Source organism: Undibacterium sp. FW305-107 (assembly GCF_058788535.1).
The window spans coordinates 172,511-230,181 of the sequence record NZ_JBYTAV010000003.1 but is presented as its reverse complement, the minus strand read 5'-3'; the positions used below and the strand labels follow the sequence as shown (position 1 = coordinate 230,181).

Annotated in this window: 52 protein-coding genes (2 of these 52 running past the window's edge); 22 read left to right on the top strand and 30 right to left on the bottom strand. The window is 50.8% G+C overall.

The features are described from left to right. Window positions 1–1,969 carry the end of a glycoside hydrolase family 94 protein gene (locus AC3WQT_RS08110; protein WP_492703379.1) on the top strand. The gene continues 6,803 nt to the left of window position 1, outside the view, so the window shows 1,969 of its 8,772 coding nt (coding positions 6,804–8,772); its start codon lies beyond the left edge, outside the window; its stop codon occupies window positions 1,967–1,969. A 196-nt stretch (window positions 1,970–2,165) separates the two neighbouring features. Here the strand turns inward: AC3WQT_RS08110 and AC3WQT_RS08105 are convergent, their stop codons facing one another. After that, on the bottom strand, window positions 2,166–2,969 hold the full coding sequence (locus AC3WQT_RS08105; protein WP_492703378.1) for a beta/gamma crystallin-related protein: 804 nt from the start codon (window positions 2,967–2,969) through the stop codon (window positions 2,166–2,168). Window positions 2,970–3,380: 411 nt separating this feature from the next. Between AC3WQT_RS08105 and AC3WQT_RS08100 the strand changes: the two genes are divergently transcribed. Continuing rightward, a complete protein-coding gene (locus tag AC3WQT_RS08100) occupies window positions 3,381–3,722 on the top strand; it encodes a four-helix bundle copper-binding protein (RefSeq protein ID WP_492703377.1) in 342 nt (113 codons plus the stop codon). A 150-nt stretch (window positions 3,723–3,872) separates the two neighbouring features. Then, window positions 3,873–5,444 (top strand): oleate hydratase, encoded by a 1,572-nt coding sequence (locus AC3WQT_RS08095; RefSeq protein WP_492703376.1) that lies wholly within the window; start codon window positions 3,873–3,875, stop codon window positions 5,442–5,444. 84 nt (window positions 5,445–5,528) lie between these two features. On the opposite strand, the gene AC3WQT_RS08090 is transcribed toward AC3WQT_RS08095, so the two are convergent. Next, window positions 5,529–5,897 carry a hypothetical protein gene (locus AC3WQT_RS08090; protein WP_492703375.1) on the bottom strand — a complete coding sequence of 123 codons (369 nt, stop codon included), beginning with the start codon at window positions 5,895–5,897 and terminating at the stop codon, window positions 5,529–5,531. Window positions 5,898–6,064: 167 nt separating this feature from the next. Continuing rightward, window positions 6,065–6,193 carry a hypothetical protein gene (locus tag AC3WQT_RS08085; RefSeq protein WP_492703374.1) on the bottom strand — a complete coding sequence of 43 codons (129 nt, stop codon included), beginning with the start codon at window positions 6,191–6,193 and terminating at the stop codon, window positions 6,065–6,067. 182 nt (window positions 6,194–6,375) lie between these two features. Here AC3WQT_RS08085 and AC3WQT_RS08080 point away from each other — a divergent pair, with 182 nt between their 5' ends. Genes AC3WQT_RS08080 through AC3WQT_RS08065 form a run of 4 tightly spaced genes read left to right on the top strand, consistent with a single transcriptional unit; the run spans window position 6,376 to window position 15,411 of the window. Then, window positions 6,376–7,701 carry an MdtA/MuxA family multidrug efflux RND transporter periplasmic adaptor subunit gene (locus AC3WQT_RS08080; protein WP_492703373.1) on the top strand — a complete coding sequence of 442 codons (1,326 nt, stop codon included), beginning with the start codon at window positions 6,376–6,378 and terminating at the stop codon, window positions 7,699–7,701. Between the two features lie 30 nt (window positions 7,702–7,731). After that, window positions 7,732–10,836 carry an MdtB/MuxB family multidrug efflux RND transporter permease subunit gene (locus AC3WQT_RS08075; protein ID WP_492703643.1) on the top strand — a complete coding sequence of 1,035 codons (3,105 nt, stop codon included), beginning with the start codon at window positions 7,732–7,734 and terminating at the stop codon, window positions 10,834–10,836. A 4-nt stretch (window positions 10,837–10,840) separates the two neighbouring features. Further along, complete coding sequence (locus AC3WQT_RS08070; RefSeq protein WP_492703372.1) at window positions 10,841–13,954, top strand: multidrug efflux RND transporter permease subunit; 3,114 nt, start codon at window positions 10,841–10,843, stop codon at window positions 13,952–13,954. Between the two features lie 8 nt (window positions 13,955–13,962). Continuing rightward, on the top strand, window positions 13,963–15,411 hold the full coding sequence (locus AC3WQT_RS08065; protein ID WP_492703371.1) for an efflux transporter outer membrane subunit: 1,449 nt from the start codon (window positions 13,963–13,965) through the stop codon (window positions 15,409–15,411). Window positions 15,412–15,483: 72 nt separating this feature from the next. Here AC3WQT_RS08065 and AC3WQT_RS08060 read toward each other — a convergent pair whose 3' ends face one another. The 9 genes from AC3WQT_RS08060 to AC3WQT_RS08020 all read right to left on the bottom strand — a co-directional run bounded on the left by AC3WQT_RS08060 (window position 15,484) and on the right by AC3WQT_RS08020 (window position 27,095). After that, complete coding sequence (locus tag AC3WQT_RS08060) at window positions 15,484–16,668, bottom strand: sigma-54 interaction domain-containing protein (RefSeq protein WP_492703370.1); 1,185 nt, start codon at window positions 16,666–16,668, stop codon at window positions 15,484–15,486. Window positions 16,669–17,015: 347 nt separating this feature from the next. Next, the gene (locus AC3WQT_RS08055; RefSeq protein WP_492703369.1) at window positions 17,016–17,495 is read right to left on the bottom strand and encodes a c-type cytochrome; all 480 of its coding nucleotides are present in this window, start codon (window positions 17,493–17,495) and stop codon (window positions 17,016–17,018) included. 47 nt (window positions 17,496–17,542) lie between these two features. After that, on the bottom strand, window positions 17,543–18,433 hold the full coding sequence (locus tag AC3WQT_RS08050) for a dienelactone hydrolase family protein (RefSeq protein ID WP_492703368.1): 891 nt from the start codon (window positions 18,431–18,433) through the stop codon (window positions 17,543–17,545). 22 nt (window positions 18,434–18,455) lie between these two features. Then, window positions 18,456–18,857, bottom strand: a complete 402-nt coding sequence (locus tag AC3WQT_RS08045; RefSeq protein WP_492703367.1) for a hypothetical protein — start codon at window positions 18,855–18,857, stop codon at window positions 18,456–18,458. Beyond that, the gene (locus tag AC3WQT_RS08040) at window positions 18,854–19,453 is read right to left on the bottom strand and encodes a peroxiredoxin (RefSeq protein WP_492703366.1); all 600 of its coding nucleotides are present in this window, start codon (window positions 19,451–19,453) and stop codon (window positions 18,854–18,856) included. Before AC3WQT_RS08040 ends, AC3WQT_RS08045 begins: the two co-directional genes overlap by 4 nt. A 28-nt stretch (window positions 19,454–19,481) precedes the next feature. Beyond that, on the bottom strand, window positions 19,482–19,865 hold the full coding sequence (locus AC3WQT_RS08035; protein ID WP_492703365.1) for a hypothetical protein: 384 nt from the start codon (window positions 19,863–19,865) through the stop codon (window positions 19,482–19,484). 76 nt (window positions 19,866–19,941) lie between these two features. Beyond that, on the bottom strand, window positions 19,942–21,378 hold the full coding sequence (locus AC3WQT_RS08030) for a DUF1501 domain-containing protein (RefSeq protein WP_492703364.1): 1,437 nt from the start codon (window positions 21,376–21,378) through the stop codon (window positions 19,942–19,944). Between the two features lie 71 nt (window positions 21,379–21,449). Then, a complete protein-coding gene (locus AC3WQT_RS08025) occupies window positions 21,450–23,906 on the bottom strand; it encodes a DUF1549 and DUF1553 domain-containing protein (RefSeq protein WP_492703362.1) in 2,457 nt (818 codons plus the stop codon). Between the two features lie 351 nt (window positions 23,907–24,257). Further along, window positions 24,258–27,095, bottom strand: a complete 2,838-nt coding sequence (locus AC3WQT_RS08020; protein ID WP_492703361.1) for a TonB-dependent receptor domain-containing protein — start codon at window positions 27,093–27,095, stop codon at window positions 24,258–24,260. A 430-nt stretch (window positions 27,096–27,525) separates the two neighbouring features. On the opposite strand from AC3WQT_RS08020, the gene AC3WQT_RS08015 reads away from it, so the two are divergent. The 8 genes from AC3WQT_RS08015 (at window position 27,526) to AC3WQT_RS07980 (ending at window position 35,322) form a co-directional block, all read left to right on the top strand. Next, window positions 27,526–28,050: a rhodanese-like domain-containing protein gene (locus tag AC3WQT_RS08015; RefSeq protein ID WP_492703359.1), complete on the top strand. Its 525-nt coding sequence runs from the start codon at window positions 27,526–27,528 to the stop codon at window positions 28,048–28,050. Between the two features lie 31 nt (window positions 28,051–28,081). Further along, a complete protein-coding gene (locus AC3WQT_RS08010) occupies window positions 28,082–28,855 on the top strand; it encodes a cytochrome b/b6 domain-containing protein (RefSeq protein ID WP_492703358.1) in 774 nt (257 codons plus the stop codon). Window positions 28,856–29,171: 316 nt separating this feature from the next. Next, entirely contained in the window at window positions 29,172–29,972 is an 801-nt protein-coding gene (locus AC3WQT_RS08005; RefSeq protein WP_492703356.1) for an energy transducer TonB, read from the top strand. A gap of 12 nt (window positions 29,973–29,984) precedes the next feature. Next, window positions 29,985–30,716 (top strand): MotA/TolQ/ExbB proton channel family protein, encoded by a 732-nt coding sequence (locus AC3WQT_RS08000; RefSeq protein ID WP_492703355.1) that lies wholly within the window; start codon window positions 29,985–29,987, stop codon window positions 30,714–30,716. Next, complete coding sequence (locus AC3WQT_RS07995) at window positions 30,716–31,129, top strand: ExbD/TolR family protein (RefSeq protein WP_492703353.1); 414 nt, start codon at window positions 30,716–30,718, stop codon at window positions 31,127–31,129. The genes AC3WQT_RS08000 and AC3WQT_RS07995 overlap by 1 nt, the downstream gene beginning before the upstream one ends. 70 nt (window positions 31,130–31,199) lie before the next feature. Beyond that, window positions 31,200–32,216, top strand: coding sequence for a sulfate ABC transporter substrate-binding protein (locus AC3WQT_RS07990; protein WP_492703352.1), 1,017 nt, complete (start codon window positions 31,200–31,202; stop codon window positions 32,214–32,216). A gap of 30 nt (window positions 32,217–32,246) precedes the next feature. Beyond that, window positions 32,247–33,698, top strand: coding sequence for an MBL fold metallo-hydrolase (locus tag AC3WQT_RS07985; protein WP_492703350.1), 1,452 nt, complete (start codon window positions 32,247–32,249; stop codon window positions 33,696–33,698). Window positions 33,699–33,897: 199 nt separating this feature from the next. Beyond that, window positions 33,898–35,322 (top strand): sulfatase family protein, encoded by a 1,425-nt coding sequence (locus AC3WQT_RS07980; protein WP_492703349.1) that lies wholly within the window; start codon window positions 33,898–33,900, stop codon window positions 35,320–35,322. 39 nt (window positions 35,323–35,361) lie between these two features. Here the strand turns inward: AC3WQT_RS07980 and AC3WQT_RS07975 are convergent, their stop codons facing one another. The 9 genes from AC3WQT_RS07975 to ccmA all read right to left on the bottom strand — a co-directional run bounded on the left by AC3WQT_RS07975 (window position 35,362) and on the right by ccmA (window position 42,045). Continuing rightward, entirely contained in the window at window positions 35,362–36,075 is a 714-nt protein-coding gene (locus AC3WQT_RS07975; RefSeq protein ID WP_492703347.1) for a tetratricopeptide repeat protein, read from the bottom strand. A 21-nt stretch (window positions 36,076–36,096) separates the two neighbouring features. Then, window positions 36,097–36,561, bottom strand: a complete 465-nt coding sequence (locus tag AC3WQT_RS07970; protein WP_492703346.1) for a cytochrome c-type biogenesis protein — start codon at window positions 36,559–36,561, stop codon at window positions 36,097–36,099. Between the two features lies 1 nt (window position 36,562). Further along, on the bottom strand, window positions 36,563–37,090 hold the full coding sequence (locus AC3WQT_RS07965) for a DsbE family thiol:disulfide interchange protein (RefSeq protein WP_492703345.1): 528 nt from the start codon (window positions 37,088–37,090) through the stop codon (window positions 36,563–36,565). Further along, a complete protein-coding gene (locus AC3WQT_RS07960) occupies window positions 37,087–39,078 on the bottom strand; it encodes a heme lyase CcmF/NrfE family subunit (protein WP_492703343.1) in 1,992 nt (663 codons plus the stop codon). The genes AC3WQT_RS07965 and AC3WQT_RS07960 overlap by 4 nt, the downstream gene beginning before the upstream one ends. Further along, entirely contained in the window at window positions 39,075–39,521 is a 447-nt protein-coding gene (gene ccmE / locus AC3WQT_RS07955; RefSeq protein ID WP_492703342.1) for a cytochrome c maturation protein CcmE, read from the bottom strand. Before ccmE ends, AC3WQT_RS07960 begins: the two co-directional genes overlap by 4 nt. Continuing rightward, entirely contained in the window at window positions 39,518–39,709 is a 192-nt protein-coding gene (ccmD, locus tag AC3WQT_RS07950) for a heme exporter protein CcmD (RefSeq protein ID WP_492703341.1), read from the bottom strand. Before ccmD ends, ccmE begins: the two co-directional genes overlap by 4 nt. Next, window positions 39,706–40,485, bottom strand: a complete 780-nt coding sequence (ccmC, locus tag AC3WQT_RS07945) for a heme ABC transporter permease CcmC (RefSeq protein WP_492703340.1) — start codon at window positions 40,483–40,485, stop codon at window positions 39,706–39,708. Before ccmC ends, ccmD begins: the two co-directional genes overlap by 4 nt. Window positions 40,486–40,738: 253 nt before the next feature. Further along, a complete protein-coding gene (gene ccmB / locus AC3WQT_RS07940; RefSeq protein WP_492703339.1) occupies window positions 40,739–41,413 on the bottom strand; it encodes a heme exporter protein CcmB in 675 nt (224 codons plus the stop codon). Continuing rightward, the gene (gene ccmA, locus AC3WQT_RS07935) at window positions 41,407–42,045 is read right to left on the bottom strand and encodes a cytochrome c biogenesis heme-transporting ATPase CcmA (RefSeq protein ID WP_492703338.1); all 639 of its coding nucleotides are present in this window, start codon (window positions 42,043–42,045) and stop codon (window positions 41,407–41,409) included. The genes ccmB and ccmA overlap by 7 nt, the downstream gene beginning before the upstream one ends. A 472-nt stretch (window positions 42,046–42,517) precedes the next feature. Here ccmA and AC3WQT_RS07930 point away from each other — a divergent pair, with 472 nt between their 5' ends. Beyond that, on the top strand, window positions 42,518–43,330 hold the full coding sequence (locus AC3WQT_RS07930; protein WP_492703336.1) for a phosphate/phosphite/phosphonate ABC transporter substrate-binding protein: 813 nt from the start codon (window positions 42,518–42,520) through the stop codon (window positions 43,328–43,330). Between the two features lie 81 nt (window positions 43,331–43,411). Here AC3WQT_RS07930 and AC3WQT_RS07925 read toward each other — a convergent pair whose 3' ends face one another. The 3 genes from AC3WQT_RS07925 to AC3WQT_RS07915 form a co-directional block, all read right to left on the bottom strand. Beyond that, window positions 43,412–44,935 carry an acyl--CoA ligase gene (locus AC3WQT_RS07925; RefSeq protein WP_492703335.1) on the bottom strand — a complete coding sequence of 508 codons (1,524 nt, stop codon included), beginning with the start codon at window positions 44,933–44,935 and terminating at the stop codon, window positions 43,412–43,414. A 73-nt stretch (window positions 44,936–45,008) separates the two neighbouring features. Further along, window positions 45,009–46,007 carry a 2-dehydropantoate 2-reductase gene (locus AC3WQT_RS07920; protein ID WP_492703333.1) on the bottom strand — a complete coding sequence of 333 codons (999 nt, stop codon included), beginning with the start codon at window positions 46,005–46,007 and terminating at the stop codon, window positions 45,009–45,011. After that, complete coding sequence (locus AC3WQT_RS07915) at window positions 46,004–46,792, bottom strand: fumarylacetoacetate hydrolase family protein (protein WP_492703332.1); 789 nt, start codon at window positions 46,790–46,792, stop codon at window positions 46,004–46,006. Before AC3WQT_RS07915 ends, AC3WQT_RS07920 begins: the two co-directional genes overlap by 4 nt. A gap of 216 nt (window positions 46,793–47,008) precedes the next feature. Between AC3WQT_RS07915 and oxlT the strand changes: the two genes are divergently transcribed. Further along, window positions 47,009–48,289: an oxalate/formate MFS antiporter gene (gene oxlT, locus AC3WQT_RS07910; protein ID WP_492703331.1), complete on the top strand. Its 1,281-nt coding sequence runs from the start codon at window positions 47,009–47,011 to the stop codon at window positions 48,287–48,289. Between the two features lie 96 nt (window positions 48,290–48,385). Here oxlT and AC3WQT_RS07905 read toward each other — a convergent pair whose 3' ends face one another. After that, window positions 48,386–49,111 (bottom strand): substrate-binding periplasmic protein, encoded by a 726-nt coding sequence (locus tag AC3WQT_RS07905; RefSeq protein ID WP_492703330.1) that lies wholly within the window; start codon window positions 49,109–49,111, stop codon window positions 48,386–48,388. A gap of 478 nt (window positions 49,112–49,589) precedes the next feature. Here AC3WQT_RS07905 and AC3WQT_RS07900 point away from each other — a divergent pair, with 478 nt between their 5' ends. Beyond that, window positions 49,590–50,081, top strand: a complete 492-nt coding sequence (locus AC3WQT_RS07900) for a hypothetical protein (protein ID WP_492703329.1) — start codon at window positions 49,590–49,592, stop codon at window positions 50,079–50,081. Between the two features lie 347 nt (window positions 50,082–50,428). Here AC3WQT_RS07900 and AC3WQT_RS07895 read toward each other — a convergent pair whose 3' ends face one another. Further along, window positions 50,429–50,905: a MarR family winged helix-turn-helix transcriptional regulator gene (locus AC3WQT_RS07895; protein WP_492703327.1), complete on the bottom strand. Its 477-nt coding sequence runs from the start codon at window positions 50,903–50,905 to the stop codon at window positions 50,429–50,431. Window positions 50,906–50,937: 32 nt separating this feature from the next. Then, complete coding sequence (locus AC3WQT_RS07890; protein WP_492703326.1) at window positions 50,938–51,369, bottom strand: PaaI family thioesterase; 432 nt, start codon at window positions 51,367–51,369, stop codon at window positions 50,938–50,940. Window positions 51,370–51,547: 178 nt separating this feature from the next. Here AC3WQT_RS07890 and AC3WQT_RS07885 point away from each other — a divergent pair, with 178 nt between their 5' ends. From AC3WQT_RS07885 to AC3WQT_RS07870, 4 genes are all read left to right on the top strand, one after another. Continuing rightward, entirely contained in the window at window positions 51,548–52,573 is a 1,026-nt protein-coding gene (locus tag AC3WQT_RS07885) for a zinc-dependent alcohol dehydrogenase (protein WP_492703325.1), read from the top strand. A 4-nt stretch (window positions 52,574–52,577) separates the two neighbouring features. Next, a complete protein-coding gene (locus AC3WQT_RS07880) occupies window positions 52,578–53,018 on the top strand; it encodes a hypothetical protein (RefSeq protein WP_492703324.1) in 441 nt (146 codons plus the stop codon). A gap of 31 nt (window positions 53,019–53,049) precedes the next feature. Continuing rightward, window positions 53,050–53,349 carry a DUF1330 domain-containing protein gene (locus AC3WQT_RS07875; protein WP_492703323.1) on the top strand — a complete coding sequence of 100 codons (300 nt, stop codon included), beginning with the start codon at window positions 53,050–53,052 and terminating at the stop codon, window positions 53,347–53,349. 951 nt (window positions 53,350–54,300) lie between these two features. Next, window positions 54,301–54,696, top strand: a complete 396-nt coding sequence (locus tag AC3WQT_RS07870) for a hypothetical protein (protein WP_492703322.1) — start codon at window positions 54,301–54,303, stop codon at window positions 54,694–54,696. 103 nt (window positions 54,697–54,799) lie between these two features. Here AC3WQT_RS07870 and AC3WQT_RS07865 read toward each other — a convergent pair whose 3' ends face one another. The 3 genes from AC3WQT_RS07865 to fliP form a co-directional block, all read right to left on the bottom strand. Beyond that, window positions 54,800–55,978, bottom strand: coding sequence for a tetratricopeptide repeat protein (locus tag AC3WQT_RS07865; RefSeq protein ID WP_492703320.1), 1,179 nt, complete (start codon window positions 55,976–55,978; stop codon window positions 54,800–54,802). A gap of 74 nt (window positions 55,979–56,052) precedes the next feature. After that, on the bottom strand, window positions 56,053–56,838 hold the full coding sequence (locus AC3WQT_RS07860; RefSeq protein ID WP_492703319.1) for a sigma-70 family RNA polymerase sigma factor: 786 nt from the start codon (window positions 56,836–56,838) through the stop codon (window positions 56,053–56,055). Between the two features lie 22 nt (window positions 56,839–56,860). Next, window positions 56,861–57,671 carry the 3' portion of a flagellar type III secretion system pore protein FliP gene (gene fliP, locus AC3WQT_RS07855; protein ID WP_492703317.1) on the bottom strand. The gene runs 5 nt beyond the window's last position, so the window shows 811 of its 816 coding nt (coding positions 6–816); its start codon lies beyond the right edge, outside the window; its stop codon occupies window positions 56,861–56,863.

Here is a 57,671-nt window from a genome sequence, read left to right as displayed (position 1 = left end):
AAAATTGTCGGCTACCGGTTATGTGGAATGGGTGCTCGGTGATCTCAGACCGAAATCCCTGATGCATATCGCCACGGAAATTGATCCTGTCAGTGGCTGTCTGCTGGCACGCAACCCATACAATACCGAATTCCCCGGACGCAGGGCTTTCTTTGACCTGGATGGTAGTAACCGCAGTGTCAGTGGTGACCGCAATGAATTCATAGGCCGCAACGGCAGCCTGCGCAGCCCGGCTGCCATGGAAAGACAGCGCCTGTCAGGAAAAACCGGAGCAGGCTTGGATCCCTGTGCAGCTTTACAGCAAGAATTTGAACTTAGCCCGGGGCAAGAAAAACACCTGGTATTTGTATTGGGCATGGCAATGGCAGAGCACGGTAATGTCACGCAATTCATACAACAGCACAGGGGCATTGCTGCAGCTGAGCAGGCATTGAACAAAGTCCATGAGTACTGGCACAACACTTTGGGTACGGTACAGGTCACTACCCCCGATCAGGATTTGAACCTGCTGGCCAATGGCTGGCTGCTGTATCAAACCATCGCCTGTCGCCTGTGGGCACGTAGCGGTTATTACCAGTCTGGTGGTGCATTTGGTTTCCGTGACCAGTTACAGGACAGCATGGCCCTGGTGCATACAGGGCAAACCCTGGCGCGCGAACAAATACTTTTATCTGCTGCGCATCAATTTCTGGAAGGCGACGTACAGCACTGGTGGCATCCGCCGGTTGGCCGTGGTGTACGCACGCATTGCTCAGACGATTATTTATGGCTGCCTTTGGCCGTGGCGCGCTATGTGAACAGCAGTGGTGACCTTGGTATACTCGATGAAGAGCTGCCTTATCTGGAAGGACGTGCAGTCAATCAGGAAGAAGATTCATATTACGACTTGCCTGCCAGATCAGCACAGACGGGTAGTTTGTATCAGCATTGTGTCAAAGCTATAGAGCACGGCTTGAGGTTTGGCAGCCACGGCTTACCCTTGATCGGTTCCTGCGACTGGAACGACGGCATGGACAAGGTTGGTCATCTGGGCAGAGGCGAAAGCGTCTGGCTGGCTTTCTTCCTGCATCAGGTTTTGACAAGATTTTCGGTAATTGCGCTTAACCGTAATGACAAGGAGTTTTCAGCTCATTGTCTGAACCAGGCAAGTCAGTTATCGAAAAATATTGACGCCAACGCCTGGGATGGTGCCTGGTACAGAAGGGCTTACTTTGATGATGGTGGCGCACTGGGCTCGGCACAAAATGCTGAATGCCAGATAGATTCGATCTCACAAAGCTGGGCCATACTGTCTGCGGCAGCCAGCCCGCAAAGGGCTGCACAGGCCATGCAATCTTTGGACAAACGCCTGATGCGGCGTGACAAGCAGATCATACAATTACTCGATCCCGCTTTTGATTGCTCGGGACAAAATCCCGGCTACATCCGTGGTTATGTGCCCGGAGTACGCGAGAATGGCGGGCAATACACCCATGCTGCCATCTGGACTGGCATGGCATTTGCAAAAATGGGAGATGCCGCCCGTGCCTGGGAGGCATTTGACATGATCAATCCCATACATCATGGTAATTCTCCAGATACCATAGCCCGCTACAAGGTCGAGCCCTATGTCATCTGCGCTGACGTATATGCAGTCGAACCACATACTGGACGCGGTGGCTGGAGCTGGTACACAGGTTCGGCAGGCTGGATGTATACCTTCATGATGGAGTCATTACTGGGATTGAAGCGCGAAGGCAGGCATCTGAGCCTGACACCATGTGTACCAGCAGGATGGACCAGTTTCAGCCTGCGCTACCAACATCTGAGCAGCACTTACCAGATCACCGTCAAACTCAGGGATGTGGCTTATGGACAGAGCCTGCTGTTTATTGATGACATTGCCATGGGTAGTTTATTGATCCCTCTGATGGATGATCAGCGTGAGCACGTAGTGGAGCTCAACTATGTGCAGCCGGTTCAGAAGTAACCAGGACAGGTTTTGAGAATATTTTCCTGTCGTCCTGTAATTCACCTTAAGAACCCGACGATAAATCCATCTGGCATGAATGGGTTTATCGTCTGATACATGCTGGCAATAGCAATTAACGCGAATCCTGAAATGAAAAAAGCCAGATGCAATTCGCATCTGGCCTTTCTCATTTGAAGCTACTTATTTCAATCACTTACTGCCTGGGTTCGCCATTCCGGTTCACTGCTATGGTGGATCCTGGAGGAGAACTCATCTGCACGTGATGTTCAACACCACGGTAGTTATAAGTCACATCCCAGTATTCAGGCTTGGTGCTGGCCACGGTCTGGCAACGGCGTACATCCCGCTCATAAGTACCACCATTACTGCGTCCTGCATTTGCGCCCAATGCACCGCCAGCGACAGCGCCACCGGCCGTTGCCAGGTCACGCCCGGTACCGCCGCCAACCTGATGACCAAGTATGCCACCTATCAGGGCACCAGCAATGGCACCACCAACATTTGGTTCGCTACGTTCTGTCTGCACTTGCTGGCGTTCTACCCAGCAGCGCTCATTAGGTGGGCCGACCACTGCACGCACTGAAGTCACAGGTGCATCATACACACCTTCATTTGGACGACGGCGGTAATCATAATTTGGCGAACTCAAAGGCGCTTCAATTTCATTATCGTAACGACGCCTGTTACTGATAGGGCGGACTGAAGAAATGCGGTTGTTCATGCCCATACCTGAAAGTGTATCGTAACTGCCCCTGCTCAAAATCATGCAACGGCCACCGAAATTGGCATCATCACAGACTTCCCAGCGTCCGCCAGAAACAACGACTGACGAAGCCAGGTCATTGAAACCGCTATTACGAAAATTGTTTTGTTGCACGTTGGTACTAAAAGCACGTCCGCGAAAGCCTTCGCCTTCATAGAACACAATTTGCGCGCTCGCATGAGCAACCAGTAACAGGCTGGACACACCAAAGATGAATTTTAATTGTTGTTTCATTTGTTTCTCCAAGGTTGAAATCTGAACAAGGGATGACGGATGCTCCTGTCCCGCCATTCAGACTTAGCAAGAGAGCCAGTATGGGCGATACGTCCATACCGGGGCACCATGAATCACAGCATCCCATTTTTTTTAAATCCCTTCTGTACGCTGCCACACATAAATTTATAGCACTTGTTGGACCAGATTCAAACAGATACAGATAGATTTATTAAAGGTGTTTTTTATGTGCAGTCGACAGACAGGGTTTGATAGCAGGGTTTCTTAGCGGAATCAATTTTAATGAAAACAATTACAGGCCGCCGTGTACGACAGCGCACATTCATTTTCGTCAATACGGCGTATAAATTCTCATGTCTTGGCTTTTTAGCTTTTTAACTTGGCCTCACTCAGTCATTCAGGAGAATTAAAATGAAACTCACGCCCCTTAATGAAAAAATGGAACAATGTCTGGCCAACTGCCTTGCATGTCACCGCGTTTGCACTGAAACCGCTGCCCATGTCATGCATGGCGACAGTCATCACAGTGAGGTCTTGCATCTTGTCAGCCTGCTGGACTGTGCGCAGATTTGCCTGGTGCATGCAGATTTCATGGCGCGCCGTTCGCCGCATCATATGCACCTGGCCAGGGAATGTGCAGAGATTTGTCTTTCTTGCGCGACCTTTTGCGAAGCCCATGCAGATGCTGACGGTATGATGAGTGAGTGCGCAAAAGCGTGCCGGACCTGCGCAGATAGTTGCACTGATATGTGAGATCTTGCTTTGCGAGAAGCCTGGTTCATTCTATCTGCCAGGCAGCAAAAATTCATTTGTTTGTCATAGCGCAAAACATGCAAGGGCACGCATGCGAGGATGTCATATATCAAACATTCGACGCAAATCCAATAAATAAAAAAGGAAATCATGACCAGCAATACAAAGGCTTATTTGATCGGTGGCGGCATAGGCTCATTGGCAGCTGCCGCGTTTATGATACGCGACGGAAAAATCAAGGGCGACAATATTTCCATCTTCGAGGCAAGCTCACTGATAGGTGGCAGTCTGGATGGCGCAGGCAATCCAGACCAGGGATATTCATTGCGCGGTGGCCGCATGTTGACGACCGACAATTATGAATGCACCTGGGATTTGTTCAAATCCATCCCTTCACTGCATAATCCGGGAAGATCGGTATTTGAAGAAACGCTAGAGTTCAATGAACACTACAAGTCCAACTCAAAAGCCAGGCTGGTAGACAAGCGCCGCGCCAAGGTGCCGGTATCGTCGATGGGTTTCTCCATGCAAGACCGCATGGAATTGCTGAAACTCAGTCAGGCAGATGAGGCAGACATGGGCAACAGCACCATTACTGACTGGCTATCACCCTCTTTCTTTGAGACTGAATTCTGGTTCATGTGGGCAACCACGTTTGCCTTTCAACCATGGCACAGCGCTGTTGAGTTCAAACGCTATCTGCACAGATTCATGATGGAATTTTCGCGCATAGAGACACTGGCGGGTGTCAAGCGCACCATCTATAACCAATATGATTCGCTGGTACTGCCACTGCAAACCTGGCTGAAACAAAATGGCGTGCAATTCATCACGAATTGCCAGGTGCAAAAACTGACGCACAGTGTGATCAATGAACAATTTCAGGTCACTGGTCTCGAATGCCTGCGTGATGGCGTAGCAGAAAGCATCACGGTTGCTGATGGTGATCTGGTTTTCCTGCAAAACGGTTCCATGACCGATGCATCCAGTCTGGGCTCCATGGGCAGCGCGCCGGAAAAACGCAGCAAGCTGGACAGTTGCGGCTGGCGTTTGTGGGAACAGCTTGCGGCTGAAAGACCTGACATGGGTAATCCGGCAGCTTTCAATACCTGCATCGCCCAATCCTGGTGGGAATCGTTCACGGTTACACTCAAAGATCCGCGCTTCTTTGATCTGATGCAAAAGTTCAGCGGTAACGAAGCTGGTACAGGTGGACTGGTGACTTTCAAGGATTCTAACTGGCTGATGTCCATCGTGCTGGCACACCAGCCACACTTTATCAACCAGCCCGCTGGTGTACAGGTATTTTGGGGTTATGCGCTCTACCCTGACCGCATAGGTGACTATGTGGCGAAACCCATGAGCGAATGCAGCGGTGCAGAAATCCTTGAAGAATTGCTGGGTCACCTGCGCTTTGATGCCGAGGTGTTTGATAATGCCAATTGCATTCCTTGCCGTATGCCTTACATTACCAGCATGTTCATGCCACGTTCAGTTGGCGATCGGCCTTTGCCAGTGCCACCTGGCACACGAAACTTTGCTTTCATCAGCCAGTTTGTCGAAGTGCCGGATGACGTGGTTTTCACGGTGGAATACTCAGTGCGTGCTGCCCAGATGGCTGTGTATCAGTTGCTGGGTGTAAATCGCGAAGTACCACCAATTACGGCCCATGATAAATCCCTGGGCACGAAATTTGAAGCGCTGGTAAAGGCGTTCAAATAAGTTGATACCCGCAATGCAGTTTGTCCATCTGGACGCTGCATTGCTCCTAAGAATATTCTGCATTTGTCTTGAAAGACTGCACAATCACGATTCAGGATGTTCGCTTTTGAAACGCTGATTCGCTTCATCCAGATGTTGTATCAACACATGCGAAATGATATTGACCCCAATACCACCAAACATGGCGGGCACGAGATACAGGGCCAGCGAAATCTCTGAGACAAATATCGTGTCGTCTGCAAGTGAGGGCGACAGTTTTGCAGCGGCTGAGAGCACCTTGAGAAAGTAAACATCCAGGCCTGCGATAGCCACCAGTGCAAAACCAAAAAACAGGGTGGTTTTCTTGGAGATAGCTCTTTTCAATATCAGGAAACTGTATATCCCGAAAGGCAGGACAAATGAGACTATCATCATCAACCAAAATTTCAATTCCGAGAATATCGTATTTTCCACGCATGCATCCTTAAAACTGATAATAAGCAAACGCTTATCTCGTGTCTGGAAATATTATTAACCTAATGCATGCCCTCGCAAGTAACGTATTCTCTCACTTTCGTAACGAATTGAATTCTGCCTTGAATAGACGGCTTGTTTTCCGATAGTATAGTTTCAATCAGAACTTATTTCTTGAGGGAATGATCAAGATTTGCCGGTAGCGCATTAATCAATTTCTTGCGGGATTGCTTACCTTCCCACACCAGACTGTCGTTGACATTGCTACGCACATCGGCAACTATGGATATAGCCATACGGCTCTCTGATATCTCCTTAAGTTTTCGTAAAGTCTCACGAAATAAACTGCGCAACTCACGCCATATTCACCTTCGTTAAGGTGCTTGAGACGCCAGAAGTTCTCTGCAATACACGCAATACACGCAAAAATACAGTGATTTGCTATTCGTTTCAGTACTGACAGTGTGAAGGCATTAAGATGACATCAAGAATCGTCAATTGGAAATCGGCTGTTGCCGTACTGGTCGTTATTGCTGCCGCAGCGGGTGGCTGGTGGTATTACCACCGCACGGATGCCAGCACACCAGCAAATGCAGGCAATGGCCCTTCAGGGAATTCAGGGAAGCGAGGCGGCGGACGTGATGGCGGCAATAAAGTGCAGCCGGTGTCCGTTGTACCTGCACAAAAACGTGACATACGCCTCATTGTTACGGCGATAGGCAATATCTCTGCCGCCAATACTGCTGTTGTGCGCACCAAGGCTGATGGCGAACTCAAAGCGATTTATTTCAAGGAAGGCCAGGCAGTGCTGGCCGGACAGTTGCTGGCGCAGATAGACCCCAAGCCTTTCCAGATTGCCTTGTCACTGGCACAGGGTACCTTGGCACGTGACCAGGCGCAGTTAAAAAATGCCGAGCTTGATTTGCAGCGCTACAAAGACCTGGTTGAAAAACAGGCCGCACCAAAACAACAAATGGATACGCAAGAAGCACTGGTGCAGCAATTGCATGGCACCATCCTGTCAGACCAGGCTGCTGTTGACAATGCCAAACTGCAGTTGAGTTATACCCGTGTGACTGCTCCTATCTCTGGCCTGGCTGGCTTGAAGCAGGCTGACCTGGGCAATATCGTACATAGCTCAGACACCAATGGCCTGGTGTCGATCACGCAAACCCAACCGGTTGCCATCGTATTTGCCATCCCCGATGTACGCCTCGATAAATTGCGTCAGCAAATGAAGAATGATGTGCCTTTGAGAGTAGAAGCATGGGACAGGGAGCAAAAAAACATCCTGGCAGAAGGCAGTGTCGCCAATACCGATAACAGCATAGATTTGACGACAGGCACGATCAAAGTCAAGGCCCTGTTTCCCAACAAGGACAATGGCCTGTTCCCCAACCAGTTTGTCAATGTACGTCTGCAACTCGACACCATGAAAGATGCGCTGGCAGTGCCAGTGGCATCGGTACAGCGCGGCACGGTAGGCAATTTTGTGTATGTCGTCGGTGAAGGAGGTGTGGTCACCCTGAAGCCGGTCACCACACTGGCGACCGATGGCGACTGGGTGGCTGTCAAGGCTGAACTCAGGCCAGGTGACCAGTTGGTGACCGATGGTGCAGACCGTTTGCGCGATGGTGGCAAGGTGGAAGTCATCGCGGCATCAGCCAGATCTGGTGGCGGTGATGAACCTCGCGGTGGTAAACGGCGTAAAGGAGGTGGTGGTGCTTCTGCATCTGCCTCAGCATCTACGTCACCATCGGCATCAGCACCTGCTCCAGCCTCCGCAGCAGAAACCAGGAAATAAGGGCACTTAGCTCATCACATCATGGCTACCCTGAACCCCTCACGTCTGTTTATTGAAAGACCGGTCGCAACTTCGCTGATGATGCTGGCGATTTTGCTGGCCGGTTTACTGGCTTATCGCCTGTTGCCTATCGCGGCCTTGCCGGAAGTCGATTACCCCACCATACAGGTGACCACGCTTTATCCCGGTGCCAGCCCGGATGTCATGACCTCGTCAGTCACGGCACCACTGGAACGCCAGTTTGGTCAAATGCCGGGCCTGGCACAAATGTCATCGACCAGCTCTGGCGGTGCATCTGTAATCACCCTGCGGTTCGAGTTGAGCCTGTCGCTTGACGTTGCCGAGCAAGAAGTGCAGGCCGCCATCAATGCGGGCAGTAATTTGCTGCCCAGCGATTTACCGATGCCCCCGGTATATAGCAAGGTCAATCCTGCTGATGCACCGGTATTGACGATTGCGGTTTCATCGACCACCCTGCCTGTGATACGCATACATGATCTGGTCGAGAGCCGTCTGGCACAAAAAATATCGCAGGTACGTGGTGTGGGTCTGGTCAGTATTGCGGGTGGGCGCAGGCCCGCAGTCAGGATACAGGCCAACCCTACGGCACTGGCCAACCTTGGCCTCTCGCTGGATGATTTGCGCACTGCCATAGGTAGCGCCAATGTGAACCAGGCCAAGGGCAGCTTTGATGGCCCCCTGCGCGCATCGACGATTGATGCCAATGACCAGATGAAAAGCGCGGCAGAATATGCCAACCTGATCTTTGCCTACAAGAACGGCAACCCCATCCGCCTGCGTGATGTTGCCACCATGGTCGATGATGCTGAAAACATGCGCCTGGCAGCCTGGGCCAACAAGGCCCCGGCTGTTATTCTCAACGTACAGCGCCAGCCTGGCGCCAATGTGATACAGACGGTAGACCGCGTAAAGGCCTTGCTGCCCAGTTTGCAGGCTGCCATGCCAGGTTCTGTCGATGTGCGGGTACTGAGCGACAGGACCACGACTATCCGCGCCTCAGTCGATGATGTACAAATCGAATTGTTGCTGGCCATAGGCCTGGTGGTATTCGTGATCTTTGTGTTCTTGCGCAGCGTGCCTGCCACCATCATCCCCAGTGTTGCCGTACCCTTGTCACTGATAGGCACATTTGGCGTCATGTACATGGTAGGTTTTTCGCTCAATAACCTGACGCTGATGGCGCTGGTGATATCAACGGGCTTTGTGGTTGATGACGCGATAGTCATGATAGAAAACATCGCCCGTTATGTAGAAGAAGGCGAAACCCCGATGGCCGCAGCGCTGAAGGGATCGCAGCAAATCGGCTTCACGATTATTTCCCTTACCGTTTCGCTGATTGCGGTATTGATACCGCTGCTGTTCATGGGGGACGTGGTAGGCCGCCTGTTCCATGAATTTGCGATTACACTGGCGGTCTCGATATTGATTTCTGCCTTCGTGTCCCTGACGCTGACACCGATGATGTGTGCACGTCTTTTGCATCATGAAAAAGAAGAAGACTTTGGCCCGGTCAAACGTGCCGTGGGACGGATGTTTGAACGAACCATTGCAGGCTATGGCCGCATGTTGACTTGGGTATTAGACAGGCAAAAAACTACCATGCTGGTGTTTTTGGCGACACTGGCACTCACTGGTTTGCTGTATATCTTTGTCCCCAAGGGTTTCTTTCCTGTGCAGGATACCGGCCAGATACAGGCAATTACCGAGGCAGCGCAATCTACTTCATTCGCTTCCATGGCTGAACACCAGCAAGCACTGGCCAGCGTAATTTTGACTGACCCGGCAGTGGAAAGCGTATCGTCCTTCATCGGCGTGGATGGCGCAAACGCGACCTTGAATGCAGGCCGTATGCTGATCGTGCTGAAACCGCTGAATGTACGCGTGATATCGGCTACCCAGATCGCCAGACGCCTGGCTGAGTTGACGCGCAAGGTGCCAGGCATCGCCATCTATATGCAGGCAGTGCAGGACCTGACCATAGAAGACAGGATAGCCAAGACGCAGTACCAGTTCATGCTGAGTTCACCCGATATTGCTGAACTGTCACGCTCGACATCCGCCCTGCTGGAACGCCTGCGCAAGCTGCCGCAACTGGCCGATGTCGCCAGTGACCAGCAAGAGCTGGGCCTGCAAGCTTATGTGGATATAGACAGGGATGCCGCAGGTCGCTTTGGCGTCAGTGTCGCAGCAATAGACAACTCGCTGTACAACGCCTTTGGCCAGCGCCTGATCTCAACGATTTTTACCCAAAGCAATCAATACCGCGTGGTGCTTGAAGTGGCACCACAGTACAAAATGGGTATGGAAGCCTTGAATAACCTGTATGTGCCGGGCACGAATGGTGTGCAGGTGCCGCTGTCTTCTATTGCCAGAGTGGTGGAAAGGATAGCGCCACTGGCGGTCAACCATGCAGCGCAATTCCCTGCCGCGACTATTTCCTTCAACCTTGCCCAGGGTGCGGCACTGGGTGATGCGGTCAATGCCATCAAGGCAGAAGAAGCAGCCTTGCATTTACCCGTCAGTGTGGAAACCAGCTTCCAGGGTGCTGCACTGGCTTTCCAGGCATCTCTGTCCAGCACACTCTTGCTGATACTGGCTGCGATAGTCACTATGTATATCGTGCTGGGTGTTTTGTATGAAAGCTATATACACCCACTGACTATTCTTTCCACCCTGCCCTCAGCAGGCCTGGGAGCCTTGCTGGCCTTACTGGTATTCAGGCTGGACCTGGGTATCATCGCCATCATCGGTATTGTGTTGCTGATCGGTATCGTCAAGAAGAACGCCATCATGATGATTGATTTTGCCCTGTATGCCCAACGTGAAGAAGGCCTGAACCCGCGCGAAGCCATACACAAGGCTTGCCTGCTGCGCTTCCGCCCCATCCTGATGACTACCATGGCAGCCTTGTTGGGTGCCTTGCCACTGATGCTGGGTTCGGGCGTGGGCAGTGAATTGCGTCACCCACTTGGTGTGGTCATGGTGGGCGGGCTCATTGTCAGCCAGTTGCTGACCCTGTTCACCACGCCGGTGATTTATCTTGGCTTCACGGCGCTGGCGAGCAGGTTTACTGGCAAGCCTGGCTCAGGAACTGCAGCAGAAACTGCGGTGTGAGCAGATGAATCTCTCCCGTCCCTTCATAGAACGCCCGGTCGGCACTGCACTCATTACACTGGGTGTGGCGCTAGCGGGTATCATCGCGTATTTCTTGCTGCCCATCGCGCCGTTGCCGCAGGTTGAGTTTCCTACCATCTCCGTCAATGCCTCATTGCCGGGTGCCAGCCCGGATACCATGGCAGCCACCGTTGCCACACCGCTGGAACGTGCACTGGGCAGCATTGCCGGTGTCAATGAAATCACCTCTTCTTCATCATTGGGAAGTTCGCGCATTACTCTGCAGTTCGACATGAGCCGGGATATTGATGGCGCAGCACGGGATGTGCAGGCTGGCATCAATGCGGCGCGTGCCATGCTGCCGTCCGGCATGCCGAGCAACCCCACTTACCGTAAGGTCAACCCAGCTGATGCGCCAGTGATGATCATCGCGCTGACATCCAAGACGCTGACACGCGGCCAGATGTATGATGCTGCCTCCACCGTGCTGGCGCAACGCCTGTCACAGGTAGATGGCATAGGCCAGGTCACCATAGGTGGCGGTGCATTGCCTGCGGTACGTATAGAAGTAGACCCCAACAAGCTCGCAGCGAATGGTATTTCGCTGGAAAATGTACGCGCTACCGTCGTCGCCAGCAATGCCAACCGCCCCAAGGGTTCGGTCGAAGACCAGCAACATTACTGGCAGTTGAGTGCCAATGACCAGTCTTATAAAGCCGAACAATATGCACCGCTCATCATCAGCTATGCCAATGGTGCTGCACTGCGCCTGCGCGATGTCGCTGAAGTGGTAGACAGCGTACAGGACGTGCGCAATTACGGTATGGCGAATGGCACGCCTGCGATCTTACTGATACTGAACAAGGCACCTGGTGCCAACATCATCAAGACCGTGGATACCATCCGTGCCTTGTTGCCACAATTGCGTGCGTCCATCGCACCGGCCATTGATGTGAATGTGGTCATGGACAGGACGCCGACCATACGCGCATCCATTACTGAAGTGCAGCGCACACTCGCGATTGCCTTTGGTCTGGTCATCGTGGTGGTCTTCGCTTTCTTGCGTAATTTCCGCGCGGCCCTGTTACCCGCGGTGGCAGTGCCAGTTTCACTGGCCGGCACTTTCGGCGTCATGTATTTGCTAGGCTACAGCATAGATAATCTCTCGCTCATGGCCATGACGGTAGCAACCGGTTTTGTGGTGGACGATGCGATCGTCGTGCTGGAAAATATTTCGCGGCATATAGAGCGTGGCAAGACACCGATGGAAGCTGCATTGCAGGGTGCGCGCGAAATTGGTTTCACAGTAGTATCGATCAGCCTGTCACTGATTGCCGCCTTCATCCCCATCCTGGCGATGGGTGGCATAGTCGGGCGTTTGTTCCGCGAGTTTGCGGTGGTGTTGTCGGTGTCCATCCTGGTATCCATGCTGGTATCGCTGACGACCACGCCCATGATGGCGGCGGCCCTGTTGCGACCTGTGGAAAAAGCCAAGGCACCGGGTAAATTCTCACGCGCGCTTTCCCGCTTCCAGCGTGGCCTCATGCGTGGCTACCGACGCAGCCTGCGCTGGACCTTGCGGCACCAGCCTTTGACACTGCTGGTGCTGGCTGGCGTGATTGCCCTGAATGTATCGCTGTACATCACGATTTCCAAAGGCTTTTTCCCGCAGCAGGATACCGGCTTGATGATGGGTGGCGTACAGGCCGATCAGGCCAGCTCTTTCACGTCCATGCAAGAGAAACTCAATGCCTTCAGCAAAATTGTGCTGGCCGACCCTGCGGTGGCCAATGCGACGGGTTTTACCGGTGGCGGCCAGCGCAATAGTGCGAACATGTTTATCTCGCTCAAACCCAGGACTGAGCGTGAAGAAAGTGTAGACCAGGTCATCAACCGTTTGCGCGGCAAGCTCGCGCATCTGCCGGGTGCCAATTTGTTTTTGTCACCGGTACAGGATATACGCATTGGTGGCCGGCAAAGTAACGCCTCCTGGCAATATGCCTTGCAGGCAGATGATCTGACCGACTTGCGTACCTGGGAGCCACGCATACGCAAGGCCTTGTCACAACTGCCTGAACTGGCTGACCTCAATAGTGACCAGCAAGACAAGGGCATACAGACTTCACTGGTAATAGACCGCGATGCCGTAGCCAGGCTGGGTTTGACTGTCAGTGCCATCGACAGCACACTTAACAATGCCTTTGGGCAGCGCCAGATAGGTGTCATCTATAACCCGCTGAATCAATACCGTGTAGTAATGGAACTGGCACCAGCCTATCTGCAGAGCCCCGAGAGTCTGAAGAGCCTGTATGTCACTACGTCCAAGGGTGTGCGCATACCTTTGGCCAGCGTAGCACGGGTGGAAACCACCAATACGCCTCTGGCTGTCAATCACCAGAGCGGTTCGCCAGCCAGCACGATCAGCTTCAACCTGGCACCGGATGTCGCCTTGTCGCAGGCAGTGGACGCGATTAATGACACCATCAGCAAACTGGGTGTACCGATATCCGTGCATGGCAGCTTCCAGGGTACGGCGCAGGCTTTCCAGTCATCCCTGAGCAGTCAGCCTCTGCTGGTGCTGGCTGCCATCATCACCATCTACCTGGTACTTGGCATGCTATATGAAAGCCTGATCCATCCACTGACCATACTGTCAACTTTACCTTCGGCAGGTATAGGTGCCTTGCTGGCGCTGATGTTGTTCAAGACTGATTTTTCCATCATCGCCCTGATCGGTGTGGTGCTGCTGATAGGCATCGTCAAGAAAAATGCCATCATGATGATCGATTTTGCAATATCTGCGCAACATGCAGCCAACAGCCGGGGTAGCAGCGTGACTGCCGGTGCGGCAATTTACCGCGCCAGCCTGCTGCGCCTGCGTCCTATCCTGATGACTACCCTGGCAGCAATCTTTGGTGCCGTGCCACTGGCACTGGGCACGGGTGATGGTGCAGAATTGCGCCAGCCACTAGGCATAGCCATCGTCGGCGGCCTGCTATTGAGCCAGTTGCTGACCCTGTATACCACGCCTGTCGTCTTTGTCTGCATGGATAGATTACGCCGCAAGAAAAAACCAGTAAAAGCAGTCGAGAGCGCTGGCGCTCTGGATACTGCATGAGAGCGATTATGAAAAAAAATATTAACTTGCATCCAGTATCTTTTCCAAGCTCATCTGTTCCTCGCCTGGCTATGCTGACATTGGTCTTGCTGTTATCGGCCTGCGCACAGACAAACGCGCCGCCACCGGCCACTGTCCCACTGACAGCAGAATTCAAGGAAGCCAGCTACTGGAAATCAGCACAGGCTACACGTGCCAATACTGAAGCTGCCGTATCAGATTCCTGGTGGGAAATGTTCAATGATCCTGTACTCAATGAACTGCAACAAAAGCTATTACTGGGGAATGAAAACCTGAAATCAGCCGCCGCCCAGATCGCCAATGCCAAGGCCGTGCTCAAAGCCAGCCAGTCTGCATTGTGGCCAACAGTGTCACTGAATGCGGGTGGCACGCGCAGCGGCAACCCCGGTTCAGGCCAGAATGGCCGCACTACCAGTAATAGTTATTCACTGGCCGTCGATACTTCGTGGGAAATTGATTTATGGGGCCGGCTGTCCAAAGCAACTGATGTGGCAAACGCCAGCCTGCAAGCTAGCCGTGACGACTATGATGCTGCCCGCCTGTCTGCCCAGGCGACACTCGCACAAACCTATTTTGCCATGCGCGTGGCCGAGGCCCAGCAAGCCATATTGCAAAGAACTACTACCTCCAATCAACGCAGCCTGGAATTGACCGAGGCCAGATACCAGTCCGGGGTCGCCGGTCAAAGCGATGTCTTGCAAGCAAAAATACAAGTGACGACCGGCCAGGTGCAATTGAAAGATGCCGTGGCACAAAGGGCACAACTGGAACATGCGATTGCCGTACTATTGGGCGTGACACCCGCTGCGCTCAATATCAGCAGCACCGCAACGTTGCCAGCAGCACCAGCTGTTCCTGTATTGATCCCGTCCACATTGCTGGAACGCAGGCCAGATATCGCAGCGGCTGAACGTAAGCTGGCCGCCGCCTATGCGCAGATAGGTGTCAAGGATGCGGCCTTCTTCCCTGACATCAGCTTGTCGGCCAATGCGGGTTACCGCAGCTCTTCCCTGAGTAAATTAATCGACTCACCAAACCTGGTCTGGTCTTTGGGTCCTTCGATATTGCTGTCTTTTTTTGATGGTGGTGCACGTCAACTTGCCAGTGACCAGGCACGTGCGGCAGCAGATATCGCCGCCTCTGCTTATCGCCAGACAGTACTGACATCATTACAGGAAGTGGAAGACAATCTGGTGGTGCTGGAGCAGCTGGATGCGGAACTGCAATTACAGACAGAAGCCTTGCAAGCCGCCCAGCGCAACCTGGAGATCACTCAGGAACAATACAAGGCAGGTACAGTCAGTTACCTGAATGTGGTCACATCGCAGAATGCTGCCTTGTCGAGCGAATCCAATTTGCTGTCGATACGCAACCGCCAGCTTGCTGCAACTAATATACTGTTGAAAAATATCGGTGGACGATGGCAAAAACAATAAGCCTGGCGTTAGAACTCGTTGCATCAATGATGCAATGAGTTCTGAGATTACACATGATTTGGTCGCAACTCTTTATTGCACTGCCAATCCAAACTGCGCATTGCCATCTGCATGATGTCTCGGTTCCACATCAAAACCGATGAGGCCATGATGCTTTAAATGTGTGCGCAAAATGTTTCTGGAGATGCCGAGCAGCTTGGCAGTCTGCACCTGGTTTTGTGCACAGAAGTGAAATGCCGTGTGTATCAGCGTCTGCTCAAAAAACTCAAAAATACCGGCATCTCCGGTTTCTATGCTCTCAACGATCAGGGATTGCAGCCGCTCTTTGAGGGTAACTTCCTTGGCAGGCAATTGCGGCACATTGGCCTCATGGCTTTGAACTTCGGCTGTTGCTTGATGGGTAGTAGCGGCACCCACCGTTGCCACTGCCGTCAGCGCAGCACCACGTCTTCTTGCGGCACCAGCGAGTTTCAAATCTTCTGCCACGATCATCCGGTCGCGGCAAACAATCAGGGCAAAGTGAATGACGTTTTCCAGTTCGCGTATATTGCCTGGCCAGTCATACTGCAACAAAGCTGTCTCTGCTTCGGGCGACAGACGTACATTATCCAGCTTCATTTTTTCACCATACAGAGCGATAAAATGATGGGCAAGCGGCAAGATGTCACCCGTTCGCTCAAACAGCGGCGGCAGGTTGATGGTTGCCACACTCAAACGGTAATATAAATCCGAGCGAAAATGTTCGGCCTCTATGGCCTTGTGCAAGTCCACATTGGTGGCCGCCACCAGCCTGACATCCAGCGGTATCGGTTTGCGCGAACCCAGCCTGACGACCTGGCGCTCCTGCAATACGCGCAGCAGTTTCACTTGCAATGCCAGTGACAGGTCACCAATCTCGTCAAGAAATAAAGTGCCGCCATTGGCTGCCTCAAACCAGCCTGAGCGTGATTGTGTGGCACCAGTAAACGCGCCGCTTTCATGACCAAATAATTCAGCATCTATCAGGGTTTCGCTGAATGCGCCGCAATTCACGGCAATGAAGGGGCCTTTGCGGCCACTATGATTATGGATGTGGCGTGCAACCAATTCCTTGCCTGTCCCGGTTTCGCCTATGATCAATGCAGTGGCTTCGCTGCGGGCAATGCGTTCGACTTGCAGCAAGAGAGCGGCAGAACGGGGATCATTAAACATCATGGCCTTGGCCCGGATGGACAAGATCATGTTTTGATTATCAGGAAAAGTCAGTAATTTGTTCACGACGCGCTTTCTGGCTGAGTCTGCTGAAAGAAAAATGAATGCAGAAATGAATATGGTAAAGAGGAGTTGGAATTTTCCTACTCCGCTACATCTGCATTCGACGACACCAGACTAACGTGCGAGTTCCGCAAGTAAAACGAATTTTTCCAAACTTTCTTATCCATTTTTTTTAGAATATTTCTGTCAGAAAATTAAATTCAATACCAGTGAGAGGAAAACATCTGGAAAGACATCTTTTTCTTCACATAACAGAATGCAAAAAATGCCCGTCCTTTATTTGTTGTGTGATGACGACACTGCACTTAATTCTGCACCAAGCCAGCACTAAGCCAGCACTGACTGAGCCTCTAATTCGATACTTTGAAGTCATCGTGACAAGCTTTGCAGGTGCGGGTCAATTTTCCATACTGTTCCTTGACAGCGGCCGGATCGCCTGCCAGCGCAAGCTTTGCCAGGTCATTGGCCTCCTTGCTGAAGTTCGCTGCCAGCTCACCCACGCGTTTGCCATCCTTGAATAATTCAGGTTTGACTGCTGTGTCGTGCCAGCCTTTGCCCTGCTCGGTTCCTGCCGGGAACAAGGCACCCAATCCTGCATTCGACAAAACCGCAATAGTATTGGCAGCCTTGATGACCTCCTCCTTGTTGTATTGTCCTTCCAGCGAGGATTTGATGCGGCCTGAATTCCAGCCTATGACCTGATAAGCAGATTGCCGCCATTTGATCAGCGTTTCCGGCTTGGGTGCCTGTTGCGCCAACACGGATGTTGATACAACCAGAACGGTGGCTGCGCTTAAGCTGAGCAATATTCTTGATGCAATTTTCTTCATGGATGTTCCCGGACTATCGTGGTTAAAAAATCTTGCTTCAGGCTTTGTCAGGCCCGCAAATTGGCTTTGAAAAAATCTACCGTGCGCTGCCATGCCAGGCTTGCTGCTGCCTGGTCATAACGCGGCGTCGTATCATTATTAAAACCATGCTGGGCGCCGGCATAGACAAAGGCCTGGTATTTGACGCCTGCCTTGATCAGTGCAGCTTCATATTTTGGCCAGCCAGCATTGATGCGTTCATCAACCCCGGCATAATGGATGAGCAAAGGTGCCTTGATTTTTGCGGCATCCTCTTCGGTTGGCTGACCACCATAGAAAGGTACGGCTGCAGCAAGATCAGGGACCTTGGTAGCAAGGAAATTGGAAATGCCACCACCATAGCAAAAACCGACCACGCCAACCTTGCCATTCCCTTCTGGCAGTTTTTTCAGGATCGCTGCTGCTTCCAAAAAGTCAGCGCGGGTCTTGGTCTGTTCCAGTTTGGGGAAAAGCTCGCGGGCTTTTTCTTCATCACCGGGATAACCACCCAGCGGTGCCAGGGCATCTGGCGCAAAGGCGATAAAGCCATCCAGTGCCAGGCGACGGGCGATGTCTTCTATATGTGGGTTCAAACCACGGTTTTCATGCACGACCAGCACAGTAGGCAATTTGCCTTTCACTTCTGCTGGTGTGACCAGATAACCACGCAAAGTGCCATACCCCTGTGGTGATGGATATTCTACATAGCGCGCCTGTATGCGTGCGTCGGTCTTGGGTACTTGTTGCGCCTGGGCAAAATTGGGACTTAACTGCTGCAGCAATACCTCTGCCGTTACCGCACCTACGGCGAACTTACTGGCCGACTGCAAGAAACCACGTCTGTCGATTTGCCCATGGACATACTGGTCGAACAGTTGCAATACTTCTGGTTTGAAATCATCTGAGGTTTGACGGGTCATCTTATTCTCCTGGTTCTTTGATTTATTTAAAGGGGCGGTAATTGTCATGGCAAGCGCTACAGGCTTTGGCAATACTGACTGCGGCCAGCGACCCTTTATCATAGTCCTGATTGCGTACAGACGCACTGATGATGGCAGCAGCTTCCTTTCCATCTCTGGACATCTGCACGGCCTCTTCAGGATGCCTGATCTGTATGAAGTAGTTTTCCATCTTCAAATACAGATCCTCGATTTCTTCTGCGCTTTGTATGGCTGCCTCGTCGTCTTTTTGCGATATGCGTTTTTGCACGTCCACTATTTTTTTGTCTATCTTGCGCATCCAGATATCAAAATCGAGCATGCTGGCAGCAGATGATGTACCCACTGCCAGTACCATCAAAGCCAACAGCAATGCATATTTCCTCACTGCAGTGCCTGACTTCATGACCTGGCAGCTTTGCTACCAGCAAGTTTCTGCACTGTTTCCAGCGCCTTGGCCACATTCTGTTCTGGTGTCAGTCCACCTATCGCTGCATAGACCTTGCCATTGGCCGTGACGATGAAAGTGCTGCGTTCCGCGCGCCCATGGTCAATCTCATTGCCACGTGTGTCCTTGCGCCCTGCTGGCGTCTCGGCTACGGTAAGATCATAGCTTTTGGCAATCTTGCCATCCTCATCAGATGCGACAGGAAATTTACCTGCACAATAATCGGGGTCGGCAGAAAAATCATTCAGGCGGCTGATGCTGTCCAGGGAAACACCGACTACGGTGGCACCGGCTTCCTGAAATTTTTCATGACTGACAGCAAAGCTATGCGCCTGTATATTGCAGCCGCCAGTAAACGCCGAAGGGTAAAAGTACACCACCACCGGCCCCTTCTTCAGGGCGTCTTTCAGTGAATAAGTAAAACTCTTTCCTGCCAGCGAGGCCTGTGCCTTGATGTCAGGTGCAGTATCACCTTCTTTCAAGGCAGCCACGGCAATGGAAGTCATCGCTGCCAGCGCCAACAATAAACTGAATCTGATTACATTTCTTTTCATATACCCTCTGTCTGCAGCAGCTTCTTACTCAACTTTTCTTATAAACCTGGTGGCAGGTCTTGCATGATTTCGCCAGTGCACTGACGGTGGCGGAAGCATTGTCAAAGTCTTTTTCACTGACTTGCCGTATCAATTCCCTGGCGAAATTCTTGCTCTTCCTTGCATACTCAATCGCATCAGCAGCGTCCCCTTTGTGCTTGTAGAATAATTCAACCTGGCTGAACATTTCTTCTATTTCACGGGCATCAGCCAAAGCCGCCTTGCCATCTTTCAGAGAGATATTCGAATCCACACTTTTTGTGGATTCTTCTATTCTCTGCATCAAGTCCATATCCACTTCAGTTACCGCTACTGCCACGCCTGCCAGTAAACTGAATAGCAGGAATGTTGCTTTCATCAATTTCTTTTTCATTTCTACATCCTGTTGTTTCCTGGCCATTTCGCAGACTAGGCGGTTCCACAAGGTCAAGAACCACCCACATCAGCGATCAGGCTATGAGTTCCTTGACGACCTCACCAAACACGGTCGTGGCGCGTTCTGAACGCCCCTGGTGGGTATAAGTCAGGTTACGGTAGTTCAATCCCAGCAGGTGTAATACCGTTGCCTGCAGATCATAGGTATCGACCAGGCCAGTTTCAGCCCGCAAGCCTATCGCGTCGGTAGAACCGTGGGTATAGCCACCTTTGGAACCGCCACCTGCTATCCAGGTGGTGTAACCCCAGGGGTTATGATCGCGGCCATCGCCAGTCTGGCCATAAGGTGTGCGGCCAAATTCAGATGTCCATACCACCAGGGTGCTATCGAGCAAACCACGGGCTTTCAGGTCAGCCAGCAAGGCACCAATCGGCTTGTCAACGGACTTGGCCATGACGGCGTGGTTTTTCTCAATATTGTTATGGGCATCCCAGCTGCCATAGGTTTTGTCATTGGACCCTGAAATGACATGGATAAAACGCACACCACGTTCCACCAGGCGACGCGCACGCAAGAGATTGGTGCCATAGTCCTTGGTTGCGTCATCATCGAGACCATAAGCCGCTTTGGTCTCTTTACTCTCCTTGTTCAGATCGACTGCTTCAGGTGCAGATGATTCCATGCGGTAGGCCAGATCATAGGAGCGGTTACGCGCCTCCAGTTCACTGTCAGATGGATAGCGTGAGGCATGCTGTGCATTCAGCTTGCGTATCAGGTCCAGGGTATTTTTTTGCTCGGCAGATGACACCACGGCTGGCCTGTCCAGATGCAGGATGGGTGAATCACCCTGACGGAAAGCCGTACCCTGATAAGTCGCTGGCAAGAAACCGGAACTCCAGATCGTCTGGCCACGGCCACCGCCGCTATTGTCATAACCGGTTGGCAAAACGACGAAGCTGGGCAGGTCAGGATTGGCGCTGCCAAGGCCATAAGTGATCCAGGCACCCAATGCTGGGCGGCCAGGCGTCAGGGCGCTGGTATGCAATTTCAAGGAAGAAATCACGTGGGTGCTACCTTCAGTCTTGCTGCCTTTGATGAAACAGATATCATCCGCCTGCTTGGCGATATTCGGTACCAGGTCAGAAAACCAGGCACCACTTTCGCCATGCTGTTTCCACGTGCGTTTTGTCGCATACAGGGCACCGACACCACCGTCAGTCGCGGTCTTAAGATTTTTGGAAAATGAATCTGGCATGGGCTGGCCTGCCAGTTTGATGAGGTCAGGTTTGTAGTCAAACAAATCCAGCGTACTTGGCGCACCGGCCATGTGCAGCCAGATGACAGACTTGGCTTTCGCCGCATGGTGCGCGACTTTCAAGGCTAGCGGATCATCAAATGTCGCGGCCTGCGCACCAGACAGCAAGCCACCTCCGAGAAGCCCCCCGGCAGCCAGGCCACCCAAGCCAAGTCCAGCATGTGACAAAAAGTCGCGGCGTGATTTATTGGTCATGATATTTCCCTTTTCACTCTATTCGTAATTTTCGTATGTTTATTTTGTATGCTTAAGCTGATGACCTGGCATCAGAACCGGTAACTGAATTCATTTGAATTCGCCGCAGCATGCACCAGACTGAGGAAGGCAGCAGCCCTGGCCTTGTTGAGCTTCTGGCTATCGTCCCTGGCTGCAGCACTGCTGGCGTCAGCATCATCATCGCCTTGGCCAGATTTAGCTTTGGCCTGCTTTTGTTTTTCTAAGAATTCCAGGAAGGCGATTTTTTCGAAACGGTCTGCAGAACGTCCATAAGCAGTTTTATATAGCTTGTCGATATTGCTTCTGAGTTCGGCTGACTCACCAAAACCTTCAGGCACACCCACTTTTTTGCCGTCAGCAATCTGCTTCCTGGTGATTTTTTCCTGGTTATCGAGGAAACCTAACAGTGTCGCTTTCTCGGTTTTATCTGGCAAACGGGCATACAGAATCTGGTACAAACGGTCGATTTGCGCCGACTCACTATTGCCTGCCTCACGCAAGACCCTGCCTGCCAATGCCTGTGACCACTGGAACACCAGATCACTATTGATCAATGCCAGTGCCTGCGGCGCTGTCGTCGTCACATCGCGCTTGCTGTGTACCAGTTGCGGGTTCGCCATATCAAAAGTTTCCAGCAACGGGTAAGGAATATTCCTGCGGGTGAAGACATACACGCTGCGGCGGTGGTAATCATGCGGGTCGGTCGATGTGACCCAGGCATTGCCAGCATTGAAGTTGCTCGGCACTGGTGGCAAGACAGAGGGTCCACCGAGTTTTTCTTCCAGCAAACCAGAAGCCAACAGCAATGAATCACGTATCTGTTCTGCATCCAGACGTTGCCTTGGGAAAGATGCCAGCAACTTGTTGGTCGGATCTGTTACTTTGGTGTCTTCACGTTCTGCAGAGGATTGACGGTAAACCTTGGACAATAAAATCTGACGATTCAATTTCTTGACGCTCCAGCCTTCCTTGATGAAATTGCTGGCCAGATAATCCAGCAATTCAGGATGGCTGGGCTTGGTACCCATCTTGCCAAAATCACTGACTGATTCAACAATGCCGCGGCCAAAATACTGTGCCCAGACGCGGTTCACAAAAACACGGGCAGGCAGCGGATTAGTGGTGCTGGTCAACCAGTTAGCCAGGGCAGTGCGGCGGCCAGATGAGGTGGCAGTCGGCACGATATTTGGTTTTTCATTGGTCAACAGTGACAGGAAGGCTGGCTGTACTTCTTCCAGATGTCTGTCATAGATGCCATTCGCCAATATGTAAGTCGGTGGCGCCTCCGCATGACCGAGCTCAGTCATGGCAGAGATATAACCAGGATGCTTGGGCTTGATGTTGTCAAATTTCTTCAACTCAGCTTCCAGTTTCTGGTATTTTTCGTAGCCTTCTTTATCCTTGGTTTTCAACTGATTAACAGCATTGCGGGTACGGCCCTGCATGGTCCAGAGATTGCGGTGATAAATCCAGCGGTCATAGGCAGAGCGTTCATTTTCTGGCTTGGTGATGGATTCACGCGTGGCGGGTACAAAGCCGAGAAGGCGGTCAGCTTCTGCCTTATCGATGATGGGGCGTATCAAGACTTCCTGCTTGTCACGGATATCCTTGGTGGCCGCTTCCCATTTCGCCTGCTTGAGTTCATATTCTTCTTTTTGCTTGCCAGTTGCAGCAAGGATGTCATCGCTGGCACTGGCATTCACAAAAAAGGATTGCAACTGGTAATACTCTTTTTGCGAAATTTTGTCGAACTTGTGATTGTGGCAGGCAGCGCAACCTACTGTGGTGGCGAGGAAGACCGAGCCAACTGTGTCTGTCAGGTCAGTCGCAATTTCGACTTGCTTGAGATTGAGGTCACGGGCATTGACTTCGTCCGGGTAGTTACGCAGGAAGCCTGTGGCAATCAGGGCTTCCTGATTGCCGGGGAAAAGCTCATCACCGGCCAGCTGTTCCTGTACGAAGCGGTTATATGGTTTGTCTTCGTTAAATGCCTTGATGACGTAATCACGGTAACGCCAGACATTCGGGCGTGTGCCATCGGCATTGAAACCGTCGCTATCAGCATAGCGGGTCAGGTCCAGCCAGCGACGGCCCCAACGCTCGCCATAGCGGGTTGATGCCAGCAGCCTGTCCACCAGCTTTTCATAAGCCTTGGGAGACTTGTCTGTGACGAAAGCCTGTACCTCTTCCGGTGTCGGTATCACGCCCCAGGTATCCAGCGTAGCTCGGCGGATGAAGCTGGCCCTGTCAGTATCTGGCGAGGGCTTGATGCTCTTCGCTTCAAGCTGTGCCAGGATGAAATTATCGACTGGAGTATGTACCCAGCCTTTTTGTTTGACTGCTGGCAGTTCAGGATTTTTCAAAGGCTGGTAAGCCCAGCCCTGGGCGACAGCAGCCTGGGTTTTGGCGATAACTTTGCTGTCTTCTGCAGCACTCAAACTGATTGCTGTGCCTGACAAAGCTAATATGACGGCGAGTGCAAGTGGCTTATTGAGTGACTTATACATCAAGTGCTCCTTGCTGATGCTGGGTTTTAATCATGAAAATACTCCCTGGAAATAATTAGTAAACAACGATTTTCACTATCAATAGCAACTATCGCGCCACCATTAAAACTCACGCCAAATTTAATATAAGTCTTTGATAAATATGGATTTTTCAATATACCTTCCGTAATCAGCAGGATTTCCTCGCTGCTTATTTTTCAAACATTTGTAAAACACCCTGCTGAATTAAAAACAAGCAGCTATTGCGACCTGTTTCAGGCCCAACAGTACGTATCGTTTTGTAACGTCAAAACAAAAAAAACCAGGCATCTGCCTGGGTTTTTTGCTTCAGTTTGTTCTGCTTGAATAAAACTACAGCTTGCCACTCAATGTCACGCCTATCCAGCGCGGTACTGCAGGAGTATAGCTATTCCAGGTTTTCAGTATAGGTGTACTGTCATTGAAAGCATTCTTGACGACCAGACTGAGGTCATAGGATTGATTGCGACTGCCTATGCCTATCGCTATGTCAGTAACGCTTTTTGCAGATATCCAGCCATAATCCGACAAGGAATTATCGCTATTATATTTACTGCTATACAGGGTATTCGTACTGGCATGGAATTCCCTGTTACCCAAAATTGGCAAGCGATAATCTACGCCCACATTAAAGCTGAATTTTGCAGCTCCCGGCAAGGCCTGACCCGAAACATCACGATATGGCGCAGCGCCGGTATAGCCATTTTCAGCAGGCTGGGCAGAGTTAGTGAAACTCTTATAGCGTGCATCGTTATAAGCACCCGAGAAACGTACCAGGGTATTGGGCAAGCCACTGTAGACGCCGTCAATTTCAAGACCCTGCGCCCTGACTTTTGGTACATTGCCGGTGGCCGAGGTGTAGTAGTTGGTGCCATCATTGTTCAGATTGGTGGTGTACACATCCAGCACGCGCACGGCTTGCTGGTAATCCTTGATATCCATGACGAACAATGCTGCATTCAAAATCAGCTTATTGTCCAGCAAGGCGGATTTCAAACCGAATTCAAAGGCACTGGTCTTTTCTGCCTTGACCAGATTGGATACCCCATTGGTAACCTGGGATATACCCGCTTTTTCACCATACTGCCAGGAAGCATAGCCAGTGATGTTGTCGTTGATTTTATAAGATGGACTGATCACGAAAGCTGGCAAACCACCCTTGAAAGCTTCTGCCTGCACTGGATTGAATACTACCCCGATTTGTGACTGGCGCAAGGCCTTGGCGGCTGCCACCTGGGCTTTTTGTGCTGTCGTCAAGCTATTGTAGGCAGTACCAGCTGCGCCTGTGATTGTTGTCCCGAAGTATTTGCTGGCCGCCAGATCAGCCAGGGCCAGTTGGCTGTCGGTGTTACCGGCATTCAGCAAGCCTGCACTATTCGATGAAAAGCCACCCAGTTGCACACCATTGATGGCAACAGGGTTCAGCTCGGGAGCATTGCCATAGTCTTTCAGCAGCGTGGAGGCAGTATTTTTGCGGTTCTCATAGGTATAACGCAAACCTGTGGTCAAAGTGAAGTCATCGCTGACATGCCAGTCGGCCTGGGCAAAAGCAGCAGCACTTTTGTTTTTGATTTTTTGCAGACCAGCCGGACTGTTAAAGGACATGTTCAAGCCATCCAGCGAGTTTTGCAGCAGATAGCGGCCAGCAGTATCCTTGTCCAGGGTGGTGTACTGACTGGCACTGGCAAACCAGGCACCCGCATCATTCGCCCATTGACGGCGATAATCCGCGCTATTGGTCACATTAAGGAAGAACAAGCCAGTCTGGTAATCGACCTTGCCACCAGGTTGAGAAGTCAGACGAATTTCCTGGCTGGCCTGGCGATAATCATTCCAGAAACCACCTGCATTGCGGTAGATGTCAAATGGTGTTCCTTCGTCATTGACAGCATTGAAATGGTAATCTTTGTAGGCAGTAATCGAAGTCAGCGTATGCGTACCCAGGTTCCAGTTCAACTCGGCAGATGCACCATTGCTGCCGGTAATCAGGGGACGCTGGTAATCATTGTTGACTGCATTTTGCCCGCCTCCATTCAGATAGTCCCTCAGATAAGTATAGCTGCTCTGCTGTGTGAACCAGCGGCGTGCCAGACGTACACTGGCATCTGTGCTCAGAGTATTCACACTGCCATTGGCATAGGTAGTTGGTGTTGCGGTATTGATGGTGCGGCCATTGGTGGTTTCGCCTGCGCGTGGCTGGGCATCAAAGGCAATGCGTGCGCTAAAATCTTTGGTTGGCGTCAACAAGAACTGCACGCGGCCAGAAACCCTGTCTTTATTGGTGTAGGTAATATTCTTGTTGTACAGATTAGTGATATCGCCAGCACCTTTACTGACACTCAGGGTACCGCGCCATGCCAGCACATCATCGACGATAGGGCCGCCAGCAGAGAAGCGACCTTGCACGGTATCGTTCTGTCCAAAAGTCAGGGAGTAGCTGGCATCAGGTGTAAATGAAGGTCGACGTGTCGTTACATTGATGACACCCACACTGGTATTCTTGCCCAGCAAGGTACCTTGAGGGCCGCGCGTAACTTCCACCGCATCGACATCGGTAAAGTCATAACTGGATGAGAGCGCGTTATAAGCATAATTGACACCATCAACGATCAGGCCCACGCTGGGATCTTGCGCCTCGGTCTGCCCTTGCTTGCCTATGCCACGTATCGACAGACTGCTGGTGCGTTGGTTACCCTGGTTCCAGGATACATTCGACACACGCTGGGCAATCGCGCCTATGTCGGTAGCTTGCAAGCGATCCAGTTCCTTGCCAGTAACCACTGAAACAGACAGAGGTACATCCTGCAGACGTTCTATACGGTTACGGCTGCGTACTGTTACTGCACCCAGAGTATCGACTTCTTCCGGAGCGCTCTTCGCTGCTTGCGCAGTTGCTGTACCGGCGGATGGATTAGCCTGTGCAGTAGCCGTTGGCGTGGCTGGTGCATTACTGATTGCCTGCTTGGCGATAATTTCCTTGAGGCGGGCGATCTCTGCCTGTAATTCGGCGACGCTGGGACCATCTGCTGCATGCAGGCTGCCAGACGCCAGCAAGGCAGCACCAGCCAATACGCTGGCGATGGGTGAGCGGCGGAATGGTACTTGCCCGCGACGGAGAGAAAAGAAGGACGGCGTTCGTGCTGATTTTGTTGATTGGTAATTGAGACTCATGCGTGTTGCTCCTGTAGCATTTGAAGGAAATGTTTCCTTGTGCTATCGCAAAGAGCGTGCCACGCGATCCGCTTATCGGGAAGACATGCAAAAATCCTGATCCAAATCGCGATCCATTCCACGCCTGTTGAATACCAGTCACATACAAAGATATTGTTCCTGCGTTGCTGCGCGTGCAGCAAGATTTTTGCCGCACTTTGCTGCATATCAGGCATGCCGCTACATATGCATATTCCACGTACTGCTGGACCATGAACAGCGTCAAACCTTGCAGCTGTTGCGTAGCCATCAGCCCGTGTTGACTACGCAACTTGTCGCATCGTTTCCAATTTTCTTGTCAGGGGTAAACAGCCAACTAATCAACTTGGCATGGTAGTTGCACTAACAGCGCAGACTGATCGTCTTCCATTCCAACTCTTGAAAGCCAAAAATGATCAAACGTAAAAACTTTATCGCCCTCGTCCTCAGTGTCGCCGCTGCCAGTGCCATGGCTCAACAAGCAAGCACACCTGCTGCTGGTACTACCAGTGCTGCCGAACAGGCATGGAAATACAAAACCAAACGCCTGGAACGCAGCGAAGTTGATGCCTTGCTGGCCAAGCCAGAAAAACTGGTCGTCATTGACGTACGTCGCCCGGATGAATTGACGGCCAAAGGCGGTTTCCCTGTGTACCTGAACATCCAGAACAAGGAACTGGAAAAAAGTCTGGCTTATATACCAAAAGACCGCGTGATATTAACAGTATCGAATCATGCAGTACGCGCCGGTGCAGCAGGAGACCTGCTAGCAGCCAAGGGCTTCACCGTTGCTGGTGCGACCGGTTCTGAAGACTATGAATCACAAGGTGGCACGATCACCAAGATAGCAGTGCCACCGCCGCGTACCGCAACAGGGACACCTGCAGCCGCGCCTGCAGTAACCACGGCTGCAGCTGCAGTCAAGAAAGACTGGTAATTGATACGGCAAGAATAGAAATGAATACAGTATGACTTCATCCATTACTTCTACGACGGCTAGTGATACGGCGGACACGGCAGGCACGGTGAGCAATACACCAGACAGTAACAAAAAGCATATTCTGTTATGGGACCTGCCTCTACGCCTGTTTCACTGGTTGCTGGTGTTAGCCATCACTATTGCAAGCGTCACTGGTTTTATAGGTGGTAACTGGATGAATTTGCATGCCAAGGCAGGCCTCGCTATCCTGGGCTTGCTCGGCTTTCGGCTTGCCTGGGGATTTGTCGGCACAACTTATGCCCGCTTCAGCAATTTTTTTCCATCACCGGGAAAGATCCGTCTATTTTTTCAAGGTCGATGGTCAACGCCAGGTCACAATCCTTTAGGTGCCATTTCAGTCTTTGCATTATTGCTGGCTGTAGCTGCGCAAGCTGGCAGCGGTTTGTTCAGCAATAACGACATCGATTTTACCGGCCCTTTGTTTAGCCTTGTCACAGAAAAGACTGCAGCTGCACTGACTTCATTTCATAAACTAAGTATTTATGCCTTGCTGGCATTGATTGCATTGCACATACTCGCCATCTTCTGGTACTTGAGATTTAAAAAACAGAACCTGCTCACGCCCATGGTCACTGGCTGGAAAGAAGTTGACGAAGATGCCCGGTCAGCAGCAAGCAAACCAAACTGGCTGGCGCTGATATTGTCACTGGCTTTGCTTGCAATCACTATCTACTTTGCCAGCGGCACATATTTCACTCAAGTCAAAGCGCCGGAAGTGGTGCACGAAAAACCAGCCTGGTAAGTAATCAGTTTATCCAATCGCTGTTTCTGAAAAAGCTGCCTGGACGGTAGCTTTTTTATTTGAGAAATACATTTGAATAGTCGAATTATTTCAGCATGTATCAACTTCATCAGGTTGTTGAGATTGCAGCAGCGTCTCGCGACCAGGCAGCTGAATTCCGTACATAACCCATACCAATACCAGCAATTTCTGTGCAAATCCATTGGCACACTTCCTGCAATAGAAGATGCAAGTCCAGTGGAAAATTTGTCTGCGCATTTCATAGTCAAAACCTGAATATCACAAGCAGATTTTCGTACATAGAAAGGGAAAAAACATGACCAGCATGACGTTTGAAAGCAGTGACTTTTTCTTGCGTAAGTCCGCAGTGAGAAGATCAAATCGCATAATACCCAAGCCAAAAGTAGCGCAAGAATTACCACCGGTAAAAGTAGTGGCGGTTTTACCTGCGCAAGATAAAACCGGCAAGCTCAACTGGAGCCTGAATACGCTGATTGTAGCTGTCGCTGGTGTGCATGTCGCACTGGTGTATGGCTTGCACCAGCCAATAAATGTCAGCCCTGTTGAGAAAGCCAAGGTCGTGCCACTCAGCATAGAAATTGCACCACCACCAGTGAAAGAGTTGCCACCGCCACCTCCTCCACCTGAAATCAAGCCCAGGCTGCAACCGCAGATCAAACCTGTGGCTGCGCCGGCAAGGACGCCACCGCCAGATAATGTGCCTGTAGTTAACACCGCACCAACGGACACCGCACCCGGCGCAAATACCGTGGCTGTTGCTGTGGCTGCACCAACAGCACCGCCTGCGCCAGTGGCAGCGCCGGCACCGCCTGAGCCAATCACAGAACCCAAAGGCTATGCAGGTTATTTGCAAAACCCTGCGCCCAACTATCCACCAGTTGCTCAGCGTCGCGGGTTGGAAGGTCAGGTCACCTTGAAAGTGCATGTACTCGCCAGCGGCCATCCCGACAATATCCAGATCGCCAAATCCAGCAGCCATCCAATACTCGATGAAGCAGCCATCAAGGCAGTCACATCCTGGGTTTTCCAGCCTGCCAAGCGCGGACAGACGGCTATCGATGGCTGGGTACACGTTCCCCTTATTTTTAAACTGTAAAGAGATCGCATCATGAATGATTACTACCTGAACCTTATCGTCCAAGCCTCCTTGTATGCCTTGTTGCTGTTTTCTGTCGTCACCTGGATATTGATCTTCGCCAAGGCGGTGCAACACTGGCGTCTGTCCAAACAGGACAAATTGTTTGCAAAAAAATTCTGGAGCGCGACCAGCCTGGATGCAGCAACTGCCATTGCCAGTGATGCCAGCCCCAAGTCCCGCCTGGCAAAAGTTGGGTTCGGTGCTCTGTACGTCAATGAAAAAAATGGCGAAGGCCACGACCTCGAACATAGTTGGGACAGACAAGAATTACTGGAGCGTCATTTGCGCCAGCAAATCCAGAAAGAATACCAGTCGCTGGAAAGCGGTTTGGCGGTGCTGGCATCGATAGGCAGCACTGCACCCTTCGTCGGCCTGTTTGGTACGGTATTCGGCATCATCCATGCCCTCAGTGCGATAGGTAAAAACGCCTCGGCCAGCATAGACGTGGTGGCTGGCCCTATCGGTGAAGCACTGGTCGCAACTGGCGTAGGTATCGCCGTTGCCGTACCTGCCGTATTGGCCTATAACTTTTATATCCGCCGTCTGAAAGTCACGGCTGCCGAGCTGGATAACTATGCGACTGACTTCGTCAACCTGGCACAAAAGAATGCCTTCCGCGTCAGCAAACCGGTCAATAAATCTGTTGATGCTGGCAAAGCTGCTCCTACCAACGATATCCCTGTCACAGGAGCGCTCGCATAATGGCCTTCTCAACTGGAAATGACCGCGGTGATGTGGTCAGCGAAATCAATATCACGCCGCTGGTGGATGTCATGCTGGTCTTGCTGGTGACCTTTATCATCACTGCCCCTTTGCTCAATAACGCAGTACGTATCAACCTGCCAAAAACGGCTGCAACGTCTACACCTGATACAACCAAGTCGGTCACAGTCAGCATAGATGCAGCCAACAAGGTGTTTATCGACAAGCGCGAAATCGCGCAAGAGGCATTGGAAGCTGAATTGAAATCCCAAGTCAGCGCCAGTCCTGACCTGGCACTCAGCCTGCAGGCTGATGAAGGCGTCCCATATCGCTCGGTCGCCAAGGTCATGGCGACCATACAAAAATCAGGTGTCAGCAAACTCTCCGTACTTACTGCCCCTACTGGTGGCTAAAACTCCCTAACACATTTCTCTAACTCATCTATCTCATTCATCTCTCTAGCTATTCTTGAAAGGACTATCCATGTTGTTAAAAAAACTGGCGATCTCTGCCCTGATACTGGGCACGCTGACACAAGCAGCCATTGCGGCAGATATCAACATACTCAACGTCTCTTACGACCCTACCCGTGAACTGTATCAGGATATCAACCAGGCTTTTGCCAAGCAGTGGAAGGCCAAGAGTGGCGATAACCTGAATTTCAAGCAATCGCATGGCGGCTCTGGCAAACAGGCCAGGACGGTGATCGATGGCCTGGATGCAGACGTGGTCACACTGGCCCTGGCCTATGACACTGATGCGATTGCAGAAGCTGGCTTGCTCGACAAAGCCTGGCAAAAGCGTTTGCCACATAATGCATCGCCTTACACCTCTACCATCGTCTTCCTGGTGCGCAAGGGCAATCCCAAAGGCATCAAGGACTGGGCTGATGTTGCCAAACCTGGTGTGTCCGTTATCACGGCAAATCCTAAGACCTCAGGTGGCGCACGCTGGGCTTATCTGGCAGCATGGGGTTATGCCTTGAAACAACCGGGTGGTTCTGAAGCACTGGCCAAAGACTATGTGCAGAGGGTCTACAAGAATGTACCAGTACTCGATTCTGGCGCGCGCGGATCAACAGTCACTTTTGCCGAGCGAGGTATAGGTGATGTCTTGCTATCCTGGGAAAACGAAGCGCATCTGGCATTGAAGGAATTTGGCGCGGATAAATTCGAGATCATCACCCCATCCATAAGCGTGCTGGCAGAACCACCAGTAGCCATTGTTGACAAGGTGGTTGACAAGCATGGCACACGCAAGGTCGCTGAAGCCTACCTGAACTATCTGTACACAGATGAAGCACAGGACATCATAGGCAAGAATTACTATCGTCCAACGACTGAAAAAGCGCTGAAGAAATATGCGAACACCTTTGCCAAAGTCAAACTGTTTGGCATAGATGACACCTTTGGCGGCTGGACCAAGACCCAGAAAACCCATTTTGCCGATGGCGGTGTATTTGATCAAATCTATCAACCAGCGAAAATCAGTCAAAACTAAAAATAGCAGACAAAACAATAGGGAAGCATTATGAATACAATAAAAATCAAGGCGCATTATCTGTTGCCACTTGCCTTGCTGGCAGGGCAGTCTCAAGCCGCCAGCTTGCAGGCAGCGGCGGACGCATTGAATGCAGCCAATACGCAATCTGTCAGCCTCATCGGTACTGGCAAGTGGTTCCAGTTTGGCCAGGCACCGGCACCAAGTCTGGCCTGGCCAGAATTTGATGTCAGCAGCTACAAGACATCCATCAACTATGACAAGGCCGCGGCGCGGGTACAAATCACGCGCTTGCAAACTGTTGACCCCAAGCGTGCGCGTCCCACTGCCACTGAACAAAAACCTGACCAATATGTCAGTGGCGCTTTGGCCTGGAATGCAACTACGGCAACCAATGGCAGCAGCAATTACAATCCGCAAAGGGCAGCGCTGGAAGAACGCCGCGCCGAAATCTGGTCTACTCCGCATGGTTTCATCCGCGCGGCACTGGCAAACAATGCCACGTCCAAAGCAAGCAAGGGGGGCGTAGAAATCAGCTTCAACGCTGATGGAAAATACCGTTATGTCGGTTTCATCAACAAAAATAACCAGTTGGAACAGGTAAAAACCTGGATAGATAATCCTGTGCTGGGTGATACTGAATTACTGACCAAATTCAGCCAGTACAAGGACTTTGGCGGGCAACAATATCCTGCACATATAGTCCGTAGTCTGGGTGGTCACCCTGTGCTGGATCTGCAAGTCGCTGAACTGCAAGTCAATACTCCAGTAGATATCAGCGCACCGGCAGAAGTCGTGAATGCAACGGCACCTGTCATCGCCGTGACGTCGACCAAGCTGGCAGATGGTGTGCATCACCTGACCGGTGGGACACATCACAGCGTAGCGATAGAACAGGCTGATCATATCGTCATTGTCGAAGCGCCCTTAAGCGAAGAGAGATCGCTGGCAGTGATTGCCAAAGCCAAGGAAATCATCCCCGGCAAGCCCATCAAATACCTGATCAATACCCATGCCCACTTTGATCATTCCGGTGGTTTGCGCACCTATGTCGATGAAGGGACGATCATCGTCACCCATCAGAAAAATCGTAGCTATTACCAAAAAATCTGGGCCAATCAACACAGCCTGAATCCTGACCGTCTGGCTGCGTCAAAAACCAAGGCACGTTTCGATACCTTCAAGGCCAGGCATGTCTTGACTGATGGCAAACGTGCGATAGAAATTTATCCTATTGCAGGCAATACCCACAATGATGCTTTCGCCCTGGTGTATCTGCCAGCCGAGAAAATCCTGGTTGAGGCTGATGCGTATAACCCACCGGCAGCCAATGCCCCGGCACTGGTACCTGCGAATCCTTACTCAGTCAATTTGTATGACAATCTTAAAAAATTGAAACTGGATGTTGACCAGATTGCTGGTTTGCACGGTCAGAAAGCCGTCAAGCTGGCTGATTTGCAGAGCTATATAGGGGTTAACTGAATGGTATCAACTAATCCGCATCAATTAATCTGATTAGTCTGTATGCAAAGCCGGGAATGTTGAAATGCATTCCCGGCTTTTTACGTTTTATGCATAGATAGTAAACTGCATGTGCTTATGCAAAGATATTCTTGTCCTCCATCGCAAATAGCTGCATCATCAAAATTACAATGTCAGCATTCTTTCAATTGAGATACACATGAGCCACTTCAATAAAAAACGCCGGCAAATGCTGGGCAGCCTGTCAGCACTGTCGCTAAGTTCCCTGATCAGTGAAACCAGCAATGCTGCTGACAATGCGGCAACTACAAAAAAACCAAACATCATTTTCATCCTTGCCGATGACCTGGGTTATGCAGATCTCAGCGTCTACGGGCAGACCGACTTCCAGACACCACAACTGGATCAACTGGCCAGGCAAGGCTTACGTTTTACCCAGGCTTATGCCAATTCGGCGGTGTGTTCGGCCACTCGCTTTGGCTTAATTACCGGACGCTATCAGTATCGTTTACGTGGTGGACTGGAAGAGCCTATCGCGGGTGCATCAGATACCATAGGATTGCCGCCTGAACACCCTACCCTGCCATCCCTTTTGAAAAAACAGTCTTATGCAACAGCCTTGTTTGGCAAGTGGCATTTAGGTTTCTTGCCAAAATTCAGCCCCCTGAAGAGTGGCTATGATGTGTTCTTTGGTAATTATGGTGGTGCCATTGATTATTTCACCCACAAAACCGGTGTAGGGCCGGATGCCAAAGACGGCTTGTTTGAAGATGAAGTGCCTGTCAACAAAGTGGGTTATTACACTGACCTGATCGCTGACCGGGCTGTGGCTTATGTCAAGCAGCAAAGCGCAGCCCAGCCTTTCTTCCTGTCCCTGCATTTCACAGCTCCACACTGGCCGTGGGAAACACCGGATGATGAAGCGGTATCACGCGAAATCAAATCTCTGTTCCATCTCGATAGCGGCAGTCTGGAAACTTACGGGAAAATGGTGGTGTCGCTGGATACTGCCATAGGCCGGGTATTAAAGAGTCTTGAGGAACAGGGGCTGGCAGACAATACCATCGTCATCTTTACCAGTGACAACGGTGGCGAACGCTTTTCCAGAACATGGCCGCTTAGTGGGCAAAAGACAGAATTGCTGGAAGGCGGCATACGCGTACCGGCAATCGTACGCTGGCCTGCGAAGATCAAGCCTGGCCAGGTCAGCAGCCAGGTTGCCATCAGCATGGACTGGTTACCCAGCTTGCTGGCTGCTGCCGGTGGCGCGCCCGACCCGGCCTACCCTAGCGATGGCCAGAATCTTTTGCCAGTCATCCTCGGTACACAGGCAGTGCAGCCCCGTACCTTGTACTGGCGCTACAAGGCCAACAAACAAAAAGCTGTGCGTTCTGGCGACTGGAAGTATCTGAAGATTGCGGATAATGAATTCCTGTTTGACGTGGCGCGTGATCCGCGTGAGCGGGCTAACCTGGCCCAAAAGAATCCTCAGGTATTTGCAAAATTAAAACAGGATTGGGAAAACTGGAATGCGCAAATGCTGCCTATCACAAAAGACGTGAGAACGCATGCCGTCGATGGCAAAGCTCAGGCTGACCGCTATCGTGCATTGCAGGACGAGTAATTTGCATCTCCCCCTGATGCTCAATGAGTATCAGGGGTCTTATTTCTTTTGCGACGCCAATTTTTCTGCCTTGCTGATACTGGCATTAATGGACACTGCCATCCCATCATCTGCCGGTAATTGCCCGACTATTCTTTTCCATGCCAGGACAGCTGCCTGGTAATCCTGTTTTTCATAGGCAGCACTGCCAAGTAGAGCCAGCGCCTGTATATGGCCAGGTTTAATGATCAATGCCTTTTGCAGCAATTGCTCAGGTTCGCCAGATAAATTCTGTTGCCTGCTCACCGCCAGGGTCACTGCATAATCAGTCAGCACGTCAGCATCATCTGGCCGCAAGCGTATCAACTGCTGGTAGGCGTTCACGGCAAGATCAAAGCGTCGCAAGGTTTCGTAGGAGCGTGCAAGACGTCGCCAGCCTTCTACGTCATCAGGCTGCTTTTGCAAACGTGCAGCGAGGCCATCGACCATAGCCAATATCTGTTTCTGTCCTATTCCCTGCTTCCCTTGTTGAGCATTTATTTCCTTGTCAAATTGGGGTTGGGTGATTGCCTGGATGTTACCCAGATAGGCGTACAGGATAGCTGCCGAGCATAGTACGGCAATGAGAAACGCGCCAGCCTGACGTAACAGCCAAGTCTTGAACTGGTTTTCCTTGGCATTGTCACTGTGAGCACGGTGTACCAGCAATACGCGCAAGGGAAGAGCACTGGCCAGTACCAGCAACAGCAGACATAGCATGTAGAAAGAAATCATGACCAAATTCAATAATTAAAATCAAGGCAAGGGATCAGAAAAATGTCGCCTGCTTATTGTCAATTTCGCTGATTCCACTGATTCAAGATCATCGTCGTTACCAGACATGATTTTTACCCTGGTAAATAGGAATACCAGCGCAGCCAGCAATAACAAGTAGGGGCCTACCCAGAGCAATGCAGTCTGATAATTGAATGGCGGGCGGTAGTGCACAAAGTCACCATAGCGTGCCACCAGGAAGTCGGTTATTTCTCGTTCATTTTGTCCCTGCTGGAATTTTTCGCGGATTTGCTGTTTCAGGTTCATCGCCAGTTCGGCATGTGAATCTGCCAGAGTCTGGTTCTGGCAAACCAGGCAGCGCAATTCCTCAGAGAGTTTCTGTACGCGTTGATCGATGCTGAGTGTTTCTGCCTGACTGACAGTTGCCATGAGCACGAGGGTGATACTGAGTACCCACCGCATGAGTTTTTTAAAGTGCGGATTCATATCATTGCTCACGCTGCAGTTGATCAATCAAGGGTTGTAATTTGCCAAATACGATTTGCTCGGTCAGCGGGCCTACATGCTTGTAGCGCACCAGACCGTGGCTATCGATGACAAAGGTTTCGGGCACACCGACCACGCCGTAGTCAGTCGCAGCTCGGCCATCGACATCCTGTACGGACAATTGATAGGGATTACCAAAGTCACTCAGCCAGCGTTTGGCATCTGCTGCCTTGTCCATATAATCGAGCCCTATGACTGGCGCAGAGAGCTGACCGGCAAATTTGATCAGTACCGGATGCTCATGGCGGCAAGACTCGCACCATGAAGCCCAGACATTCAGCAGCCATACCTTGCCTTTGAGACTGGATGACTGAAAGTGTCCTTGCTGTTCAACTTGCGGCAATGAAAAACCGGGGGCTGGTTTGCCTATCAAGGCAGAAGGCAGCTCGTCCGTCTTGATGAGCAAACCTGTCGCCAGGAAGGCCAGCAAGATCACAAACCCTAACAAGGGCAGTAAAAAGCGCTTCATGCTGGCTCCGCATTCTGGAAGTTTTCTGCAGGTGTAGGGGCGCGAGTCTGCTGTGTGACGATCACAGCTGCGGGCTTATATCTGCGCACCAGCGCAGCCAGCAAGCCACCCAAGGCGATGGCGAGGCAGCCTGCCCAGATCCAGCTCATGAAAGGTTTGATTTGCACCCTGACCATCCAACCCTGGTCTTTACTGGCTTCACCCAGAGAGATGTACACATCCCTGAGCCAGCCGCGATCAATGGCGGCCTCGGTCATGGGCATGTTTTGTGCAGTATAGATGCGGCGTTCTGGTTCCAGCTGTAAAGTTGTATCTGCTTTACTGACTATAAAGTAGCCCCTGGCTGCAATGTAATTCGGGCCATCGATTTTTTCCAGCGACTTGAAAAACACGTCATAACCTGCCAGTTGCACATGCGCTCCGGGGCGCAAGTGATAATCCTCGCTGGTTTCCAGACTCTTGACCGCACTGACCCCTATCGTAAAAATGGCGACGCCTGCATGGGCCACGACCATACCCCAGAAATCCAGTGACGGCGCGTGCAGGCTCTCCCACCAGCTTGCATCACCGGCAGGCCTGTACACCCGCTTAATGACTTGCCCTGCAGTAGCCAGTAATATCCATACCGCCAGGCCAACGCCAAGCCCGAGCATGAAGCTATAGTGATAAGTCAGCGCACCAGCCGCAGACAAAGCCAGCAACAGGGCAGTCAGTAAAAACCCGCCCAGATTTTCTCGCTTCACCTGTTTCCATGCAAGGTAAGGTGCCAATGCCATGAGAAACAGCACCGGTAGAATCAGAGGCACAAAAGTCGCTTCAAAATATGGCGGCCCTACCGAAATCTTCCCTAGTTGCAGGGCATCCAGAAATAAGGGATACAGTGTTCCCAACAATACTGTAGCTGCCACCACCAGGAGCAGCACATTATTCAGTAGCAAAGCCGTTTCTTTTGATACAGGTGCATAAGCTGTATTCGAACGAATTTGCGGTGCGCGCCATGCGTACAGACCCAAAGCACCACCACTGACCAACGCCAGGAAGATGAGGATAAACACGCCACGCTTAGGGTCAGAAGCAAAAGCATGTACCGAAGTCAGCACACCTGAGCGTACCAGGAAAGTGCCCAGCAGTGACAGCGAGAAAGCCAATATCGCCAGCAGGATGGTCCAGCTTTTGAAGCTGTCGCGCTTTTCACTGACAATCAGGGTATGCAGCAAAGCCGTGCCCACCAGCCATGGCATGAAGGAGGCATTTTCCACCGCATCCCAAAACCACCAGCCACCCCAGCCCAGTTCATAGTATGCCCAGAAGCTGCCCATGAAAATGCCCAACGTCAGGAAGGTCCAGGCTGACAAAGTCCAGGGGCGCACCTGGTGCGCCCAGTCACGTTCAACTTTGCCATCCATAAGCGCTGCCAGGGCAAAAGCGAATGCCACGGAAAACCCCACATAGCCCATGTACAGCAGAGGCGGGTGGATAATCATGCCCGGGTCTTGCAGCAGAGGATTGAGGTCGCGCCCCTCTGCTACAGCAGGAAAGACGCGGGTAAATGGATTGGAAGTGAACAGGATAAAACTTAAAAAACCAAAACTGATTGCGCCCATGAAGGCCAAGACCCTGGCCAGGAAAACTGCAGTCAAAGCACGGCTACGCCATGCAACTGCCAGGCCCCAGCCTGCCAGTATCAAAACCCAGAGCAAGAGTGAGCCTTCATGTCCACCCCAGCTACCGGCAATTTTATAAAACACGGGCAAGCGGGTATTTGAATGTGCTGCGACATAGGCAACAGAAAAATCATCACTGACAAAGCCAGCAATCAAAATTACAAAAGACAACAAGGTCAACAAGAACTGTGAAGCTGCCAGCGGCCTCGCCATTGCTATCCAGACAGCTTGTTTTTTGACTATCCCCAGACTTGGAATGACCGCTTGCAGGGCCGAGAAAACCAGTGCCAGTATCAGGGCGAAATGCCCAAGTTCGATGATCATGGCAGTGGTACTCCGGACTTGGCTTGCGCCCGGTCTATCGCATATTTCGCGTCCGGCGGCATGTAATTTTCATCATGCTTGGCCAGCACTTGCTCGGCAATGAATACACCCGCCTGTGCCAGCTTACCCTGTGCTACTACGCCCTTACCTTCCTTGAACAGATCGGGCAAGATGCCGCGGTATTGCACCGCCAGGCTATTGCGTGTATCAGTCACCAGAAAACGTACTGTAATGCCATCTTCCAGTGTTTTCAGGCTGCCATTCTCAACCATGCCGCCGACACGAAAACTATGCTGCAAGGGCGCTTCGCCTGCGCTGATTTGTGTAGGTGTAAAAAAGAACACCAGATTCTTTTGAAAGGCATTCAAGATAAAAAATGTCGCCAATGCCAGTAAAGAAAGGCTGACTGCCACCAGCAGCAGGCGCTTGTGTCGTGCTTTCATGTTGCCCCGCCAGCTTCAGAGTCACGGATTTTCTGCTCCAGCTTTAGCTCACGCAAGAGCGCTTTCTTTGCGAGCCCTACACTGAACAGCTCCAGCGCGAGAGTGGCAAAGAATACCAGCGCAGCCCCCCACACATACAAGGCATATCCACCCATGGCAATAAAGACTGACCAGTTTTGCCAGATCATGATGTTGCTCCCACTTCAGCCTGCACCCAGGCGCTATGCCTTTCCCTGTCCAGTATCAACAGGCGCACACGCCACAACACGATGGCAATGACATATGCCCACAATGCCAGGGTCATCACCAGCATGCCGCTGAGCATGATATTGGCCATCTTGGGTGCTGCACTCAGGCTGACCGATGCCCCCTGATGCAGAGTATTCCACCACTTGACGGAGAAATAAATGATGGGGATATTCACGACACCCACCAGCGCCAGCACTGCACCAGCACGGTCAGCGCGGCGGCTATCGTCAATCGCCGCTTGCAAGGCGATCAGCCCAAGATACAGGAACAGCAAGATCAATTCAGAAGTCAGGCGCGCATCCCAGACCCACCAGGCACCCCAGGTAGGCCTGCCCCAGAATGCCCCTGTCCATAAGGCCAAAAAAGTGAACAAAGCGCCCGTAGGTGCCAGGGCACGCGCCAGCAATGCAGCGAGACGGGTATTGAAGATCAGGCTGATCGCCGACCAGAAGCTCAGGGCCAGATAGATCAGCATGGACAGCCAGGCAGCAGGCACATGAATGAAAATGATGCGATAAGCCTCGCCTTGCTGCCGGTCAGTCGGTGCGATCAGAAAACCCAGCACCAGGCCAACAACAGTCAACACGCCAGCGAGCGCAAACAGCCAGGGTATGCATTTTCCTGCCACCCGATAAAAAACCGGTGGCGAAGCCAGCGCAAACCAGCTGCTGCTTTTGGCTGTACTTGAAAAGTGATCCAGACTCAACGTGTTCATGCGATTGCTGTTTGCCTTGAAAGGGTAATCAAACTAAAAATGTCATCAAAAAAAAATGAAAAAAATGCTCGCCGTAAAGCGAGCAAAAATGAACCCCTAGAGATGTACGACGTAGTAAATATACCTTGCGGCTTTTAAAAAGTATGCGAATTAATTCAGATATGAATATGTAGCTGCATGTTGCGAATACAGCAGATAAACACAAGGGATGTTGAGAATTGAGCTGATAACCAAACCAGGTATCAGTCAGGCATCAGTCAAGCATGATGCGCAAGCTATAGCTACTTGCGACAGGAGAAAGAACAGCTAAAGCAGCCAGCATTCCGGCCAGGACATACCAGTAGGCAGCAGTATCCAGACCTGCGTTGTGCGCAACAAATACGCCGCAGCCAAAGATAAGCACGGGTATGGTCAAAGGCAAGACCAGCAAAGATAACAAGACCGCACTACCACGCGTGCCCAGTGTCAATGCAGCACCCATGGCACCAATCAGGCTGAGTACAGGTGTACCGAGCAAAAGACTGAGTACCAGCACACTTATGGCGTCAAAAGGCAAATCAAATTGCAACGCCAACAAGGGCACCACAAAAACAAGGGGCAAACCAGACACCAGAAAATGTGCCAGTATTTTCCCACTGACAATGACAACCAGTGGTTCTGAGGACAAGAGCATCTGTTCCAGCGTACCATCAGCATAATCGCTGGCAAACAAGCGTGGTGCTGCCAGCATGGATGACAGCAATGCTGCCACCCAGATGATGCCTGGTGCTATCGTTTGCAACAAAACCTTATCAGCTCCCACACCCAACGGAAACAGGCTGACAATCAGCACAAAGAAAACCATGGTGCTCAACACATCTGAACGACGTCGCCATGCGAGTCGCAAATCACGTCCGGCCACAGCCAGAAACAGCATCAGCATCAGCATGGAGGTTCACCGAGCCACAATTCATGATGATCAGCTACCTGCAAATCGATGTCCTGATGCGTGGTGTAAATCAGCAAGCCACCTTGTTGCAAGTGTGCACGCAATATCGCTGTTAACGCTGCAGCAGCTTTCTGATCCAGTGCACTGAAGGCTTCATCGAGTATCAATAGCTGCGGCAGATCCGGCAAATATAATCTGGCCAATGCCAGACGTTTACGCTGCCCTTGTGATAACTGACCTGCGGGCAATAGCGCAGTCTGTAGCAAGCCCATGGCATCCAGTGCCGCGCAAGCCATCGCATAAGAACAATACTGACCGGCCAGTCTGGCATGGAAAGCGATATTTTCCCAGGCCAGCAAATCGTCCTTGATGCTGTTTGCATGACCAAGAAAGAGCAGGTGTTGGTGAAATTCTTCTTTTAGTTTTTGTATGCTTTTTCCTCGCCACAATACAGAACCTGTTGCCGGGCTGGCCAAGCCGCAGAGTATGCGTAACAAACTTGATTTACCGCTGCCATTACTACCCCTGACATACAGGGCATGACCGGCACGCAATTGAATCTGAATACCCGAGAACAGGTAGCGATGTCCCTTGAGGCATGCCACCTGGCTGGCCTCGAATTCGATTGGCATGCACGGAGCCGTAATTAGCAGAGGTCGCTGACTATTAATCCCGGTTTGCTGATACATGCGCTTTTTGCCTGCGTAGATGAGATGGCTATCTGGAATAGCCGACAATGAATTAGCCTGAGCCTGGGACTGATCAGAATCGCCTTGAACACGCATTTTAACTGCCCTGCCAGGCCCAACGAAGTTGCATTTCCTTCGATGCTTATTACAACTCCTTCTAAACACTATGCCTTATGTGGCTTAGAATAATTTCGTAGCAAATCGATATGTTTTGTCCCTCGCTTTGATGACACAGGTGCAGATATTGCGTGCCTGTTTTTCTCGCACTTAAAATTTCAGGCCATTTTATAAGAGCACTTGCTTCTTTATTGTGAGTAGTTCTCTGGAAAAAGTTTTAGAAAAAGTTGTGTTTTTGCCAAATTGTATTACAATGCTTGCAATTCTTTCTTATTTACCATTTTTTTGGACCTTATCCATGTTTTCCCTACGCGCTTTTATCTTTGTTTCTCTTACACTCGTGGCACAGGTAAGCATTGCGCAAGAGTGGGTACTCGCAGTGAATGAAGGTGTAACCTATCAAGATGGCAGCCCTATCAGCGAGCGTTATAAGCCATTAGTCGACCTGCTGGAGAAAGAACTCAAACATCCCATCAAAGTGCAGGCAGTGGACAGATACAGTAATTTCGAGGCAGGTCTCGACGCTGAACGTTATGATCTGGTATTTATCCATCCTGCACATATAGGCTTGCGTGCGGCCAAGAGCGGGAAATATTTTGGACTGGTCAGCGCCAAAGATTTTACTGAATACCGTGCCCGCGTATTCGTCAAAAAAGACTCTGTTATAAAAACCATCGCTGATCTGCGCGATAAAAAAGTAGGGGTACCCTCGCTGGAATCCATCACTACGGTCATGTTCACGGCCAACCTGACTGAGTTAGGCTTTCGCGATCCGGCTTCACGCTTTAGCGCTACCCGCTACCAGGATGCTGTTCCCTTCATGGTAGAAAATGGTTTTGTTGAAGCTGGCGTTACAGGTTCAGGTGCTGTTGCCAAAGACTGGGTCGCCAAAGGCGGGCGTGTGATTGGAGAAACAAAACCTGTCCCTATCAAGCAATTTCTGGCCTCACGAAAACTGAGTACAGATCAACGTGACAAGCTGCAAAATATTTTGCTTAAACTCAGCGAAAACGATGCCGGGAAAGTGGCATTAAAGAGCATCAATATGAAGGGTTTTGTGCCATGGGACAATGCAGTCATGGCAGATGCAATCAAGCGACTTGGCCTGTAAAATAGTCCAGGCATAGCAAAAGGGTACAGATTACATCTGTACCCTTTTTGATTGTAGCGCCTGATTTGTTTGCTTCTACGCTTACAATCCTAACTTGGCAGCCAGGCCTATGCGTTGCAATTTGCCGGTGGCACCCTTGGGTATTTCTTCCAGAAACAATATCTTGCGCGGTATCTTGAAATCAGCCAGGCGTATGGCGGCAAATTCTCGCAATTCCTTTTCTGTAGCTGTCGTCCCTTCACGCAATACCACGGCAGCCCCTACCTCTTCACCCAGCTTGTCGTGGGGTATGCCAAAAGTAACGACTTGCTGTACCGCAGGATGATCCATCAAAATTTCATCAACTTCACGCGGGGAGATTTTCTCGCCGCCGCGGCTGATGATTTCCTTGAGACGACCAGTAATGCTGAGGTAGCCATCCACATCCATGATGCCCTGGTCACCGGTACGGAACCAGCCATTGGTATAAGCTTCTGCATTGGCCTTGGCATTATTTTCATAGCCTGCCGTCACATTCGGGCCACGGATAACGATTTCGCCTGTCAGTCCACGCTCCAGCAAATTACCATCCACGTCCATGATCGCGACTTCAGGGCCGGCGGCAATGCCGACCGAGCCGGGTATGCGCCTGGCAGGCGGCAGTGGGTTACTGGCCATCTGATGTGCGGCTTCGGTCATGCCATAGGCCTCAATCAAAGGGGTCTTGAAAACAGCTTCAAGTTCACTGATAACTTGCGGCGGCATGGAAGATGATGATGAGCGTATGAAGCGCAAGGGATTGGCCGCAATCACGTCATGATTTTGCGCTGCGCGCGCAACGATGGTCTGGTGCATGGTAGGCACGGCGGTGTACCAGGTAGGTTTCGCTTCTGTCATCCAGCTAAAGAATTTCAGGGCATTAAAGCCTGGTGTGCAAAAGATGCTGCTACCAGCCGACAAGGGTGCCAGCAAACCCGCGATCAGACCGTGGATATGGAACAGCGGCATGATATTGAGACCACGGTCAGCCGCAGTCAATTGCAGGTTGTCGCGTACATTGCAGCCAGAGGCACAGATATTGATATTCGACAGTGGCACGATCTTGGGACGTGAGGTAGTGCCTGAGGTATGCAATATCAGGCCTATGTCTTCAGGCGCAGCAGGGCCAGGAGTGAAGGATGCACTGGCAGCTTGCGGATTGACCTGCGTCAGCGTGAATGCACCTGTGCCCTCGTCACTGGGAGTCAGTTCCAGCACCTGTATCTTCAACTTGTCAGCAATTGCCAGCGCAGGTGAAGTACTGCCCTTCTCTACCACCAGCGCTTTGGCATGCAGGTCAGACAGATAGAATTCAAATTCATCAGCACGATAGACAGGGTTCAGCGGTGCAGCAGTGGCAGCCGCAGCAATGCAGACAAAGGCGCTGGCCATTTCCGGGCCATTCGGCAGGACGATGGCAACCCTGTCCTGGCGGCCTATGCCAAAGCTGTTCAGGGTAGCCAGGGTTCTTTGCTGGTTGGCGCGCAGGTCACGGTAAGTCAGCGGCTTGGCACCTGGCGCTTGCAGAGCGATGGCATTGTCAGAGCCGACGGCGAGTAATTCGACGAGTGTGGAAAATCTTTGCATGATTGCTTTCTATGATAAAAAGTAAATCCCTTGATGCAGTACAGTTCAGTCGCTTACTTCTTCTGCTTACTGACTACTGAATACGCAGTTTGCCATTTTGTTCCTGCACCGTACGTGCCAGCAGCGCAGTCAGTGCATACACCGCTTCTATGTTCGGCGTGGCAGTGTCAGTAATCTTGCCCATTTCTATGACAGTGCCAACCAGCGCCTCCAACTCTATGGGGCGGCCAGCTTCAATATCCTGCAGCATCGAAGTCTTGTGCTTGCCAACAGCAGCAGCACCGGCGATACGTTTGTCTATGGTGACCTTGAAATTCACACCCAGCTTTTCACCTATCACCTGCCCTTCACGCATCATGCGCGCCACCAGTTCGCGTACCGGTGCAAATTCGCAGATATCTACCAGCGTCGCATGAGTCAGCGCACTGATGGGATTGAAACTCAGGTTACCCCAGAGCTTGAGCCAGATTTCTGAGCGGATGTCAGACGAGATCGGTGCCTTGAAACCCGCCTGGCGCAAGGCATCAGCCAACATGTGTATGCGTGGTGTATCACTGCCATCAATCTCACCCAGTGAAAAGCGGTTGCCTTCTATGTGCTTGATGACGCCAGGCGCGATGATCTCGCAGGCAGGGTAGATGATGCAGCCTATGACTTTATTCACATCGATGCTGGCAGTTACCACGCCACCAGGATCGACTGCTTCTACCCTGCGCCCTTCATAGTCACCACCATGCTTGTGGAAATACCACCAGGGCACGCCGTTCTGTGCCGTCACTACGATAGATTCTGGCCCCAGCAAGGCAGGTATGTCAGCAGCCACTGCTGCGACCTGATGGGCCTTCATGCCAAGGATGACGACATCCTGCACCGGCAAATCAGCAATACGGTCCGTAGCGAAGAGGTTTGCCACATGCTCGCTGCCATCATCCATGATCAGTTTCATGCCGTTTTCACGCACCGCCTGCAAATTGGCACCGCGTATCACGACGCTGACTTCATGCCCCAACCCGGCAAGCTTGACTGCCAGGTAACCACCAATTGCGCCTGCGCCTACGACTGCTATTTTCATTTAGTATTTTCCTCAAGGCTTTCGAAATTGTTCCGCAGACTGCCTATACCGTCTATGACGATTTCCACTACCTGACCGCTGCGCATGGGGCCAGCGCCGGTCGATGTGCCACAGGCAATCACGTCACCCGGGTACAAAGTCATCTCGCGTGAAATCATGCTGACTATCTGCGCTGGCGCAAAGATCATATCGCGACAGGGATAATTTTGCCGCTCCTTGCCATTTAAAAATGTTTTGACTGTCAGCGTTTGCGGATCCAGCCCGGTCGCAATCACGGGTCCGAACACACCAAAGCTGTCACAACTTTTTGCCCGGCACCACTGTGCAAATGTCGTATCACGCTGCAGCAATTCCAATGCTGTCACATCGTTGACACAGGTGTAGCCGAAAATGCTGGCGACGGCCATGCCCTCATCCACATTGGTGCAAGTCTTGCCTATCACGATACCCAGTTCGCCTTCATACAGGATCTTTCCTTCATATGCCGGTGGGCGTTTGATGATGCCATCGTGCGGCAAGTAAGAATTGGAAGTCTTGATGAAATACAAAGGCTCGGCAGGAATGGCCTGCCCCAGCTTTTCAGCCAGTTCATGATAATTGTTCCACAGGCCTATCATTTTTGAGGCCAGACTTGGTGTTAGCAAACGCACCTCGCTCAATGCCAGCGTTTGACCAGTTGGCCTGGGATTATCGAACAGATCACCCTCAAAGACGGTGATGATGCCAGCGTCAAGACTGCCAAAGCCGGGCTGATTTGCATGTTCAAAGCGTAACCAATGTGTCATGTCGATAAAAATACCTAGGATTAAGAAGCAGTTTTAATCTCTTAACAAATAAGCATATGCTAAAGGTAATTTTGTTAAATAACATTAAATGAATTATTATAGTCTAGTCGAATCGGCTAGCAAATTCGACAAAATTTTTTGCATATGATTGTGCACCCTAGTATGGCCCTGCATTGCTTCTATTCACCTCTCAGATTTTGATTAAAGGACAGGCGCATGACTCTGGAAATATCCCTCAAGCCAGAAATCCCTCTGGTAGAAACCGCCTCACAGTATCGCTGGCTACAATTATTGTTAGGCATTATTTGCATGGCGATGATCGCCAATCTTCAATATGGCTGGACCTTGTTTGTTGACCCTCTGGATCAAAAATACCATTGGGGTCGCAAAGCCATACAGGTTGCATTCTTTATTTTTGTGCTTACCGAAACCTGGCTGGTGCCAGTAGAAGGCTATCTGGTTGATAAATTCGGTCCCCGTCCGGTAGTGCTGGTCGGTGGTTTGCTGATAGGCCTGGCCTGGGTCATGAACTCCTATGCAGATTCATTGACCATGCTGTATATCGCTGCAGCAATCGGTGGCATTGGCGCTGGTGCTGTATATGGCACTTGTGTGGGGAATGCGCTCAAATGGTTCCCGGACCGTCGCGGGTTGGCAGCAGGCCTGACCGCCGCCGGATTTGGCATGGGGTCGGCGCTGACCATCATCCCTATTTCAGCCATGATCAAGAACAGCGGCTATGAATCAGCCTTCCTGTATTTTGGCCTGGGTCAGGGCCTGGTCGTATTCTTGCTGTCCTTCTTGCTGAGTACGCCAAAAACAGCCCCGACTACAGCAACACCAGCGGCACGCATCAGCCAGACCAAGGTAGATTTCACCTGGAAGCAAATGATCAAGACACCGGTGTTCTGGGTCATGTACCTGATGTTCGTCATGATGGCTGCTGGTGGCCTGGTCGCCACGGCACAACTGGCCCCTATCGCCAAGGATTTTAAAATTGCTGAAATTCCTGTATCGCTGATAGGCTTCACCTTGCCTGCCCTGACCTTTGCCCTGTCCCTGGATCGCATTTTCAATGGCATCACGCGCCCCTTCTTTGGCTGGGTATCCGACAATATAGGTCGTGAAAACACCATGTTCATCGCTTTTACGATGGAGGCTGTGGGTATCCTGGCACTGAGTATTTTTGGTAAAGACCCTGTCCTTTTCGTCTTGCTGACCGGCCTGGTATTTTTTGGCTGGGGAGAAATCTACAGCCTCTTCCCTTCCACTTGCGGCGACACCTTTGGCAGCAAATTTGCTGCAACAAATGCCGGCCTGCTCTACACAGCCAAGGGTACTGCGTCCTTGCTGGTGCCACTGTCTGTTTATGTAGTAGAAGCCTATAAAGGCTGGCACGAAGTATTCTATATAGCCGCAGGTTTGAATGCCCTGGCCGCCATCATGGCACTGGCCGTACTCAAACCCATGCGTGCACGCATGCGCAATTTGCAGTGAACCTGTACCGTAACCGATAAAAAATACAATAAAGAAAAAACGCAGCAAAGAAAACTTTGCTGCGTTTTTTTATCCGGCAGACATCATCATCCGGCACTAATTCCCACGCTGCATCTCTGCCATGACGGCATTTTGTATGCCCTCAATGGTTTTATCTTTTTGCATCTTCTGCAAAATCTCAGTCAGGGCAGGTACCAGCGCTGCATGCTTCTTGTTGAGGTAATGGAATACCGGAAAAGTAGCCAAAGGAGGTGCGAGAGCTGTGATATCGGTCTGCTTCATCTCATCCAGCACAGCCTGGCCAGAGATACGATTTGAGACCACGATGTCGGAACGCCCAAGCAGCATTTTTTGAAACGCCTGGCGCACCGTGGGCGCTGACTCCAGCTTCATCCCTATCGTGTTTTGCTCAATGATCTTGATGCCTTTGACAAAGCCTATCGTGTAGGGCCGCAAACTCTCCCAGCCATTGACGACAAAATTGGTACCATTGGTGAAAATAACAATTTCATAGGTCAGTAATGGTACAGGGATGATGACCAGGTTAGGGTAATCCCTGTCCATGCCCAGCTTGCGATAAAGCTCAGCATCCATTTCGCCATTATTGGCGCTGCGCAGGGAACGCTCGCCAGGCAGATAATGGACATTCATGTTCATGCCCAGTCTGCGGTAAGCGATCTCCATGATCCTTTCCGCTATTTTTGTGGCCGGGTCTTTTTCTATCAGCGTTGAAATTTGCAGGAGCTTGCTGTCCTGCGACAGGGCAATCGTTGGCAATAAACCTGACAGGCAGGCAAGTTGTAATAAAGTTCTACGATGCACGGCTAACTCCCCTAACAACAAACAAAATTCTATGTTTGCAGGATAAAACGAATCCCGTTTTTAAAATACAGTGCATCAGAGTAATTTATCATTGCGAAACAGAAAATGACAAATGTTTGCAAACACGAATTCATAGTGTTTCAAACCATTCACATGGCCCATGGCGGAAGACAAAAAACCTGCTTGAAGCAGGCTTTTCAAGTTTTCAAATCCCGCTGAATTTCGCTATGGGTGATACCTCAGCAATCCTGAAACGCCACAGGATAGAAGAGATTTTCCCCTCTTCAAAAATTAAGTCGTTTTTACAACGATTTAACAAATATTTGAAAATCTAGTCTTATTTATAATTTATCTGAAAAATATAACAAGATATTATTCAATTGATCCTCACCTGATTCTTTATAGAGACTCATCGGAGCTTTCTCTCAGTTTTATATTCGGTAATCAAATCGCACCTCCAATTCAATACAGGAATAATATGAAAATCTCGATTCTTGGAGCAGCATTTCTGGGATTGATCATGTCAAGTTCAATTTGCCATGCAGATGACAAAGCAATTTGTGATGCTGGAAAAGGGAGCTATATCACTGGCACAGTCACATCAGGTCCAAAGTTCACAAGCGGGAAATTCCTTAAGGGCGTTGAGCTCTCGCATACCCACCTGAGCGTGAAAGTTGATGGATCTGGTGATATCTATGACGTAGCAATAGATAATGTATTTGCTACAGGCTATGTGAAGAACAGCAAAAAAGTGCCCCCTTTATTGAGCCAGATCAAAGTTGGCGACAACTTGAAACTGTGCGGACAGGAATATACAGACGGCACAAAAGGCATCCATTGGGTGCATACCGACTGCCAGCAAACGCCAAGTCCCAGCAAGCCGAATGGATTCATCAAGATCGTCCAAAAAGATGGCACAAGCAGCGACAATCTTGAGAGTCTGGAAACCTATTGCCGACTCTGGAATTAAAACTCTCATCCAAGCTGAATGTCATAGTGGTGAACTCTGCATCTCCGGGGGCATCAGTCTGCCACTATGCCGCAAGAATATCGCCAGGAATCAGCCATGGCCAATGTTGCAGATTCAAATCCTCAAAAGTCTGCTTCGTCCTGGATGGCAGAGGCAGTTGCTTCGACCGCTTTCCCCCTGTCAAGCTTCCTGAAAAACCCGAGGTATTGACTTCCCGAATATCAGAATTTATCTGATAAGTAGAAATGTATGCGAGGAACGTACGCGAAGAATATGTGCGGATAAGCTTATTTGGGATGGAGTAATCATAGCCATCCGCCGATTTCTTGCGGTGCAGGGGTTAAGAATCAAGCCTGTTTAGCAAGAGCGATCATCACTTCCCGCCAGGCTTTCTGCCCCGAGGCCGACATTTCACCCAGGGCAGTTTGCATCGCCGCCCGCTCGTGATCCGACGCGGTGCGTTCCATGCGAACACCTTTCGGTGTCAGCCTAAGTCGCTTGACGCGATGCTCGACGGTATCTCTTTCTGCAACGACATAGCCGTTTTCCTGCAGGTATTTCATGGGGCGGTGAAGTGCCTGTTTGGTGATGCCGAGGGTTTCCAGCAAGCTCCCCACGGAAATACCATCGGTACGTGCAATAACGTAAAGAATCCTATGGTGCACACGTGATAAGCCATGTTCTGCAAGGTATCGGTCCGCTTGCAGGACCAGCCCACGAAAAGCAAAATGCATCAGAAGCAGGGCTCCATCCAGCGTATGGATCTCGTTCATGCCAGCCTTTTGTACAGCTGGCAGTTCGAATATGGAGTTTAGTTTGGTCATCGCTCCATTATAATTGACGGGCTCCTTGATCGCTACTTCGCGCTTGCGATCATGCAGGTTCCCGTCGCATGCGCGCAGAGTTTATCGTCTTTATCAAGGAGGCGGGCTTCCGCTGCTGCGACGGTACGACCACTGTGAATGACCGTTGCCTCTGCCCTGACAGGCCCGGAGTTTTCAGTCAAAGGTCGCAGATAAGTTATCTTGAGATCGAGAGTGCTGTATAGAGCGTCTGCAGCCAGCGTGCTATAGACAGCCAAAGCGATTGCCCCATCAAGCATGGTCGCTACGTATCCCCCATGCACCATGCCAGCCGGGTTGTAGTGATCAGGCGTAGGGTGGCCCTGCAGCGTAACTTTTCCATGGGCAACACTGGTTCCCACAAGTCCCAGGGTTCGCCCGATTCCTCTGCCAAAACCGCCTTCGTCAAAGGCCTTCTTCAATATTTCAAGTCCTGATGTTCTCATAGTGCGCTCCAAAAAGTTGCGGAAGAATACTTGACACTGTCCCTTCAAGTCAATATAGTTGACCTTAAAAATAAAAACTGATGATGAATTCCCGTTGCAGCATCTGAAAGTTGAAGAAGGATAACTGACATTTCCCAATTAGGTCAATATTATTGACCTCAACAAGTGAAAATGAACAATGAAAGAACTGATCTATAGCAAGCCCTCAAAACTGGAGTGGGTGGAGACGCCGGAACCAACGATCACGGGATCCGACCAGGCTTTGGTGCGTCCGATTGCATCAGCATTTTGCGACCTTGATCGACGCATACGCGCCGGAGTAACGCCTTTTCCACCGGGTTTCGCCATTGGTCACGAAGCTGTCGGGGAAGTTGTTGAAGTGGGTGGATCAGTTACAGGATTCCAACGCGGTGACCTGGTGTCAATCCCCTGGAAAATCTCTTGCGGAAAATGCGCCCAGTGCCTCTTTGGGCGGACCTCAGCCTGCACTACGGTCAGAAAGCATGCCAGCTACGGGACTCCCGTTGGTGGACATTGGGGCGGCCTGTTTTCCGAACTGGTGAATATTCCTTTCGCCGATGCGATGCTGGTAGCGTTGCCGGAGGGTATTGAGCCAGCCGCGGTCGCAGCTGTCAGCGATAACTTGACCGATGCCTGGGTCGCTGCCCGGCGTCCACTGGTCACTGGCAACAAGGACGCGCGCGTTCTCGTCGTCGGTGGAACAGAAAGCATCGGCGTGCTAGCCACCCAGCTTTCTGTCGCCGCAGGCGCCGCCGAGGTCACCTATTACGATTCTGACGCAAAGCGCAATGAGATAGCGGCAAGGGCTGGGGCACGTATCCACCAGGGGGACGAAAGCTTGCTGCACGAACAGTTCGACTTCACGATTTCGGCAACCCGCGACCCCGAAAAACTTCGTGCATCGCTGCTAGCACTGGCTCCCGGCGGACACTGCTCCTGCATTGGGATCATCTTCGACGATCCGAAGATTCCGTTATTCTCGATGTACTTGCGCGATGTCACCCTGTCTGTGGGACTATGCAGCGTGCGGCCTCACATGTCCAAGGTCATCGACCTGGTGGCCACAGGGCAGTGCGATCCGATGTCGCTGACGACCGTCGTAAGTACGGACGAGGCACCGGATGCACTTGCGGTGCATGCCGGAAAAGTAGTTGTCGTTCGTCCACGCTTATTCAGAGACTGATCATATGTCATTGCTAACAGACATCCTGATGGCACTGAACGTTCTATGGTTCGGCGCTGGGGCATTGTATTTCGGAGTTGCGACGAACTCTGCCACCAAACTCCTGGTTTCACGATCCGCCAGACAGTCACCTCTTTTTTCAGCCGTGTTTGCAGCGGTGCGCTTTCTGGGGGGATTGAATCTGGGCTTCGCGGTCCTTGCTGGCGTCCTGTTGTTCAACCGAACGCTGTTTCCCGGGGCGGCGCAAATGGCCACGCTGACTTCTGTGCTTGCGCTTGCACACGGCACTCAATTCGCGACCAATGTGCCCTCTGCCCTCTTGTACAGCAGCCGTGGCGCTCCCTATTGGCCGGTTCTGAGGGGTTCAATGTTGCTTATTTTTCTTATGGACTTCTCGCTTATGGCCGCGAATGGTGTATTAGCAGTGTTCCTCTTTTCGATTTGATTAACCCAATCCACAAACAAAGGAAGCCATCGTGCCCGCATACGTCATACTGATTCGAAACAGCATCGTCAACCAAAGTGAACTCGACATTTACGCGTCGATGGCCAGAAAAGCCCGTGGCGCGGAGCCACCGACACCATTGGCTTACTACGGTGAAGCCCTTGCTCTGGAAGGCCCTGATGTGGACGGTGTCGTCATCCTGAAATTCAAGGACATGGATGCGGCCAAAGCATGGTACGACAGTCCGGCGTACCAAGAAGCAAAAGCTCACAGACTACTTGGTGCGGACTGCAGGGTAATCCTTGCCAACGGCGTTTCATCTGCTGACTAGAACTCATTTCATCAATAGGGTGAGATGCGTTTGTCTCATAACGTGGGCTGGCAAGACGGACGAGGCAGTCAATAGCGGTGCTATTGATAACGAGTCCAACGCAGTCCAGCGCGCGTTATGAGGCAAACCCTTAGTGAACTGACGATTTGGGCGCATTGCAGCGTGCAGTTTGTTACCTCGCCCTCGCCAAGGCACCAGCCTTAGCTTCACAGGGTACACACCTTAGACCTTGCACTGCATCCCAAATCGTCTTGTTCGCACTCATCCTATTGATGAAATGAGTTCTAGATATCTGGATTTGAAAGAACTGGGATTTGCAGGGTCATATGACCATGTGGCACTTCGCCAGAAAGTGGCGTAAAGTGCCACGAAAGTTGAGACTGGAATTGGTAAGCAACGCACTGATTAACAGAAAATTGTCACGTAACTTGAGATTGATTGTCGCAATAGTTGAGATTTTCTTCGTTTCTGTCAGATAAAATGAGATTTTCCAGAATTAGCACTTTTTAGATATTTAGGTGTTTGTGTATGCGTAGTCAACATTGTCACGCCAACTGATCCTCACTGGCACCGACCAGCAAAAGTCCACAGGGCAATTTCAGTGCAGTAGTTCTAACAGCAGCATCGCGGCCTCTGCGATTAGCGCTAGTTTCGATATGGGAGCACCTTTTCTCACTACCATAGCACCCAAGAAAACTCCACATTCGACGTAAAATATAAACAACGGGCAGGCAACTTGCGTAACAGTTGGTACGGCATCATAGGAAGTCTGATCTCAGAGTTGCGGAGATAAAGTACAATCACCTCCTCCAAAGGATACTTATTACAAACACATCATGGCAAATGATGCGTTAGACATCCTCTGACGTAAGGGAATAATATATTCTGTATAAAGTTAATCATCCGTCTGTGCGGGATCGTGTTTTGTTGAAATCAGCAGCTTAAGACAATATGAAAATAGAAAGCACTAGCCAGTTAGCAAGTATTATTCGCAGTCAGATTGATTCTATGCGCAAAGCTAATAAAGCACCGCATACGAGTAGCATCGGTTCAAAAAAAGAACCCGTGAAAACAAAAAAAATATCCCGCCCCCAAAAAAAAGACTTAGGACATTTGATTGTTCAAAGAGTCGCAGGTATTCCCCTTGAAGATCCACACAGGCGAAGGAAGGCTTTCCGTGCGTTTTTAGAGTCTGTATTGTTGGATGAACTCGGGGAAGAACTGATTGCAGACCCCCGGTTCTTTCGCATGGTAGAAGATATTCAGAATCAAATGCAGGCTGACCAGGAACTGGCTCCTATAATTGAACAAGCCATAGATTTGCTGCTGGTACCATCGTCTATATAAAAAGTTGGTGGTCTTTAAATCGGCCTTATGCTATCCGTAATGTGGTTTTATAAAGACAGTAACGGCAGCATTAAACCGAGGCAATATGAAAAAATGTGCAAACTTAATTGGCGTTAAAACGGTTTTTCATCAGACGTTGAGCCAAGCGTTTGATCGCCTCTGCATCATTAGCTTCTCCAGACAAAATTGCTTGTGCATAAGGCGCTGAAAAATTAGTTTTATCCAAGCGTAAAGCCAACTCTATGTGCTGCTCAGCCTTTTCAACCTGGCCTTGCATTGCCGCTATTACAGCGATAGCACCATGGCTTTCGCTGAAGTTGCGGTCAAGTGCCAACGCAGTTTCAAACTCTGCACTGGCCGCACCCAAATCTCTTTGTATAAAATAAAGCCAGCCCAAACCTAAATGTGTCCCTATGTGTTTAGGCATATACACGACTGCATCCTGTAAATAGGGTAAAGCCTGGTCGATTTTCATGTCATACATTTCAGTAAAACCAAGCATTGACAGGACACGTCCATCAGTAGAATTCTTTGTCAGCGCTCTTAGTAAACATTGGCGGGACAGGTCTGTATTTTTTTGCGACAGCGCTACTGTAGCATTTACCACCAGCGCTTCGACCTGCTCAGGGTCTGACGCCAGTGCCTGCCTTGCCCATGTGGCAGCCAATTCCATATTCCCTAAATCAACCGCAACCAGACTGGCAATGCCTGCCGCTTGATCCGAGAGACGATTTACCTTTTGCTGTTGCAAGGCATACTCAAGCGCTTCTTCCAGTCTGAGCGATCTGTGCATGCACCTGAGCCACAACACCTGAAGCTGGCTGATATCTTGAACAGTATGTCCAGCATCATCAAGTACATTGCCCAGCAGTTCCAGAGCTCCACCAAAGTCATTTTTATGGAAATAGATATAAGCAAGATTATGGATAATTGCCGGATGCGGCCCCTGCAGTTCTTCAAGGCTGATCAGTACCGTCTGAGCGTCCTGCAAGCGCCCTTGAGCAAGGTATAAATTACTGGCGCGGAATTGCCAGGCAGTGGTGTCAGTTTGTCTGGACTGCGCAACAGTGAGGAATTGTTCGGCTTTTGAAAACAAGGCAGCCTGCAAAGCGGTTTCAAAGGCGTCTACCAACAAGACATTATTGTCAGGATCACTGCTCAAGTAAGATTCCAACCGTGCGACTCTGGCACTGAGTTCTTGTTGTCGTATTGTTTGTACTTCAGTTAATGCATTTTTTGGAATCAAGGTATTCTCCTGCGCGGCCGTTTTGTTGGTCATCATCTATCTCTTTCGTTTCCCATGCCGGGAAGATTATATTCTCGCATTTTATTGCTTGGTCAGACTTAGCAGTCCGCTCAACAGGCCAAGTCGCAATCCCGTTGCGCGGCCAAAAGCTTTTTCAGATTTTTCAAAGCAGATTGGTGGATTTGAGAAACCCTTCCCTTGCTTACATTCATTATTTCTGCGACTTCTTCAAAGGGTGTGCTTTGCAGGTAATGATATCGCACAACTTTTTGCTCTTGTCTCGACAACTGCTCTACAAGAGAACGAATTTGCCCTTGCAATTGTTTCAGTTCCAAACTTTCATAAACTGGTGACACCAGAGATGTGAGTCCCTCATTGGTAACCATACCACTGTCATCGAGCAACCAAGAGAGTGCCAACCCGAGGCCAACCTCAGCCAAGCGACGAAAAATGTGTTCGCTATCATCCGGATTTGCACTATCTGCCAGTAAAGCTATTTCCTTACTGGCATTCATCCGTTGTGCATTAAGGCGTTGACGCACGCTGATTTGTTGATGTTTTTCGGAATGAACTTCCATACTGTTAAGGATGGCACCGCGCATTCTTGGCCCGGCAAAACTGGTAAATTTTGCTCCTGCCCCAAGATTAAATCTCTCCATCGCGTCCAGCATGCCGACCAGAGCAATTTGATTGTATTCGGCAAACTCAACATCATTTCCATAGCGCTTCACGTACATCGATGCAGCGACCGACTTGGCATACGGCATGTAGATTTCAATAAGCTGCTCTCTGGCAGCAAAGTCTGCGTTTGTTTTCCATTTCGTCCATAACACTGCTTCGGATTCCTCAGAACCCGTCCCTTGCACCAGCGCCTCCAGATGAGCAGAGCCTGCCATTACGTGAGCCGTGATTAGAACGTTAATGGAAAGAACCAACCAGTGCTTTTAATACCAGGCTCCAGCCATCTATTAATACGAACATGAGTATCTTTAAAGGCAAAGCAATCGAGATGGGGGGCATCATCATCATGCCCAACGCCATCAAGATGCTCGATACTACGAGGTCTATCAATAAAAAAGGCAGAAAAATAACGAAACCAATTTGAAAAGCTGCTCGAAGTTCTGAAAGCATGAATGCCGGTATCAATTGCAAATTGCTGATATCGTCCATGGTTTCAGGTGGCTTGGATTTTGACAATTCCACCATCAATGCCAAATCTTGCTCCCGCGTTTGCCTGACCATGAATTCGCGCATGGGTACGCTGGTTTTTTCATAAGCCACCTCTGCATTCATCTTGCCGGACATGAAAGGCTGAAAAGCCTGATCATTAATGGTCTGCAAAGTCGGTGCCATGGTAAATAGTGTCATGAATAAAGCCAGGCCTATCATGGCAGAATTAGGAGGTGTTTCTTGCATCCCAATCGCGTGACGCAACATCGACAACACGATGATGATGCGTAAAAAAGCTGTCATAGAGACCAGGATCGCAGGCAAGACCGCCAATACCGTCAAACCTAAAATCACGCGCAGGGCCTGATTGGTATCGCCAGCAGCGAGGATGGACGGTTTTAATTTGTTCGACAGTGACTCATCAGGCAAAGCGATGGCAGTGACAGTTTTTACCGTGCTGGTAGCAGCAGGTTTAACCGCTGGCAAAGCCTCAGTCTTTTCCTTGATCTCTTCTTTGTTTTGCTCTGTTGCTGGAGTCGTCGTTTCGGATGTACTTTGA

Excerpts from the sequence above, each read along its gene's own strand:
- AC3WQT_RS08105 (WP_492703378.1), bottom strand. The coding sequence starts at position 2,969 with ATGAAACAACAATTAAAATTCATCTTTGGTGTGTCCAGCCTGTTACTG.
- AC3WQT_RS08100 (WP_492703377.1), top strand. The coding sequence starts at position 3,381 with ATGAAACTCACGCCCCTTAATGAAAAAATGGAACAATGTCTGGCCAAC.
- AC3WQT_RS08095 (WP_492703376.1), top strand. The coding sequence starts at position 3,873 with ATGACCAGCAATACAAAGGCTTATTTGATCGGTGGCGGCATAGGCTCA.
- AC3WQT_RS08085 (WP_492703374.1), bottom strand. The coding sequence starts at position 6,193 with ATGGCTATATCCATAGTTGCCGATGTGCGTAGCAATGTCAACGACAGT.
- AC3WQT_RS08080 (WP_492703373.1), top strand. The coding sequence starts at position 6,376 with ATGACATCAAGAATCGTCAATTGGAAATCGGCTGTTGCCGTACTGGTC.
- AC3WQT_RS08070 (WP_492703372.1), top strand. The coding sequence starts at position 10,841 with ATGAATCTCTCCCGTCCCTTCATAGAACGCCCGGTCGGCACTGCACTC.
- AC3WQT_RS08065 (WP_492703371.1), top strand. The coding sequence starts at position 13,963 with ATGAAAAAAAATATTAACTTGCATCCAGTATCTTTTCCAAGCTCATCT.
- AC3WQT_RS08055 (WP_492703369.1), bottom strand. The coding sequence starts at position 17,495 with ATGAAGAAAATTGCATCAAGAATATTGCTCAGCTTAAGCGCAGCCACC.
- AC3WQT_RS08050 (WP_492703368.1), bottom strand. The coding sequence starts at position 18,433 with ATGACCCGTCAAACCTCAGATGATTTCAAACCAGAAGTATTGCAACTG.
- AC3WQT_RS08045 (WP_492703367.1), bottom strand. The coding sequence starts at position 18,857 with ATGAAGTCAGGCACTGCAGTGAGGAAATATGCATTGCTGTTGGCTTTG.
- AC3WQT_RS08040 (WP_492703366.1), bottom strand. The coding sequence starts at position 19,453 with ATGAAAAGAAATGTAATCAGATTCAGTTTATTGTTGGCGCTGGCAGCG.
- AC3WQT_RS08035 (WP_492703365.1), bottom strand. The coding sequence starts at position 19,865 with ATGAAAAAGAAATTGATGAAAGCAACATTCCTGCTATTCAGTTTACTG.
- AC3WQT_RS08030 (WP_492703364.1), bottom strand. The coding sequence starts at position 21,378 with ATGACCAATAAATCACGCCGCGACTTTTTGTCACATGCTGGACTTGGC.
- AC3WQT_RS08025 (WP_492703362.1), bottom strand. The coding sequence starts at position 23,906 with ATGTATAAGTCACTCAATAAGCCACTTGCACTCGCCGTCATATTAGCT.
- AC3WQT_RS08020 (WP_492703361.1), bottom strand. The coding sequence starts at position 27,095 with ATGAGTCTCAATTACCAATCAACAAAATCAGCACGAACGCCGTCCTTC.
- AC3WQT_RS08015 (WP_492703359.1), top strand. The coding sequence starts at position 27,526 with ATGATCAAACGTAAAAACTTTATCGCCCTCGTCCTCAGTGTCGCCGCT.
- AC3WQT_RS08010 (WP_492703358.1), top strand. The coding sequence starts at position 28,082 with ATGACTTCATCCATTACTTCTACGACGGCTAGTGATACGGCGGACACG.
- AC3WQT_RS08005 (WP_492703356.1), top strand. The coding sequence starts at position 29,172 with ATGACCAGCATGACGTTTGAAAGCAGTGACTTTTTCTTGCGTAAGTCC.
- AC3WQT_RS08000 (WP_492703355.1), top strand. The coding sequence starts at position 29,985 with ATGAATGATTACTACCTGAACCTTATCGTCCAAGCCTCCTTGTATGCC.
- AC3WQT_RS07995 (WP_492703353.1), top strand. The coding sequence starts at position 30,716 with ATGGCCTTCTCAACTGGAAATGACCGCGGTGATGTGGTCAGCGAAATC.
- AC3WQT_RS07990 (WP_492703352.1), top strand. The coding sequence starts at position 31,200 with ATGTTGTTAAAAAAACTGGCGATCTCTGCCCTGATACTGGGCACGCTG.
- AC3WQT_RS07985 (WP_492703350.1), top strand. The coding sequence starts at position 32,247 with ATGAATACAATAAAAATCAAGGCGCATTATCTGTTGCCACTTGCCTTG.
- AC3WQT_RS07980 (WP_492703349.1), top strand. The coding sequence starts at position 33,898 with ATGAGCCACTTCAATAAAAAACGCCGGCAAATGCTGGGCAGCCTGTCA.
- AC3WQT_RS07975 (WP_492703347.1), bottom strand. The coding sequence starts at position 36,075 with ATGATTTCTTTCTACATGCTATGTCTGCTGTTGCTGGTACTGGCCAGT.
- AC3WQT_RS07970 (WP_492703346.1), bottom strand. The coding sequence starts at position 36,561 with ATGAATCCGCACTTTAAAAAACTCATGCGGTGGGTACTCAGTATCACC.
- AC3WQT_RS07965 (WP_492703345.1), bottom strand. The coding sequence starts at position 37,090 with ATGAAGCGCTTTTTACTGCCCTTGTTAGGGTTTGTGATCTTGCTGGCC.
- AC3WQT_RS07960 (WP_492703343.1), bottom strand. The coding sequence starts at position 39,078 with ATGATCATCGAACTTGGGCATTTCGCCCTGATACTGGCACTGGTTTTC.
- ccmE (WP_492703342.1), bottom strand. The coding sequence starts at position 39,521 with ATGAAAGCACGACACAAGCGCCTGCTGCTGGTGGCAGTCAGCCTTTCT.
- ccmD (WP_492703341.1), bottom strand. The coding sequence starts at position 39,709 with ATGATCTGGCAAAACTGGTCAGTCTTTATTGCCATGGGTGGATATGCC.
- ccmC (WP_492703340.1), bottom strand. The coding sequence starts at position 40,485 with ATGAACACGTTGAGTCTGGATCACTTTTCAAGTACAGCCAAAAGCAGC.
- ccmB (WP_492703339.1), bottom strand. The coding sequence starts at position 41,413 with ATGCTGATGCTGATGCTGTTTCTGGCTGTGGCCGGACGTGATTTGCGA.
- ccmA (WP_492703338.1), bottom strand. The coding sequence starts at position 42,045 with ATGCCAATCGAATTCGAGGCCAGCCAGGTGGCATGCCTCAAGGGACAT.
- AC3WQT_RS07930 (WP_492703336.1), top strand. The coding sequence starts at position 42,518 with ATGTTTTCCCTACGCGCTTTTATCTTTGTTTCTCTTACACTCGTGGCA.
- AC3WQT_RS07925 (WP_492703335.1), bottom strand. The coding sequence starts at position 44,935 with ATGCAAAGATTTTCCACACTCGTCGAATTACTCGCCGTCGGCTCTGAC.
- AC3WQT_RS07920 (WP_492703333.1), bottom strand. The coding sequence starts at position 46,007 with ATGAAAATAGCAGTCGTAGGCGCAGGCGCAATTGGTGGTTACCTGGCA.
- AC3WQT_RS07915 (WP_492703332.1), bottom strand. The coding sequence starts at position 46,792 with ATGACACATTGGTTACGCTTTGAACATGCAAATCAGCCCGGCTTTGGC.
- oxlT (WP_492703331.1), top strand. The coding sequence starts at position 47,009 with ATGACTCTGGAAATATCCCTCAAGCCAGAAATCCCTCTGGTAGAAACC.
- AC3WQT_RS07900 (WP_492703329.1), top strand. The coding sequence starts at position 49,590 with ATGAAAATCTCGATTCTTGGAGCAGCATTTCTGGGATTGATCATGTCA.
- AC3WQT_RS07895 (WP_492703327.1), bottom strand. The coding sequence starts at position 50,905 with ATGACCAAACTAAACTCCATATTCGAACTGCCAGCTGTACAAAAGGCT.
- AC3WQT_RS07890 (WP_492703326.1), bottom strand. The coding sequence starts at position 51,369 with ATGAGAACATCAGGACTTGAAATATTGAAGAAGGCCTTTGACGAAGGC.
- AC3WQT_RS07885 (WP_492703325.1), top strand. The coding sequence starts at position 51,548 with ATGAAAGAACTGATCTATAGCAAGCCCTCAAAACTGGAGTGGGTGGAG.
- AC3WQT_RS07880 (WP_492703324.1), top strand. The coding sequence starts at position 52,578 with ATGTCATTGCTAACAGACATCCTGATGGCACTGAACGTTCTATGGTTC.
- AC3WQT_RS07870 (WP_492703322.1), top strand. The coding sequence starts at position 54,301 with ATGAAAATAGAAAGCACTAGCCAGTTAGCAAGTATTATTCGCAGTCAG.
- AC3WQT_RS07865 (WP_492703320.1), bottom strand. The coding sequence starts at position 55,978 with ATGATGACCAACAAAACGGCCGCGCAGGAGAATACCTTGATTCCAAAA.
- AC3WQT_RS07860 (WP_492703319.1), bottom strand. The coding sequence starts at position 56,838 with ATGGCAGGCTCTGCTCATCTGGAGGCGCTGGTGCAAGGGACGGGTTCT.